Genomic DNA, 55,544 nt, shown 5'->3' on the forward strand with positions numbered 1-55,544 from the left:
TCCTGTACTTCTGGTTATTGCGATGGAGGGACGGAGAAGGCTAGGCCAGCTTGGCGTTGGTTGTCCAAGTTTAAGGTGGTAGGCTGAGATCTTAGGTAAATCCGGGATCTTAAGGCCGAGAGCTGATGACGAGTTGCCTTCAGGCGACGAAGTGGTTGATGCCATGCTTCCAAGAAAAGCTTCTAAGCTTCAGATAACCAGGAACCGTACCCCAAACCGACACAGGTGGTTGGGTAGAGAATACCAAGGCGCTTGAGAGAACTCGGGTGAAGGAACTAGGCAAAATGGCACCGTAACTTCGGGAGAAGGTGCGCCGGTGAGGGTGAAGGACTTGCTCCGTAAGCCCATGCCGGTCGAAGATACCAGGCCGCTGCGACTGTTTATTAAAAACACAGCACTCTGCAAACACGAAAGTGGACGTATAGGGTGTGACGCCTGCCCGGTGCCGGAAGGTTAATTGATGGGGTTAGCTAACGCGAAGCTCTTGATCGAAGCCCCGGTAAACGGCGGCCGTAACTATAACGGTCCTAAGGTAGCGAAATTCCTTGTCGGGTAAGTTCCGACCTGCACGAATGGCGTAACGATGGCGGCGCTGTCTCCACCCGAGACTCAGTGAAATTGAAATCGCTGTGAAGATGCAGTGTATCCGCGGCTAGACGGAAAGACCCCGTGAACCTTTACTATAGCTTTGCACTGGACTTTGAATTTGCTTGTGTAGGATAGGTGGGAGGCTTTGAAGCGTGAACGCCAGTTTGCGTGGAGCCATCCTTGAAATACCACCCTGGCAACTTTGAGGTTCTAACTCAGGTCCGTTATCCGGATCGAGGACAGTGTATGGTGGGTAGTTTGACTGGGGCGGTCTCCTCCTAAAGAGTAACGGAGGAGTACGAAGGTGCGCTCAGACCGGTCGGAAATCGGTCGCAGAGTATAAAGGCAAAAGCGCGCTTGACTGCGAGACAGACACGTCGAGCAGGTACGAAAGTAGGTCTTAGTGATCCGGTGGTTCTGTATGGAAGGGCCATCGCTCAACGGATAAAAGGTACTCCGGGGATAACAGGCTGATACCGCCCAAGAGTTCATATCGACGGCGGTGTTTGGCACCTCGATGTCGGCTCATCACATCCTGGGGCTGAAGCCGGTCCCAAGGGTATGGCTGTTCGCCATTTAAAGTGGTACGCGAGCTGGGTTTAGAACGTCGTGAGACAGTTCGGTCCCTATCTGCCGTGGACGTTTGAGATTTGAGAGGGGCTGCTCCTAGTACGAGAGGACCGGAGTGGACGAACCTCTGGTGTTCCGGTTGTCACGCCAGTGGCATTGCCGGGTAGCTATGTTCGGAAAAGATAACCGCTGAAAGCATCTAAGCGGGAAACTTGCCTCAAGATGAGATCTCACTGGAACCTTGAGTTCCCTGAAGGGCCGTCGAAGACTACGACGTTGATAGGTTGGGTGTGTAAGCGCTGTGAGGCGTTGAGCTAACCAATACTAATTGCCCGTGAGGCTTGACCATATAACACCCAAGCAATTTGTGCTTAAAAGCCAGATTGCGGTGTGTGAAGACGAAACGAACCGAAAGTTCGAGTTCACAAACACCGATGGCTGTCACATACCCGATTTGCTGAAGCGAGGCCCTCTGGTCACGACTCGGCACACAGAATTTCTTGACGACCATAGAGCATTGGAACCACCTGATCCCATCCCGAACTCAGAAGTGAAACGATGCATCGCCGATGGTAGTGTGGGGTTTCCCCATGTGAGAGTAGGTCATCGTCAAGATTAAATTCCGAAACCCCGATTGCGAAAGCAGTCGGGGTTTTGTTTTGTCCGCAGGAAAGTGCTCGACGCAAAAGGGCGACTGCAGGGCAGCCGTTAAAGATGGTCATGAGCGCATCGGTAATGCGCTCAGTTGTTATCCATCTGCAAGCTGATCCGTGGAGCACCAGCGATTGCGTCCCAAGCGCTTCGCTTGATACAGGCACATATCCGCCGATTTCAACAACATGGCCATCGTCACTGACTCATCAACGGGACGGCGGGTGGCAATCCCCGCGCTTGCGGTGACGTAGCCCAAAGGATGCCCGGTATGTTCCAGTTCCAGCAATCGGATCGCCTGCAAGATGTCCTCGGCGACTTGAATGGCACCCGCGTTATCAGTGTTGGGCAGGAGCACGGTGAACTCCTTTCCACCGTAGCGCACCGCGAGATCCCCCGGATGTTTGATCGCTTGCTGGATGGCTCTTCCGACGGCGCTGAGGCAATCGTCGCCCGCGGCGTGACCATAACGGTCGTTGTAGCGTTTGAAGTGGTCGACATCGAGCATGATCAATGACAACGGCGAGTTCAGGCGACGAGCCAGACGGATTTCATCCGCCAATGCGGTATCGAGGCGTCGTCTATTACCGAGACCGGTAAGGCTGTCTGTCAGCGCCATGTCGCGCACTGGCGAATGGTGTCCTCGGCGTGTTGGGCCGTGGCACGAGCGAGGTTGGTGGCGGAGTCGCGAGCGGAAGCAAACACCGAACGATAGTTCTGCCAGGTTCGCCAGCTCTCGACTGCGGCGCAGCACCCTGATCTGGTGTCATTGTCTCCTTGCAGTTGACGGTGAAACCCTTTTCAGGCGATTTATCCCGTTCAGCCTGGCCATTAATCTGTGCCCATCTTGAACGCAACCGAACTTGCACAACTAAAAAGGGATTCAACATGAGCACTGCAACCTACAACCGCCTGAACAAAGACGACGCCGTCGTTCTGCTGGTCGACCACCAGACCGGCCTGATTTCTCTGGTTCAGGACTTTTCGCCGAACGAGTTCAAGAACAACGTACTGGCTCTGGCCGACCTGGCGAAGTTCTTCAAGTTGCCAACCATCCTCACCACCAGCTTCGAGCAAGGTCCGAACGGCCCGCTGGTGCCGGAGCTCAAGGAAATGTTTCCGGATGCGCCGTACATCGCACGTCCAGGCCAGATCAACGCGTGGGATAACGAAGATTTCGTCAAGGCCATCAAGGCCACCGGTCGCAAGCAGATCGTCATTGCCGGTGTCGTGACCGACGTCTGCGTGGCGTTCCCGACGCTGTCGGCACTGGCGGAGGGGTTTGACGTGTTCGTGGTGACCGATGCCTCCGGCACCTTCAACACCACGGTGCAACAAGCCGCGTGGAACCGCATGACTCAGGCCGGCGCACAAATGATGAACTGGTTCTCGGTAGCCTGTGAGCTGCACCGCGACTGGCGCAACGACATCGAGGGGCTGGGCAATCTGCTGTCCCAGCGGATCCCCAACTACCGCAACCTGATGAATGGCTATGCGGCGCTGACGGCCCAACAGAAATAAGGTCATACCCAGACAAAAGCCTGCTGAAAAGCAGGCTTTTTTCGTTTGCGGCAGGCACGCAGGCGGGGTGTCTACCTCAGACGGTGACGACAACCTTTCCGACGTGCTGATTGGCTTCAAGGAAGCGATGCGCCTGCTGAATGTCATCCAGAATGAAGGTTTTGGCAATGACCGGTTGCAGAGCACCCGAAGCCAGACCGTCGACAATAAAGGCTTTTGCGCGTGTCAGCACGGCCGGGTCTGAAACGATTTCCGAGTAGAGGTAACCCTTCAGCGTCAGACATTTACCCAACACGGTAAACAACGGGAACGGTGTGGGTTCCGGGCTCAAGGCGCCGTACTCCAGCAGGATGCCTCCGCGAGCCATGCTCTGGGTCAGCGGCTCGAACGATGGGCCGCCTACCGGATCGAATACCACGCGTGCGCCCTTGCCGTCGGTCAACGCCATGACCGCTGCCACCATGTCCTCTTCATCGCTGACGATCACATGCGCTGCGCCGGCGTCCAGCAATGCCTGCTTTTTGGCACGGGTGCGGGTCACGGCAATCGAGGTGGCGCCGACCATCCGGGCAATCTGGAAGGCTGCGAGTCCGACGCTGCTGGAGGCGGCAGTCACGATCACGAAGTCGTTTTTCTGAAGTTTCGCTTGTTCGACCAGCGCTCCCCAGGCGGTGACATATTGCATCCAGGAGGCGGCGGCCTGTTCGAAGGACAGAGTCGAAGGATGCTTGACGGTCAGGCTTGCGGGCACGTTGGCCAGTTCGCCGTAGGTGCCCCAGCGTGCGATGTCCAGCGGTGGAATGACGCTGACCGCATCACCGGCCTTGAACTCGCTGACATGGGCACCAACGGCGACCACGACACCGGCCGCTTCGTAACCGAGGCGACTCGGGAACTCCGCTTCCTGCAGATAAGCGTGATTGCGAAACATCACTTCGGCGCGATTCAGGCCGAAGGCTTTGACCTCGATCTGCACTTCGTCCGCCGCAGGTGCCGGGACATCAACGTTTTCCAGTTTCAGGACGCTCGCGTCACCGTATTCATGAATCCTGACAATGCGTGCCATGGGTTACTTCCTCGGTTATCGATGAAATTGCACCAGCGTAATCGGTGCCATGGACGCCAATTTAGGCTTTGGCCTGTCTCCGATAAAGGCCTACGATGGTGCAACACTAGAAACAACGAGTTTCCAATGGATCGACTCACACTCATGTCCACGTTCGTCAAAGCGGTGGAGCTGGGGTCCTTCAGCGCGGTGGCAGATGAACTCAATCTGTCCCCGCAAATGGTCGGCAAACAGGTGAAAATGCTGGAGCAGCACCTGGGTGTTTCGCTGCTGAATCGCACCACCCGCAAGCAAAACCTTACGGATTTTGGCCGTACGTTCTATCAGCGGGCGAAGATGATTCTGGCCGACATGGACGCTGCCGAAGAAATGGCCGCCGTGACCCGCGGCGTGCCCAGCGGCCGGTTGCGGATCAATGCGCCCGTCACGTTCGGTGTCAGTACACTGTCGCCCAAGCTGCTGGAGTACATGGTTCGCTATCCGCAGGTTTCGGTGGATCTGACGCTGTCGAACGAACTGGTCGATCTGGTGGACGGTGGATACGACGTGGTGTTCCGTATCGGCGAGCTCGCAGACAGCGGCCTCAAGGCATTGCCGCTGATGCCCTATCACATGGTGCTGTGCGCGGCGCCGTCCTACCTCGCACGTCGCCCACCCATCACCACGCCTTGGGATCTTCAGGAACATGAATGCCTGGCGTTTGCCTATTCGGATGGCCGCTCACACTGGCGACTCGAAGGCCCGGAAGGGGTGATCGACGTGCCGATTAAAAGCCGATTGACGATTAATCAGGGCGACCCGTTGCTGTCCGGAGCAGTGGCAGGGCTTGGGGTGGTGATGCTGCCGCTGGAACTGGTCAAGGACTCGCTGAGGAGCGGCACACTGGTGAGTCTGTTACCGCAGTACAGGGTGCCGGTTTCGCCGATGAATCTGTTGTATGTACCGGATCCGAGGCTGACTCCGAAATTGAGGAGTTTTATTGATTTTGTGCGAGGTGTGTTCGGTGACGCTCAGCCGTAAACAAGCCTTTTCAACGGGAGGGCCGCTGCGAGTCGACAGCGGCCCTCCGTCAGAAGCGAACCAGTCGATAAGGCTCACGCTCAGGCAACTGACGAACCACATTTCCCATCGCTGTCGAAACCATCCCCCCAACCATCTCCGCTGTCACTGCCGCCTGCGTCAGCCCCAGATGTTGATGCCCGAAGGCAAGTAACACTTTTCCATCACACACCCGGTCAATCACCGGCAACGAATCCGGCAGCGATGGCCGCAATCCCATCCACGGCGTGGCGGCTTCGATATTCAGTTCATTGCGGAACAATCCTTTGCTCAGACGATGCAACTGCCAGGCCCGCGCCATGGTCGGTGGGGCATCGAGCCCGGCGAACTCGACTGTCCCGGCCAGGCGCAGCCCCTCGGACATCGGCGTCATGATGAACTTGCGCTCCAGCGAAGTGACGGGGAAGGGCAGTCGGTCATGTTCGTGAGGCAGCATCAGGTGATAGCCGCGCTCGGTATCGAGCGGTACTTTTTTGCCGGTCAGTGCCGCGGTGAGTGTTGCCGAATGGGCGCCGCAGGCGATCAGCACCTGACGAGTCGACAGTGTGCCGTCAGCGGTCAGCAGGTTGACGCCATGCTCCTGCACTTGTCCGCCCTCGACCCGTTGTTTTACAAACTGCACGCCGCTGGCCTTTGCGGCGTTCACCAGCTCACACACCACCCGGTACGGATCGATGAAGTGCCCAGTGTCCTGAAAAAACAGACCGCCCTGAAGGTGTTCGCTCAGTTGCGGCGCGCGGTCACGCACCGCACTGGCCGACCAGACATCCACCGGGACTTGCTGCTGAAGCAAACGTGCCTGCAACGCCTCGATGGCCGGTCGCGAATCAGGTCGTTCAAAGACCAGCAACGAGCCTTCCACTTTCAGCAACTCGGGACGTTGGATGTCATCGAGCAACCGGAGCCAGGCGTCGAGCGAGTGTTCATTGAGCGCACGCAAGCCCGCTACTGTGCGTTGGAACGGCGCCGGCCGCAGATTCAACAACAGCCGAGTGAACCAGGGCACGGCGCCGGGCAGGTATTTCCAGTCCAGGCGCAGCGGCCCCATCGGGTCCATGAGCATGGCCGGCAAGCGCTTGAGAATAGACAGGTCGGCAATTGGAAACACCTGCTCGGTCGCCAGGTGGCCGGCATTGCCGAACGACGCACCGTGGCCGGGTTCCTGCGGGTCGACCACGATGACCCGCAATCCTTGTTGCGCCAGCCGCCATGCACAGGCAACGCCGATGATGCCGGCGCCGACCACGGCGATGTCATGGGTGATGTTCGGCATGGTTTCAGGCTTCCCTTTGGCCATCGAGCAGGCGTCGCAGTGACAGAGGATTGGATTGTTTGAGGGCGGCTGGCAGCAATACGTCGGGGAAGTCCTGATAACAGACCGGGCGCAGGAAACGCTGGATTGCAGCCGTGCCGACCGATGTCGTGCGCCCATCGGAAGTCGCCGGGAAAGGCCCGCCATGCACCATCGCATCACAGACCTCCACACCGGTTGGCCAGCCATTGACCAGCAAGCGTCCGGCCTTGCGTTCCAGTGTCGGCAGCAGTGAACGGGCGTGATCCAGATCCTCGTCATCCAGATGCAGGGTAGCGGTCAGTTGACCTTCCAGATGTTCCAGCACCTGAAGGACTTCATTGTGTTCGGCGCATTGCACGACCAGGGACGTCGCACCAAAGGTTTCGGCTTGCAGCGTGGGATCGGCGAGAAAATCCGCCGCGTCGGTGACGAAAACATGTGCCTGCCCCTGATTCGGACCGGCTGCTCTTTGACCGACGGCTGCAAGACGTGCGCGTGGATTTTCCGCCAGTGCGTTCACGCTGGATTCATAGGCATCGAAGATGCCAGGCGTGAGCATGGTCTGGGCCGGGCTGCGCTGGGCGAGCTCGGTCGCAGCGGTGACGAACGTATCCAGTGCCGTTCCCTTGAGTGCGATCACCAGTCCGGGATTGGTGCAGAACTGGCCGGCACCCAGCGTGAGCGAAGCGACAAAACCTTCGGCCAGCGCTTGCGGGCGATGGCGCAGCGCAGCAGGAAACAGCAACACCGGGTTGATCGAACTCATTTCCGCATACACCGGAATCGGTTCGGGGCGAGCCTGGGCCGCTGTGATCAATGCGAGTCCGCCGCTGCGCGAGCCAGTAAAGCCCACGGCTTTGATGCGTGGATCGCTGACCAGCGCAATGCCGACCTCATGTCCGGAACCGTACAGCAACGAGAATACGCCCTCTGGCAGACCGCACGCCTTGACGGCCCGAGCCACAGCGCGACCGACCAGTTCGCTGGTGCCGGGATGTGCGCCATGGGCCTTGACGATGACCGGGCAACCGGCGGCGAGTGCCGAGGCGGTATCGCCGCCGGCGACGGAAAACGCCAGTGGAAAATTGCTCGCGCCGAACACCGCCACCGGACCCAGGGCAATCTGGCGTTGGCGCAGGTCCGAGCGCGGTATTGGCTGGCGCTGCGGTTGTGCACTGTCGATTCGCACACCCAGCCATTCGCCGGCCCTTACGGTGCGAGCAAAAAGGCGCAGTTGCTGGCAGGTGCGCCCGCGCTCGCCTAACAGGCGAGGGCGGGGCAGGCCGGTTTCGGCCATGGCGCGGTCGATCAACTCATCGCCAAGGGCTTCGATCTCGTTGGCGATGGTTTCGATGAATTCGGCGCGGCTTTCCAGCGACGTTTCCCGATAGCCGTCGAATGCGGCCCGGGCCAATGCACAGGCCTGTTCGACATGCTCGGCGGAGCCGCCGGCGTAAGCGGGTTCCAGCGGAGTATCGGTGGCCGGGTTGATCCCCCGAAAGACCTCGCGATTGCCCGAGAGGGTTTGCTGACCGATCAGCAGTTTGCCCGTGAGAGACATGGCATCTTCCTGAAAAAAAGGAGACCCGCCGCCGAAGTGCGCGGCGGGCTGAAACGAGGCGGTGGGTCAGGCGAAGTTCTGTTCCGCCGACCAGTTTTCGTACCAGTGACGGAACAGCGCGTACTGGTTTTCCGCATAGCGTCGCTGGGAATCGCTGAGGGCATCGGTTTCGTTGAAATGCAGGGTGTATTCCTTGTCGCCGTTGAGCACCATCAAGTGTTTGTAATACAGCACCAGATCCGTGCCTTCGTCGAAGGAGGACAACACCGCCAGCGCCGACTCCAGTTCCCGCGCCTGACGCCGGGCCTTGGCATCCCCCTTGGCGGCCTGTTTGCTCAGTGCCACCAGTTGCAGTACCTCACGGGGCAGAGCGTTGCCGATACCGGTAATCGCACCTGTGGCGTTGCAGTTGACGAAGCCGTGCACGACCTGGGTGTCGACACCGACCATCAGCGTCACATCATCGTCTTTGGACGTAATGTTTTCCGCGGCGTAGCGCAGGTCGGCGCCACCACCGAATTCCTTGAAGCCGATCAGGTTCGGGTACTCGCGACGCAGTTCGAAGAACAGGTCGGCGCGGGTGGCGAAACCGTAGTAAGGGCTGTTGTAGATCACCGCCGGCAAGTTCGGTGCGGCTTGCAGGATCGCGGCGAAGTGAGCCTTCTGCGCGGCGAGCGATGCCCCACGGGACAGCACACGGGGGATCACCATCAGCCCCTGGGCGCCGACTTTTGCCGCATGGGCGGCGTGAGACACCGCTTCACGGGTGTTGATGGCGCCCGTGCCGACGATGGTCGGAATGCCAGCGGCCACCAGGCGCGCCACGCCTTCCTGGCGTTCGGCTTCGGTCAGCAACGGCCAGTCGCCCATGGAGCCGCAATACACCACGGCGCTCATGCCGATGTCGATCAGCTCGCGACCCTTGGCCACCAGGGCGTCGAAGTCCGGTTTGCGTGCGGCGGTGCACGGGGTCATCAGGGCGGGCATACAGCCAGTGAAGATGTTGTCGCTCATTGTTTTTCTCCTTGGGAACGGTGATTCGTATCGGGTTGAAAAGCGGCGCAGCGGCTCAGATGCCCCACGCGAACGGATCGTCTTCGTCGATCAGCAAGGTGCTGTCGGCGGTCATGTAGGCGCGGCCGGTGATGAAGGGCCGCACGCGTTCACCTTCCCATTCGAAGCGACCTTCGAACTGACTGCCGGTAATGCTCGCTTGGACCCAGCGTTCGCCGGGCTTGAGTTTTTCGTCGGCGGCCAGGCAGGCGAGTTTGGCGCTGGTGCCGGTGCCGCACGGCGAGCGGTCGTAGGCTTTGCCGGGGCACATGACGAAGTTGCGGCTGTCGGCGTGGTCGTCAGCGGCAAACAGTTCGACGTGGTCGATGAGCGCGCCGTCCTCGCCATGGACGCCTTGCTCCTCGAGGGCCTTGAGCATTTTCCAGGTGAAGTCGGTCAGGGTTTCGACGTTGTCCATCGTCAGCGTCTGACCGTGCTCCGACACCAGGAAAAACCAGTTGCCGCCATAGGCGATATCGCCGAGGAACCGGCCGTATCCGGGCACTTCGACTGCCACCTGTTTGCGGAATCGATAAGCCGGCACGTTGCCCAACGTTACGGCACCGTCTTCATGCAAGGTGGCGCTTACCGGGCCGACCGGTGTGTCGATCTTGTGCACGCCCGGTTCGATCAACCCCAGGTGCTGCAAGGAGGCGATCAGGCCGATGGTGCCGTGGCCGCACATGCCCAGGTAACCGGCGTTGTTGAAAAAAATCACGCCGCAGGTGGCGTCCGGCGACACCGGTTCGCAATACAACGCGCCGACCAGCACGTCGTTGCCGCGCGGCTCCAGCAGACAGGCCCGGCGCCAGCGGTCGTGTTCGTTGCGCAGGGCATCGCGCTTTTCGGCCATGGTGTTGCCGGGCAGGTCGGGGAAGCCTTTCATCACCAGGCGCGTGGGTTCGCCGCCGGTGTGGGAGTCAATGACGTGTACGCGTTTCATGGTTGTGTCCCTTCAAAAGATTTTCAGTAAGCGCCGGCAGCGCGGGGGTTGGCAGCGGACGACGGGGATGTCGAAGCGACTTCGCTCTCATCCTCGTCAGATTCCAGACGCAGCAGGTGCGCCGGTACACCCGTGGCGGCGCCCCAGTAGTAAATGCCGGTGGCGAAAGCAGCGACGACCAGCGTGTCGAAGGGGTGAGCGAGGATGCCGAGACCACCGAAAGTGCCGAGTTTCGACAGCACGATGGTCACCGCGTAGAAGGCGATCAGCCACGCGGATGAACGCACTTGATGGGCAAGGCTCAGATGCCGGGTCGGTACGAAACGACCGCACAGCAGGTACACGACAAACATCAGGATTTGCAGGCCGAGCAGCCAGGAGACGGTGTTCCAGCCCGACCAGTAGACGATCAGCGCGGCGATGATGAACGACACCGGCCCCAGCAAGCCCATCTGCTTGACCCGGAACGGGCGCGGCATGTCCGGCGCATTGCGACGCAGTGCAGCGACGGTCACCGGCGCCACGGCATAGCTCAGCACCAGGGCGGCGGACACCACGTTGATCAGCGCTTCCCAGGACGGGAACGGCAGGGTCCAGAACACCGACAGGGCGAAGGTCAGCCACAGTGCCGGGCGCGGGATGCCGGACTTCTCATCGATGCGGGTGAAAACCTTGAAGAAGGTGCCGGTCTGCGCCCAGCCATAGATCACTCGTGGTGTGGCGTTCATGTAGATGTTGCCGCAGCCGCTGGGCGAGATCACCGCGTCCGCCACCACCAGATAGGCCAGCCAACCCACGCCGAGCGCCAGGGCGATGTCGCGATAGGGCAGAGCGAATTCCTTGGAAACCCCGGCCCAGCCATTGGCGAGCAGTTCAGTCGGGATGCCGCCGAGGAACGCCGTTTGCAGCAACACATAGATCGCGGTGGACAGCAGCACCGACAGAATCAGTGCAATCGGAATCGTGCGTTGGGGGTTTTTCACTTCGCTGGCCACCGAGATGATCGGGGTCAGGCCGAGGTAGGCGAAAATCACACCACCGGCGGAAACCGCCATCTCGATTCCCGAGAGCCCGAAGGGGGCGAAGCCCTGAACCTGGAAGTTCTGCGGTTTGAAGAAGGTGAACAAAACACCGATCACCAGCAGCGGCACGATGAACTTGAACACGCTCACCAGATTGTTGGCCTTGGCAAAGGTTTTCACGCTGCGATAGTTGAGCAGGAAGAACACACACAGAAGACCGAACTGTACCAGCCAGCCCAACACCGTCGGATCGCCGCTGCCGGGCTGGGTCAGGCCGGGAAACCACGCCGCCGCATATTGGCGCGAAGCGACCACCTCGATCGCCACCAGACTGGAAAACGCGATCAGCGTGATAAAGCCCATCAGATAACCGAGCAGCGGCCCGTGGCTGTAAACCGGGTAGCGGACCACACCGCCGGCCCGGGGCAGGGCAGCGCCCAGTTCGCAGTAGACGATGCCCAGCAGCAACACGGCGAAACCGCCCAGCAGCCAGGAAAATATCCCCGCCGGCCCGGCAATCGCAGAAACGTGACTGGCCGCGAACAGCCACCCGGAACCGAAGATCGCTCCGAGTCCGATAAACGTGAGGTCGATCAATGAAAGCTGTTTTTTGAACTTGCCTTGGCCTGACATGGCGTCGCCTTCTTGTGAGTTATTGGATAGGCAGGTGTATGTCACTGGGACGGGCCAAGATTGAACTCATCGGCAGCTGCGTGATTGATGCTTTGCGCAAGCCTGGATGACGAAATCGGCACAATTGCGATGAGAGACGACTGGCCTCGACAGGCCGTGGGTGTTGCTGCACTCTGCACGCGAACGCCGCACGGCGGGCCGTTGGCCGACCCAACCGCGAAGGAAGACACCGACGATGCAGAACGCATTTGCGATCCTGTGCGAGGGCGATGAGCGCAATCGCCCCCAGACCCTCGAAGCCTTGGTGGCGGGCGTTGCCGCGCTGTTGCCGATGCTGGACGTGATTCCGAACGCGGTGATTTTCATCAAGGATCCGCAAGCGCGTTACGTCCTGGCCAATCGCACGCTGGTGCAGCGCTGTGGGTTGAAAGACCTGAAACCGTTGCTCGGCAAAACCAGCGCGCAGGTATTCCCGGCGCAACTCGGACCGGGCTACACCGAACAGGATCGCCGGGTGCTGGAAGAAGGATGGGTGCTGGAGGATCAATTGGAACTGCATCTGTACGGCAGTCGCGAACCGGGCTGGTGCCTGACCCATAAGCGACCGCTGTACAACCGTGACGGCGCGATAATCGGTCTGGCGGGCATTTCGGTGGACCTGCAATCAGCCAGTGAAACCCACCCGGCCTTCGAGCGTCTGGCCGCCGTCGACGAGCACATCCGCGCGCATTTCAATCGTCGGGTGACGCTGGGTGAACTGACCAGGATCGCCGGCATTTCGGTGGCGCAACTGGAGCGTTACTGCAAGCGCGTGTTCCACCTGACGCCTCGGCAGATGATCCAGAAAGTGCGGCTGGAGCACGCCCATCGCTTGCTGCACACCGACCTTCCGATCACCGAAGTCGCCCTGCAGTGTGGCTATACCGACCACAGCGCCTTCACTCGCCAGTTCAAGGCCTCGACCGGATTCACGCCGCGTCAGTACCGGCAGGCGACGGAGCAATGAGCGGGTTTCGGGTCATTGCGGATAAACTGAGCCCGTCAGTCCCAGGTTGTGCAGGTAAAACGAGATGAACCGGATACGGATACGCCATTGCGCGTATTTTCTTTGCGCGATCATGCTGACGTTGACGACGGCTTGCTCCAGCAAGGCTCGATACGCGACCGTGGGTGATCGCTGCTATGCCAAAGCGGTGCCGACGATGGGCGAGGGCGGCCTGGCCTGGGGACAGACCCTGGGCCAGGCACAGAAAAAATCCATGGATAACTGCATGCGCTACGCCGGTCGCTCCGGCGGAACGCCCGGTACTTGTCAGGTGGTGTTGGCCAAGTGCAAAAATTAACAGGGCGGTATAGCCGCCCACGCCACATCGACCGAAAAGGACTTCAGTGAATCTTTATCTTGAAATCGAGCGGATTTTTACCGATCAGGCCTTCGCAAGGCCCCTGTTTTATTCCTGCCCGGGAGGACTGCGTTTCGAACTCTCCGAAACCGGAGGAATGATCGAACAGTTCCTGTTGGCCTTGCGAAAATCGACCGAGATCTGCACCGACATTTTCAGTGACGAGCCCACGCTGGTGACGTGCCTGCGCTTTCACTCCGGCGGCCAGCGATTTGCCCATCGAGCGTTGCTTCAGTCCGTTCGATCTGCAGGTATCGAGATACCTGCAGAACGCTCGATCTGGAGTGAACGCACCGATCCGGACGACTGGTTCTGCGAAAGCGAGCCCGAGTATTGGATCAACCTCGCTTTCGAAGTGCCCGCAAGGATGCTTCAGGCATTGCTCTGGTGCGCACTGGCCACGGATTTTGGTGCGATTGCGCCGAATCCACGCTGCGCGATCTACCTGTTCAACCTGAAGGCCGGAGTGATGGTTTTCCCTTACGACGACCGAGGGATGGACGTGGTCGGGCCCAACAAGGATCTGCTTTCAAGGCTGTACCACCGGCATCATGCGTATCTTCTCGATTACGACCGGCCCGCGATGGATGCTGACTTCGCGGGCACTCTCTGAGATTGGCCCTGATCCTTTGATGCCGTTCAGTCAGGATCGCGGGTTCTAGTCTCGACAAAAAACAAAATCACCATGTGTTTACTTCGTTCCTTCATGCGTCGCAGTTCTCACTGCCCGTATCTGTCTGTCTGGAGTTCTCTCGATGCCCTCGCTCAAAACACTGCCCGCTGCATTGCTGGGGCTGGCCCTTGCCTGTCCGGTCGAAGCCGAGTCTCAGGGCATGGAGTTGGGGCAGGTGCTGATCGGAGCTGAAGAGCAGAGCGGCGAAGACCTTTCGCTGCAGGAGGCGAAGTCCCGGCTCGCGCAAATCCCCGGCGCGACCAATGTGGTCGACATGCGCACGCCTTTGCAGGGGCGGGTGGCGAGCAATCAGGATGTGCTGGCGTATCAGCCGGGTGTATACGCGCAGTCGGCGGGCAACGAAGGGGTGAAAATCTCGATCCGTGGCTCGGGCATCAACCGCGCTCCCGGTGCTCACGCGTCAGGGCTGTACACGATGCTCGACGGCCTGCCGCTGACCGGTCCCGGCGGCACGCCTTACGAATTGCTGGAGCCGCTGTGGCTCGACCATGTAGAAGTGCTGCGCGGCGCCAACGGCTTTGATCGCGGTGCGCTGGCGCTCGGCGGCGCCGTCGATTACGTCAGCCACACCGGCTATAACGCGCCGCTGCTGAATGTGCGCTACGTCATGGGCAGCCACGGTTATGCCCAGCGACAAGTCAGCTCCGGTCAGGTGCTGGGCGATTTCGATTACTACCTGTCGATGACCGACGCGCATTCCGACGGTTATCAGGATCACACCGCGAGCAAGAGCCAGGGCGTGATCGCCAACTTCGGTTATCGCTTCAATCCGAATCTGGAAACCCGCTTCTACATCCGTCATCGCGAGACCGACAACGACCTCGCCGGCCGGGTGACCAAATATTCCATCGAACATGATCCGCGCGCGGCCAATCCGGCCTACGTGAACCGCAACGACAGCCGCGATCAGCCCGGCAGCACCTTCATTGGCAACAAGACCACGTACTACATCGATGACGATTCGAGTATCCAGACCGGTCTGGTTTATCACGATTACCCGATGGACCTGCGCGAAGGCCCGAACCGCTTGAAGGTCGCGTACACCGATGTCAGCGGCACGTTCGACTACAAGCGCCGCGACACGCTCTGGGGCATGGAGAGCAACAGCACCGTGGGCCTGCGGGTGACCAAACACCTGCCCAACGACGGGGCCAGCGAACGGGTGCGAATTCCTACCGGCAACACCGCCCGCTATGCGCCGGGCACGCCTATGCGCAACTTCACTTATCAGGGTTCGGATTCTGTCCTGCACGTGGGCAACGATCTGGAAATCGCCGACGACCTGTGGCTGACCACCGGCCTCGCCGCGATCTACACCCGCCGCGAAAGCGCCGTGACCTATCCCGAAGGTGGCGGCAAGACCAGCTTCGGTGACTGGGACTACGCGCCACGTCTGGGCCTGCGCTATCAGGTGACGCCGGACCTGCAACTGTTCGGCAACCTCAGCCGCTCGGTCGAAGCGCCGCATCCATGGTCGCTGATCTACAGCTCCAACGTTCGCTTCCCGGCGGGCAGCGGCGCCGCCACCGGCACCCAGCGCGATCCGGTCAAACTGCAGAACCAGACCGCGACCACCCTGGAGCTCGGCGGTCGTGGCGACAGCGCACTCGGCGAATGGAGCCTGGCCTGGTACTACGCGCAGGTACGCCACGAATTGCTCTCGGTCTTACCGGACGCCAACGCCACCACGCCCTATGAACTCAACGCCAGCCCGACCGTGCACCAAGGTGTTGAAGCCAGCCTCAACAGCAACCTGTGGTCGGCGAACGACGGCGGTAAGTTGAGCCTGCGTCAGGCCTATACCTTCAGCGACTTCCACTACCGCGACGACGATCGCTTCGGCGACAACCGCCTGCCGGGCCTGCCGATGCATTACTACCAGGGCGAACTGCGCTACGACTTCCCGCAGGGCTTCTTCGCTGCCGTCAACACACAACTGGTGTCGAAAGTCGCGGTGGATTACGCCAACAGCTACTACGCCGACCCTTACGCCACCTTCGGCGCGACGCTGGGCTACAACGCACCCAAAGGCGACTGGCAGACCTGGCTGGACATGCGCAACCTGACCGACAAGCACTACGCCGCTACCGTAACGCCGGGCTATGACGACAAGGGGCTGGACGCCGCACGTTCCACACCGGGTGAGGGCATGGCGATGTATGTCGGGGTTTCGTGGAGTCTGCTTTGAGCTGTGTCGGATCGGGCCTAAGCTAATGCAAAAAAGATATTTGTTCGGTGTTTTTAATATCGTTTAGTTTTGTCTCATAGACGAATCAAAAGCATCAAACCGACAGACCCCCGATTGCCATGACGGCACACGCTGAATCGATCACAGGCTCTTCAGGTTTGATTCACACGGGAGTGAATCATGCCGCATACCTTGGACATCACCGCATTACCGACCCTGGACCTGTCGCAGCTCGACGGTACGCCGCAGCAGCGCCAGGCCTTTCTCGATGACTTGCGCCATGCCGCCCGCGATGTGGGTTTTTTCTACCTGACCGGCCATGGCATCGACGCCAGCCTGCTCAAGCAAGTGCAGGACTATGCCCGCCAATTCTTTGCCCTGCCTGACAGCGAGAAAACCGCCGTCGGCATGATCAATTCGCCGCATTTTCGCGGCTACAACCGCGCCGCCTCGGAGATCACTCGCGGGCAGCCGGATCAGCGTGAACAGTTCGATCTCGGCGCCGAGCGTGAGGTCTTGCCACTGACGGCCGACAGTCCATTGTGGGCGCGGCTGCAAGGGCCGAATCAATGGCCCGAGGCGTTGCCGCAACTCAAGCCGTTGCTGCTCGACTGGCAGCAGGCGATGACCCAGATGTCGCTGCGTCTGCTGCGTGCATTCGCCCAGTCACTGTCGTTGCCGGAAGATGCCTTTGACCGGTTGTACGGCGACAAACCCAACGAACACATCAAGCTGATGCGCTATCCGGGGCAAGCTTCGTCGGCGAGCAATCAGGGCGTCGGCGCGCACAAGGATTCGGGTTTCCTCAGCTTTCTGTTGCAGGACCAGCAGGCAGGGCTGCAAGTGGAAGTCGAAGAGGGGCGCTGGATCGATGCGTTGCCACGGGACGACACGCTGGTGGTGAATATCGGCGAGTTGCTGGAACTGGCCACCAACGGTTATCTGCGCGCCACGGTGCATCGCGTGGTCTCGCCACCGGTGGGCAGCGAGCGCTTGTCCATCGCGTTTTTCCTCGGCGCGCAACTGGATGCAGTGGTGCCGCTTTATCCCTTGCCGACAGCGTTGCTGCGTGAGGCGCGGGGCCCGGCGAGTGATCCGCTCAACCCGCTGTTTCGCGATGTCGGCTGGAATTATCTGAAGGGCCGACTGCGCTCCCATCCCGATGTCGCACAGCGCTTCTATGCCGATGCGTCGAATACCCAGACACCGCTTCGCAAGACCGCCAACGCCTGATCCATCACTCGCAAAAGGATTCTTCCCATGTTGAAAAAAGCAGTGTTGAAAAAAGCAGGCCTGACCCTGGCCGTCCTCGGCGCGCTGGTGACTTCGTTCAGTGCTCAAGCGCTGGAGCCATTGCGCGTTGCCGCCGACCCGGTGCCCCATGCGCAAATCCTGGCCTACATCCAGAAAATCGATCCGCAACTGAACCTCAAGGTGATCGAAATCCCCCAGGGCGTGAATTCCAACGAGCTGCTGGTGCACGGCGATGTGGACGCCAACTACTTCCAGCATTTGCCGTATCTGCAATCCCAGGAAAAAGCCCTCGGCGAAAAACTCGCGGTGGCCGCCACGGTGCACATCGAACCGCTGGGCATCTATTCCCATCGTCACAAAACCTTCGCCCAGGTGCCGGACAAAGGCACGGTCGCGGTGCCGAACAACGTCACCAACCTGAGCCGCGCGTTGTACCTGTTGCAGGATAACGGCCTGATCAAACTCAAGCCCGGTTTCAATGATCCGGCGGCCGATCAGGCGACGCCCAGGGACATCGCCGAAAACCCGAAATACCTGAAGATCCTCGAAATCGAATCGCCGCAACTGCCCCGTGCGCTGGATGACGTGGACCTGGCGGTGATCAACGGCAACTACGCACTGGAAGCCGGGCTGGTGCCGGCCAGGGATGCGCTGGGGCTGGAGAAGCCTGAGCACAACCCTTACGCCAATATTCTGGTAACCACGCCGAAACTGGAAAACGATCCGCGCATTCAGCAACTGGCGAAAGACCTGACTTCACCGCTGGTGGCCCAGTACATCACCGAGCACTTCAAGGGCTCGGTGATCCCTGTGGCGGATGCCAGGCCATGATCGTCATCGAGCAGTTGAGCAAGACCTATCCGTCAGCGTCGACAGCGGCGCTGGACCGGGTGTCACTGAGCATTCCCGATGGCGCGATCTACGGCATTCTCGGACGCAGCGGTGCGGGCAAGTCGACATTGCTGCGCTGCCTCAATCTGCTCGAACGTCCGGATACCGGGCGCATTCTGCTGGATGGCGAAGACCTCACGGCGTTGTCCGACAGTGAACTGTGCCGCCAGCGCCAACGCATCGGCATGATCTTTCAGGGCTTCAATCTGCTGCATTCGCGCAACGTGTTCGACAACGTCGCGGTGCCGCTGGAAATCGCCAAAGTCGCCAAACCCCAACGTCGTGAACGGGTTCGGGAACTGCTGGATCTGGTGGGCCTGAGCGACAAGGCCCAAGCCTTTCCTTCACAGCTTTCCGGTGGCCAGAAACAACGGGTGGGCATCGCCCGGGCCTTGGCGGCGCGACCGGCGTATCTGCTGTCGGACGAAGCCACCAGCGCTCTCGACCCGGAAACCACCGCGTCGATTCTGCAGCTGCTGCGTGACATCAATCGTCAGCTCGGTCTGACCATCGTGCTGATTACCCATGAGCTGGACGTGGTGCGCTCGATTTGCGATCACGCCGCCTCATTGGCCAATGGTCGATTGGTGGAAGCGGGACCGGTCGCCAGATTGCAGGCGACGCCGGATTCCGCGCTCGGTGCGGCGCTGCGGCCCAGTTGCGGCTTGCCGCTGGGGCATGACGCGCCGGGACTGAGTTTTCTGCGGCAATACGGTGTACGGGCGGCCCACTCATGAACCGAACCGTCGACTGGAACGAAATCCTGCAACTGGTGTTCAACGCCACCGGCGAAACCCTGTACATGGTGTTGTTGGCAGGGCTCTTTACCTTGCTGATCGGCCTGCCGCTGGGGGTGTTGCTGTTCATCAGCCGTCGTCAGGGGTTGTATCCGTTGCCCCGGCTCAATCAGGCGCTGGGCGCGGTCATCAACCTGGGGCGTTCACTGCCGTTCGTGGTGATGCTGATTGCCCTGATCCCGCTGACCCGTCTGGTGGTCGGCACCACATTGGGCAGCACCGCCGCCGTGGTGCCGATCACCATCGGGGCGTTTCCGTTTTTTGCGCGGATTGTCGAGAACGCCCTGGACGAAGTGGAAAAGGGCCGGATCGAAGCCATCCTCGCCATGGGCGGCGACATCCGTCATGTGATTTTCAAAGTGCTGTTGCCCGAAGCACTGCCGGCCTTGTTGGCGGGTGTCACCCTGACGCTGGTGATGCTGATCGGTTTTTCCTCCATGGCCGGGGTCATCGGTGGTGGTGGACTGGGCGATCTGGCGATTCGCTACGGCTACCAGCGCTTCAACAATGAAGTGATGGTCGCCACCGTGGTGGTGCTGGTCATGCTCGTGCAGGGTGTGCAAAGCCTGGGCGACCGATTGGTGCGGTCGCTGGCTCATCGACGCTGAGTGTCGGTTGCAGGCTTACTGCTTGAGGGGAGTGACGATGGAAGTTTCGTCGCTGTCGAGGACGAACACCGCCAGCAGGCGCGCAGGTTCGGTGTCGCTGGCGTTGGCGCTGACCAGATGCACGGAGCCCGGCTCCTCGACGAAGTTTTCGCCGACGTGGTAGATCTTTTCCGGCTCGCCCTTGACCTTGATGCGAAACGAACCTTCCAGCACCGTGGCGTAGATGAAGGCGGTCTTCGGATGGGTATGGGACGGTGATGCCGCTCCGGGCCCGTACTCGACGACCACCCCCCGCATGCTTTTGCCGGGGATGTTGGGAATCGGCCGATCAAAGACCACCGAAACCTTGCCGGCAGGCGGCTCGGCGGCATTCGCAGCGCTGATCGACAGCGCTGCGAATGCCGCGCTCAACAGAAATCGAATAACCATGGGATGTCTCCTTGCAACCAGGAAGTGGAATGGCGGGAGTGACTATCGAGCCGACGAGCGAGCGATCCAGTTTTCAAAACGGATGGCCCCCAGACGCGAATCTTTGCCGGTGACCAGCGACTGATCGTCAAGCAGCGTCCCGAAGTAGCGTGCGTGCACGTCCGGTACGACTTTGCGGTTGTCGTGACTTGCTTGCAGATAACGCCGGGCCAGTTCGTCCAGCGGCAGCGCCTCGGGCCCGCCGACATCCACCGAGCCGTTGAGCGGGGTCGCCAGAACGACGTCGAGTAACGCTGCGACCACATCGTCAGAGGCGATCGGTTGAATCAGCGCCGGAGGTACGCGAAGTTCATCGGCCACCGCAAAGGACTCGGCGATGCCGCCGACAAATTCGAAAAACTGTGTTGCCCGCAGGATCGAATAAGGCTGACCGGACGCCTTGATCAGGTTTTCCTGGGCCACCTTGGCGCGCATATAGCCAGACTCGGGCAACCGTTCACAACCGACTATCGACAACGCAACGTGATGGCGAACCCCGGCAGCCGCTTCGGCCGCCAGCAGGTTACGGCTGGACGTCTCGAAGAAATCCAGGACGGCCTGATCCTCCCAGGACGGCGCATTCGCGACGTCGACCACCACATCCGTGCCGTCCATCGCGGCCGCCAGTCCTTCGCGGGTGATGCTGTTGACGCCCGTGCTCGGGCTGGCGGCGAGCACGTCATGGCCGCGCTCGCGCAGAAGGGGCACCAGTTTCGAGCCGATGAGGCCGGAGCCTCCGATAACGACAATCTTCATGGGTCTCTCTCCTTGATGACGCCAACCGTTGGCGCCGATGGAATGGAGAGTGCCGGTGCGGGGGAGGGAAGTCCTTGTGATGACCTTGAGTTTGCCTTGTCGAACCCTTGCATTTCCGTCCAGCCGGCATTGCGGACTGGAGACAGTGGCGTGTTCACGGCAGGCGTATTATCGTTCTCGACCTCTCACCCTCTGCCGCCCGGAACACGGAGTCGAAGGCGCCTCGTCAAGGGACGTTCGCTGTGCCATTCAGGTTTGAAGACTATGTACTTGATCAAGAACGTCGCGAGCTGACCTTGCGCGGGCAGGTCGTGCCCATCAGCCCGCAGGTCTTCGATCTGTTGCTGCTGTTCGTCAACAACCCTGACCGCGTGCTGAGCAAGGATGCTTTGCTCGACACGGTATGGAGCGGCCGCATCGTTTCCGAATCGACCATCACCAGCCATATCAATGCCGTGCGCAAGGCCATCGGTGATACCGGCGAGGAGCAGCGCCTGCTGCGCACGGTCGCCCGCAAGGGCTACCGCTTTGTTGGCCGGGTCGATGCGCGCATGACCGGATCGGTGCCGGATCCCGTCGAACGCCCGATCGCCGCTACGACACCAGCCGTTTCCGGCGCACCGGTGCCGCCGGAAAAACCCTCGATCATCGTCCTGCCATTCCTCAATCTCAGCGGCGACTCCGAGCAGGACTACTTTGCCGATGGTGTCGTGGAGGACATCATCGCCGCGCTGTCGCGTCTGCGCTGGTTGTTCGTCATTGCGCGCAATTCGAGTTTCACGTTCAAGGGCCGGGCGGTGGACGCCCAAGGGGTCGGGCAGGAACTGGGCGTGCGCTATGTGCTGGAAGGCAGTGTGCGCAAATGCGCAAATCGGGTGCGCATCACCGGGCAACTGATCGACGCAACCAGCGGTGCCCACATCTGGGCCGAGCGTTTCGAAGGCACCCTTGACGATATCTTCACGCTGCAGGATCAGATCACCGAAAGCGTCGTCGGCGCCATTGCGCCCCAACTGGAACGTGTGGAGATCGAGCGCGCCAAACGCAAGCCGACGGAAAGCCTGGACGCCTACGATTATTACCTGCGGGCCATGGCAAAACTGCACAGCGGCAATCAGGAGGCCATCGAACAGGCCCTGCCGATGTTCTACAAGACCCTCGAACTCGATCCGGAATTCGCATCGGCCTATGGCATGGCTGCCTGGTGCCACTTCTGGCGCAAGCTCAATGGCTGGATGGTGGATCGACCCGCCGAGATCGCCGAGGGTATCCGTCTGGCGCGCCTGGCGGTCTCACTGGGGCGCGATGATGCGGTGGCGTTGACCCGTGGTGGGCATGCCCTAGCGCACCTGGCCGGTGATGTGGACGGTGGCATTGCCTTGCTCGACCGCGCCCGCCTGCTCAATCCCAATCTCGCGCCCGCGTGGTTTCTTGGCGGGATCCTGCGTGCGCTTCGTGGTGAAGCCGGGCCTGCCATCAAGGACTTGAACCATGCTGCCCGCTTGAGCCCGCTGGATCCGGAAATGTTCAGGATGTACGTCGGCATGGCCCTCGCGCATTTCTTGGCCGAGGATTTCGATAGCGCCGCAGAGTTCGCCGAAAAGGCCCTGGGCAATCTGCCCACGCTGTTGGTGGCAGCGGTGTTGCTGACTGCCAGTCATGCCTTGGGCGGCCGTGTTGAAAAGGCCCGCCAGGCGATGTTGCGTTTGCAGGCGATGAACCCTGCGCTGCGTCTCGGCCATCTTGAAGACTGGCTGCCAATTCAACGCCCCGAAGATTTCGCCCGCTTGATTGAGGGGCTTCGACTGGCAGGACTGCCTGAGTGAGCGCTTGAACGGACACGCTCCGGGCACGGTTGCGGAGAACCTAAGCTAATGCAAAAACGGTATTTGTTCGTTGTTTTTAAGATCGTTTAGCTTTTACCGACCAACCCATCAAATCTGCAAACGATAGAACCCTCGATTGCCATGACGGCGCGCGCTGAATCGATCAAAGGCTCTGCAAACATTTCTTGATGACGGGCTCCATGAACTGGCCTGTCGCCGATAAGGATGTGTATGAGTGCCCCTGTCGCTGTGGCCTGCTTGTGCATGTACATGCTGTATTCCAGCATCACGGTGGTGGGGTGGGGGGCGCTGCTGCTGGCGGGGTTGAGCCGCCTGGTGTCGACACCTCGGCAAGCTCTGCAGCAGACGGCGGATTAAAACGATACCTGGGCCGGCTGCGACAGCCGCAACACTGACAAATCCCCCGTAATGCGTTTATAAGCCAGACGAACTGCCTCGATATCGCGCTCACGTTTCGGGCTGCCTTCATGCAGGATCACAATCACCTTGGTCGCCAGCCGCTCAGGCACCTTAGCGTCATGGTCCTTCCACTGCCCGTAGGCGTCCAGCACGGTGAAACCGTCCGGGAAACGCGGCGTCACTTCCTGATCGAGAAACTCGCGCCAGCGCGCCGGGCTTACCACGCCTTCCTTGCCTTCGATCGGCCCCACCGAGAAATACAGCTCGGTACGCACCCACTGCGCCTGCGCCGGGCGCGTGGCATCGCCCTGCAGGGTTGAACTGGCGGGGTCTTTGGTGTGTACGGAGGCGGGAGGCGGGCTGGCACAACCGGCGACTGCCAAAAACAGTGCGGCCATTAACAGGCTTTTTTGCATGGAAACTCCCTTTTTATGAATTGAGTGCAGGCGCGGGCAATCATAAAGGGCAGCAGTAATAGCGATAAAAGATTAAAAAGTGGCCGCATGCTTGATTTATGGAATAAGTGGGTCAACTGAAAACACGATGAAACAACGTTTATCCGGGAACAAAAAAAGGCGCATGAGGTGTTAACTCATGCGCCTTTCATTCATTTACTGGCGTTCAACACAATCCGATACCTCGCTTTACCGCTGCGCAGATGGTCAACGGCTTCATTGACCTTGCTCATCGGAAACTCCTCCACCTGCGGCAGGATCTGATGGCGGGCACAGAATTCGAGCATGGTCGCTGTGGTGGTGGGCGAACCCACCGGCGAGGCTGACAAGGACTTTTGCTGGGGAATGAGGTTGAACACGTGCACCGGGATCGCATCCGGGACAACCCCCACAAAATGCAGTCGCCCCTTGCCGCGCAGCGTCGCGAGCATGGCGGTCCAGTCGAGGTTGGCGTTGGCGGTCACCAGCAGGAAATCCAGGGTTCCGGCAATGGCCTTGAGCGCGTCGCTGTCGGTGGAGGCGACAACCTTGTGGGCGCCGAGGCGTTTGGCTTCGTCCTGTTTGCTCAGTGAGGAAGTGAAGGCTGTGACCTCGCAACCCCAGGCATTGAGAAAACGCAGCGCCAGATGGCCCAGGCCGCCGATGCCGACCACACCGACTCGGTCAGTGGGTTTGATGCCGAATTGCACCAGCGGATTGAACACGGTGGAACCGGCACAAAACAGCGGCCCGGCCTTGGCGGGATCCAGTCCGTCAGGGATCGCCGTAGCCCAGGCCCAATGTGCACGCATGCGGTCGGCAAATCCGCCGTTGCTGCCGATGATCGTCGGTTGCACCGTCGTGCAGAGATGATGGGAGCCGCCCATGCACGAAGAACAATGCATGCAACTGCCCTTGTACCAGCCGATCCCCACCCGCTGGCCGACTTCCAGGCCACGAACCTGCGGGCCCGCCCGCACGATCCGGCCAACCACTTCGTGACCGGGAATGAACGGGTACTGGCTGATGCCCCAGTCGTTGTCGATCAGCGACTGATCGGAGTGACAGACGCCGCAATACTCCACGGCGACCTCGACTTCTTCCTCTCCCAGCGGACCGGGATCGTAGCTGTAATGTTCCAGCGGCGCACCGGCTGCGGTGGCGGCCCAGCCGGTAAATGCAGTGGGTTCGGTGTTATTGCTCATCGGACACCTCCAGGTCTGGCGCTGCGGGCGCAGCCTGAAGAGTCTAGCGGGTCATCGTGAAGGCGCGAGCCAGGTGTCCAGCACGCGTCGGTCGAGTTCTTCCCAGTCCGCCATGCCCAGCACCCGCGTGGTGTTGAGGCCGCGCAGATAACCGCGCAGCTGATTGGCCACAGCCCGTACTGACTCCGAGTCGTCCGCTGACTGTCCCAGCACGGTTTCGTATTCGACGAGGTATTCGGCCACCCGGTCGCGGAACTCGGGCAGGACGGCATCGCGGATCAGATCAAAGGTACGCACGGAAAATCCTCATTTGTTTTCGTTGTGATCGAGTGTGCCGCAGTCTGCACGCTGCGCAACTATTGCTTCAAGTAATAGTGACCATCAAGAAACGCAAGTTCTGCTTTGCGGCCGACAGGCGGAAAATCGCCTCCATCGAAACGCAGCTCAAGGAATTTGCGCGATGAAGACTTTGACCCGACTGGCTTTGGTCGCCCTGCTGATGGGCGGGGTAGCCACCACTGCACCGACTTACGCAGCCGACGCCGGTACGTGCCATTTTCTGCCCATCGGCGCAGCCGGCAGCGGACTGCAGCACTCGCAAACCGTGGGTGTGCTGTACAGCGAAAACACTCTGGACAACCTGCAATACCTCGAGCGTTACCACGATGTGGCTTTGAACGGTGCCAGGGATGCGCTCGATGCGCGGATTCGCGAGGCCTTCGTCAACAGCTCCGACCCGGAACTGGCCATCGACTGGCTGATGAGTTCGCTGCAACAGCAGTTTCTCTCGGTGACGGTCTACGACAACCTGAATTCATTGCTTCAGGCGCATCCCGACGTGGTGGTGATGCTCGACACCCACAACCGCTTGCTGACGCAACGCAACAGCCAGGTCGAAGCGCGATTCGCCGCCCGCTTCTACGACGCCAACCTGCAATACATCGGCAAGGCCGAAGGTGCGGTGGAAAAACAGATGCCGTCGGTATGGGTTCACGACAAGGCAGCGCCCGAGATCGCCGCCCGGATCGAACAGCAACGCGACCTGCAATTCAGCGCCTTGAAGCAGTTCGATGATTCGCTCAAGGCCCTGGTGAGTGCTGGCTGAATACCCGAATCAGACATCGCAACGGCAGCGCCCGTGACGCTGAGCGTTGCTTGAGAACCGAACCTTTTATTTTCAGGATGCTATCCATGCGTGCTTTTTTTATCCCTGCCATGGCTTCTGCCGCTTTGCTGCTGACCGCTTGCGCCTCTGCGCCGAATGACCCGACGCTGACCTTGCAGACCCACAAGACGCCGGCCGAGTACGCCGAATGTGTGGTGCCGAAACTGCAGCACAGCGCGATGAACCCGACGGTCTCCCAGACCCAGCGCAGCTACCGGATTGTGGTGCCGAGCAAGGTATCGGCGGACAACGTGCTGGAAGCCTACAAGGCGCAGGGCGGTGGCAAGGTGTTTCTGTACGAGCGCCACTTGCTGGCGTCGAGTTTCCTGCCGTCGAGTTTTGAACGGGCTGCCCAGGAGTGCCTGTAACGCCTGACGCTCAACGCTTTTGACGATGCTCCTTTGGTTGGCCGCAACCAACCAATTTCTTGCCCCGCGCCATGCGGGGCTTTTTTTTCCCGGCGTTTGCTGCCGCCGGCGCTACGCTGGATAGCGCAAAGGTACTTCGGGAGAAACAGGAGATGAAGAAGGACAGCGGCACGGCGACCGAGAATCCCTCTGCGCTGATCGACGCAAGAATCAAGGAACTGAACGACTGGCGCGGCCAGAAACTGGCCGAGATCCGCGCAATCATTCACGAGGCGGATCCCGAGGTGGTCGAGGAGTGGAAATGGCGGGGTGTTCCGGTCTGGTCACACAACGGCATCATCTGCACCGGAGAAACCTACAAGGCTGTGGTGAAAATGACGTTTGCCAAAGGCGCGGCGCTGGAGGATCCGTCGGGACTGTTCAATGCCAGCCTTGAGGGCAATACCCGGCGGGCGATTGATGTTCACGAGGACGACAAGATCGATGCAAAGGCACTGAAAGCATTGGTGCGTTCGGCGATTACCTTGAATTCAAAAAAGTGATTTGCCGTGGAGGCAGAGGTGAAGCGGAGGAGGGTGAAACGAGGAAGAAAATGGCAGGGGCGGCTGGATTCGAACCAACGCATGGCAGGATCAAAACCTGCTGCCTTACCGCTTGGCGACGCCCCTGTCACTATTGTGTTCAGTCCCGGGAGGACCTCTGCAACAGTGGGCGGCACTTTACCAGCGCTCTTGCGTTCTGGGAACCCCTGAATCAAATAAATTTCATGGAAAACAGCTACTTATTTTCCGGAAGGGGAGAAAACACGGGTTTTCAGCGGCGTGACCGGTCCAGGCGCCCCAAAAGACGCGGACGCCTGAACCTTGTTTCATCCCAGCCGGCTCGGCTCCATTCCCAATAATCCGGTCAAGGTATTCATGATTGCCTGCTGCCGCGCTCGGTCTGTCAGATAACGCGCCTGGGCGGCCGCGACGTCGGCGTGGCAGTGCGGGCAGATCGATTCGTGGGGATGAATGTACTGCAGGCAGCTTCGGCACAGCGCCAGTTGCATGGGGATGCGTCCTTCCTCCGGGGATTTCTGACCCTGATTGATCCAGGCCAGTTTGATCACCTGGCCGCTGTCGCTGACACTGCTGACCTGCTCGCCGGTATCGATGCGTTCGGTGATCAGGTCGAAACGTCCGACCGCGAAGGAGCGCTGGGCCGCGTCTTCGAGCTTGACGATGCGCTCGCGCAGTCCGCGCTTTTTCAGTTCCAGGGTCCGGTAATGGCAGTACGGGTTGTTGCCGGGTTTGCCCAGCAATGAGTGCGACGTCCAGGTGCAGCCACCCCGGCAGACATCGTTGTAATAGCAGGTGCGACAGTAGCCCCACAGGTCGTCGACCGAGCGCAGGCGGCCGAAGTGGATGCCTTCGCTGTAGTGCCAGATATCGTGCAGGCTCATGTTGCGCACGTTGCCGCCGGAGAAGCCGACGGTCGCCAGCGACGGGCAGCCTTTTACCGTGCCGTCGGCTTCAAGCGCCAGTACCGTCTGGCCCGCCGCGCAGCCGCTCCAGTGCACGCGCTCGTCACCGAAACCGCGCCACAAATGCTCGTAAGGGCCGTAATAACCGATGTTGTTGCCGACGTTCATCAGCAGACCGCGATCCACGCCTTCACGGTACAGCCGGGCGAGCAGCGGCATCACTTCCAGCAGTTGATAGGGTTGCAGCAACAGTTCCGGGTGGTCCACGGCGTTGCCCATGGCCACGGTGATCTGGATCTGCCAATGGGTGGCGCCCAGTTCGATGATGGTGTCCATCAGTTCCGGCAAGTCAGGCAGGGTTGCCGCGCCGATCTGCGTGTTGACGCTGACGGCCAACCCGCACGCCTTGGCCCGGCGCAGGGTGTCGACCGCCTTGTCGAACGAGCCGGGCACGTTGCGCACCTTGTCGTGCAAGGGCGCGAGCCCGTCCAGAGAAATCCCGACGCCGTTGAGCCCGGCATCGACCGCGGCCTGCATTTTCGCCGGGGTCAGGTTGCGTCCGCCGGTCTGGATGGCGCAGTACATGCCATGGTCGTGAATGGCCCGGATCAGTTGGGTCCAGTCCTTGCGCAAATAGGCTTCGCCGCCGATCAAGGTGATTTCGCGGGTGCCGAGGGCCGCGAGAGAATCGATGACATCGAGGCATTCGCGGGTGTTGAGTTCATCGGGGCGTCGATGCCCCGCGCGCGAGCCGCAATGCAGGCATTTGAGATCGCACGCCAGGGTGATTTCCCAGACCACGTGCACCGGCACGTAGCGTTTGAGATCGGTGTCACTGAGGTAGCGGGCAGGGCGGTTGTCTGTCATGGGGAGATCCTTGCGCACGGTTCTGTGCGCGGCACGATTGGACTGACCTTGAAAACCGGCAAGACGCCGGGCGCGAAGCCTCGCGCCCGGCGTATGCGGTTTAGCGTGCTTCCAGTCGGGCAATCTCCGCGTTCAGTTGCTCAAGGGCACTGCGCAAGGCGCCTTCGTGGGCCAGTTGCTGCTCGCCCTGTTGCACCACTGTTTTCAGTTGGGCCAGATCACCGCTGGCCTGGGCCGTTTGCACGGCTACGGCATACAGAGGGTGAACGTGATGCTCCGGCGGCTGTGGCTCGACACTGGGCGCCTGATGCACGGCGACGTGGCGCACGTCATGCCACTGGCCGCCTTCGTTGTAGCGGTAGTCGACAAAACCGTTGGTCCAGTCGCTCAGGATGCCCTTGAGGTGGAAGGTCTGAGCGATCTGACTCAGCGGGCCGCTCGGGCTGCCGTCGAGGGTGAGGATGATGTAGTTCTCGGCCGACGGCGTCAGTCTGGCCTCGGAATAATCGCCCCAGACCCGGGCATGAAAATTGACCGGCGGCCAGGTGCTTTGAAAGACGCTGGCCACGCCGCTGACTTTTTTGCGGACGGTATCGACCACAATATCGAGGGTCAGAACCGGTGCGCCGAGCAGGGAATTGCTGGCGATGAGGCGGGTGTGAAAAAGTCCGATCGACATGATGCTGCTCCCTTGTGAATGTATGGGTTCCAATAGCCGATCAATGGCTTTGCAAGCGGCTGATTTCTTTCTTGGCGACGTCCACCGCGATGCGCAACTGCGGCAACTGCTCCAGTTGCTGCCGGGCAAGACCCGACAGGTTTTTCATCTGGGCCAGGTCACCGCTGGCAATGGCCGTCTGGATCGGTGCGGCATACAGCGGCAGGACCGGTTTGTGCGGTTGAATGACCGGGCCCGGATGGAAGGGCTGGAAGACGTTCGATCGCACCTCGACCAGATGCGCAGGCACGTTGTTCAGTTCGTGCCAGCGTTGACCGTCGAAATACTCATAGTTGGCCACGCCTTCGCGCCAGTCGGTACCGACCACCAGATGGATCTTGAAGTTGATGATGGCGTTGGAACCAGGGCCGCCGTGGTTGCCCTGTGCGGTGATAAGAATTTTGCTGACACCGGGCTTCATGACCGTCAGGTAGGTGTATTCACCCCAGACATCCGAATCGATGTCGAGCGGCGGATGAGTGGCCTGCGTCACGGCGGCGGTGCCGGTGACATGCTGCTGCGGTGTGGACACCAGCAGATTCAGCGCGAGGTTTTGCGCGCCTGGCTGACCCGTGCCGATCCTGTAGCACACGGGGAACAGTCCGACATTTTGCTGAGTGGCTGACATGTGATTTGCCTCCATTGCAAGTTGAGTAATGGCCTTAGTGTTTTTCCAGTCGAGACACTTCTTCGGCCAGATTTTTGTACGCGGTTTGCAGCGCCTTCTCTTCCGGCTTTGTCGAATCGCGTTGCTTCAACAAAGTCTTCATCCGTTGCAGATCGCCTCCCGAAATCGCGTCCTGGATGGCAGCGCCGTAGGGCGGCATGTTGTGTTTTGAACCAGTCATGGCGAGGGTTTCCTCGTGGTGGTTGCCGAACGTTCCCCTTCAGGCAAGGGGAGTCTTTCCTGACAGACAGGCGACAACCGGCACCGGGAATCACTGGCGACAGTGACTCGCGGCGAAGTGAACGCCTGATCCGTCCGGATCCGTTTATTCGTGGTGATTGAAGGGGGCGCCGACGCCGCGGGCGTCAGCCGAAACCGTCCGGTCTGCTGTCCGGAGTCGGGAGGTGCGCCTGCCGTGGCAGAGGGCAAGAGAAGTTCGCCTGTACGTTGGTCATCTTTCTGTCCTTGATAGAAAGCAACGAAACACAGGGATAGGTTGTTCACTCATCAAGAGTGCATTAACCCGCAAGCACAAAAACCATCCCTGATTTTTCTTCCAGTGCTGCCGATGGCATTCGTCGAGAGACGTTTGCCTGGTGGCCAGCATATCGCCAGCCACGCAACCCTAGCCCTGTTTGTCCGGGGCTGCCAGAAAAAGCGCCGAACGGTCATGGCCGCTGCTATCCTGCGCGAATCATGAAGCAGGCAGTGAGTAAGCGCGCTGTATGAACACGAATCGTGATCCGTTTCCCTTGCCTGAAGACCTCAAGGTTTTCCTGACGGTGATCCGCAAGAACAGCTTTGCCAGCGCCGCCGATGAGCTGGGCTATTCGCCGGCCTACGTCAGCAAGCGCATCGCGGTGCTCGAAAACACGCTCTCGACAAAACTTCTGCACCGCACCACCCGGCGCATCGCGCTGACCGACGATGGCGAGCGGGTGCGGATCTGGGCAGAAAAGCTGCTGGGGGACTTCGATGATTTCCTCGGTGAAATGGCCCAGGCCCGGCACCAGCCGGCGGGTTCGCTGCACATCTGCAGTAGCTTCGGTTTCGGGCGCAATCACGTGGCGCCGGCCATCAGTGAGCTGTCCCGAGCGTGCCCGAAGCTCGATATTCGTCTGGACGTGTTCGACCGCGTGGTCGATCTGGTGGGCGAGGGCTTCGACTTGGAAATCCTCGTCGGCGATGACGTGCCGGGTCAGCACCTGGCGCGCAAACTGGTGAGTAACCGGCGGGTACTGTGCGCCACGCCGGAGTACCTTGAGCGCCGGGGCACGCCGCAAACCCTTGCAGATCTGCAGGACCACGATTGCCTGGTGCTGAAGGAACGCAACAATGCGTTCGGCATTTGGGAGCTCACCAGGGACGGACAAGAGGAATCGGTGCGGGTCAGCGGCCCGTTGTCCTCCAACAGCGGTGAAATCGTGATGGAGTGGGCCCTGAGCGGCGGCGGGATCCTGTTGCGTTCGATGTGGGACGTCAAACCGATGCTCGAACAGGGGCGACTGGTGCAAGTGCTCGCGGACTACACCCAGAGCGCCAACGTCTGGGCCGTTTACCCGACGCGGCTCAGCGAGTCGGCCAAGCTGCGGGTGTGCGTGGAGTTTCTCGAAGCGTATTTCCGCGACCTGTCCGTCGAATGAAAAACCGGGTGGTTCAGTGAGCCACCCGGTTTTTTGTGTTCAAGCCAACCAGGGATTTTCTGCCAGATGTCGCGCTTCAAAGGCGCGAATCTGCTCGGTGCGTCGCAGGGTTGTGCCGATGGCGTCCAGCCCCAGCAGAAGTGACTGTTTGCGCAGCGCGTCGATCTCGAAAGCGATCCGTGTGCCGTCCGCCAGCTCGATGGTCTGCCCGGGCAGATTCACGCGGATCTGCGCAGTCACCGGCACGCTGATGACTTCGGCGATCTGCTTGAGCTGCCCGGCATCGAGCTGGATCGCCAACACGCCGTTGCGCTGGCAGTTGTCGTAGAAGATCCCGGCGAACGTGGTGCCGATCAGCGCGCGGATTCCGACCTGCTTCAAGCCCCACACCGCATGCTCACGGCTGGAGCCGCAACCGAAGTTGGGGCCAGTCACCAGAAATGCCGCGTCCTGCCAGGCAGGCTGATTGAGCACAAAGTCGGGATTGGGTTCGCCCGAGGCCAGAAAGCGCAGATCGAAGAACAGCCCCCGGTCCAGCCCGTGACGATCAATACCCTTGAGGAACTGTTTGGGCATGATCACATCGGTGTCGATGTTGGCCGCCAGAAACGGCGCGGCGCTGCCGCTGATGGTGGTGAACGGTTGCATGGCTCAAACTCCCGGCGCGAAGGCGCGAACGTCAGTCAAATGCCCGGTGATGGCGGCCGCGGCGACCATTGCCGGGCTCATCAGGTGCGTGCGCGCACCGGCGCCCTGACGACCTTCGAAGTTGCGATTGGTGCTGGAGGCGCAGCGATCACCCGGCGCGAGGACATCGTCGTTCATCGCCAGGCACATCGAGCAGCCCGATTGCCGCCATTCGAAACCGGCGTCGCGAAAGATCTGCGCCAGACCTTCGTCTTCGGCCTGATCGCGCACCTGCGTTGAGCCGGGCACGATCATCGCCCGCACATGAGCCGCGACTCGCTGGCCGCGTACCACGCGGGCAACGTCACGCAAATCTTCGATCCGCGCATTGGTGCAGGAGCCGATGAAGGCGTGGCTGATCACCACCTCGTTCAGCGGCGTGCCGGGTTTCAATCCCATGTAATCAAGGGCGCGTTGCAGGCCCTGGCGCAGGATCGGGTCGGGCTGACTGGCGGGGTCCGGCACGCGTCCGCCGACCGGGGCGGCCTGATCCGGGCTGGTGCCCCAGGTGACCATCGGTTCCAGAGCCGAGACATCCAGGCTGACTTCACTGTCGAACACCGCGCCATGGTCGCTGTGCAGGTTTTTCCAGCGCTCGACCGCCTGCGCCCAGACTTCCCCTTTCGGTGCACGCGGTTTGAGCTGCAGATAGGCGAAAACCTTGTCGTCCGGCGCCATGAACGCCCCACGGGCGCCGGCCTCCACGGCCATGTTGCAGATGGTCATGCGCGCTTCGACGCTGAGGTCGCTGATCGCCGGGCCGGTGAATTCGATGGCAAAACCGGTGGCCCCCGAGGCGCCTATCTTCTCGATCAGGGCCATGATGATGTCTTTCGACGTGAGCCCCGCGCCCAGTTCCCCCTCGACCGTCACCCGCATGGTTTTCAGGCGCTTGTAGACCAGGGTTTGCGTCGCCAGCAGGTGTTCGATTTCCGAGGTGCCGATACCGAAACCGAACGCACCCAGCGCGCCGTAAGTGGTGGTGTGACTGTCGCCGGCCGCTACCACCATGCCCGGCAGAATGAAACCCTGCTCCGGCGCCACGACGTGCTCGATGCCTTGGCGCTTGTCCAGTACATCGAACAGCTCGATGCCGAAGTCGCGGCAGTTATCCTCGAAATACGACACCTGCCGCGCACCTCCGGCATCGGGCATGGCCGCGGTGCGGGTTGGCGCCGTGGGGTTCACATGATCGACCACCGCCAGCGTGGCCGCCGGGCGCCAGACCTTGCGTCCGGCTGCGCGCAGGCCGCTGAAGGCTTGCGGGCTGGTGTATTCGTTGGCGACCTGACGGTCGATGTAGAGCAGCACATGGCCCTGATCGTCCAGGGTGCAGACGGTGTGACTGTCGATGTGCTTCTGGTACAGGGTTCTCGGGCTGGACATGGCGCGGGCTCTTTTCTGTCAGTGCAAAACAATGTACGGACAGAGTCATTGATCGCCGAAATGGCATCAAGCGCGCTTTGGTAAAGCCGTTGAACACGGATTGTGAGTAATTGCCTCAGATTTTCGCCCCCATTCCACGCAGCGGGTCGTCGAGCAATTCGAACTGCTCAGCCATGAAGTCGATCAGCATGCGCAACGACGGCAACATGCCCTGGCGCGAGGCGAACACTGCGTAGATCATTTCCGTGCGCGGTGCCCAGTCGGGCAGCACCCGGGTCAGTTGGCCGCGCTCGATGAAATCGTGCACCAGCGACATCGGCATCTGCGCCACACCGATACTGTCGATGGCGGCGCATCGGAGCATCGTCAGGCCTTTGGTAATCAGCTGCGGGCGGTGCTGCAGGGTGAACTCGGCACCGTCCTGATGAAACAGCGTCCATTGGTAGCCTTGTTGCGGACTGCCGTGATGAACGCTGGGAAAGCGCGACAGCTCTTCCGGTTCGCGGGGTTCGCCCAGTCGCTCGACCAGCTTCGGGCTGGCGACCAGGCATTGCGGCCGATGCGACAGCACTCGGCTGATCAGCTCCGAATCCTGAAGCAGCGGCGGTCGCACCCGCAGTGCCAGATCGACGCCTTCGGCCACCACATCGACCTGACGGTCGCTGGCTTCCAGATGCACTTCGACGCGCGGGTGCATGGCCATGAAGCGTGTGATGATCCCGCCGACGCATTCTTCCAGCAGCGTGGTCGGACAGGTCACGCGCAAGACGCCGGCCGGTTCGGCCCGGTTCATGGCAATCGCCACCTCCGCGGCTTCGGCCTGCTTGAGCATCGAGCGGCAGTGGGCGTAGTAGGTCTGCCCCAGTTCGGTCACCGAGAAGTTGCGCGTGTTGCGGATGATCAACCGCACGCCCAGTCGCTCTTCGAGCAAGGCAATGCGCCGGCTCAGGTTCGACTTGGGAATCCCCAGCGCCCGCGCCGTCGGCGCAAAGCCACCGTGGTCCACCACCATCACGAAATACTGCAGGTCATTGAGATCTAGCACGGGCGACATTCGCTCGGGAAAAGGACGCCAACTATACAAGCCCGATTGTCCATTGTGTGGGAAGGAGCGGCCCGTTTTCCGGGGCTGGTGGGCGGTTCGTCGCTCCATGAACCTGTGGGGGGCGACCGCGCAGTGCGGTCGGCCTTCACCTGACAAGAATAGGGAAGTGATATGACAGTCGATGAAAAGGTGTTCGATTTCGTGATCCTGGGTGGCGGCTCGGCGGGGGCCGTGCTGGCGGCGCGATTGACCGAAGAGGCGCAGCTCGATGTGCTGCTGGTCGAGGCGGGACGGGCGTTCGACCCGGACGAATACCCTGAGCAAAGCTACAACGCCAACATCATCGCCGCGAATGGCGACCCCCGTTATGAGTGGGGTTATTTCGCCCGGCCGGTCGAGCAGCCTCAACCGGTGTACGCACCAAGGGGCAAGGTGTTGGGCGGCAGCTCCGCCATCAATGGCGCGGTGGCATGCCGGGCCTTGCCCTTCGACTTTGCCCGGTTCGGCGCCAAAGGCTTGAAAGGCTGGAGCTTCGAAGATGTCCTGCCGTATTACAAGAAAATGGAAAGTGCTCCCCATGGTGATGCGCAATGGCATGGCCGTACCGGGCCGTTGCCGATTCACCAGATGTCGCTCGACTACATCACCCCGGTACAGCGCGCGATGCTCGAAGCCGCGTGGGCCTGCGGCGCCAACAGGGTCGAAGACTTCAACAATCCCGAAGCCAACAACGGCGCCGGCCCTAACCCGATGAACGTGGTCAACGGTGTGCGGGTGAATACCGCGATGGCCTATCTCACCCGTGAAGTACGATCACGGTCCAACCTGACAATTCTGCAGCAGAGCCTCGTCGATAAAGTGCTGTTCGAGCAGGGCAGGGTTCAGTCGGTGCGGCTGGCGGACGGTCGAACATTGCACGGTAAAGAAGTGATCCTCTGCGCCGGCTCCTACGGCTCGGCTGCGATCCTGCTGCGCTCGGGCATCGGCCCGAGGGCCGATCTGCAAGCGCTGGACATTCCACTGGTGAAGGACGCACCGGTCGGCACCCGACTGCTCGATCATGCGTTCTTCTGGATGAACTTCAGTGCTCGGGAAACCCTGAAAGGCCAGGAGCATCCAGTGGTCGGTGCGCAGCTCTGGACTCATTCGTCCCGTGCCGGCTCGGACAAGGAACTGGACATCGGCATTTCCCCCTCGCACCTGCTCGACCCGGCCATCAGCCCCACCGGCGTAGCGTTCTCGCTGGGCCTGGAGCTGATGCATTGCACATCCACCGGCCGAGTCCGCCTGAGCAGCCGCGACCCTGCCGCTGCACCACTCATCGAACTCAATCATTTGACCAGCGAGGACGACATGAGCCGGATGGTCGAGTGCTTCCGCCTGGCGCGCAGACTGGCCAAAACCGAACCGCTCAAAAGCCTGATCGTGGAGGAGTTGTACCCCGGCCCGTCGGTGGATGACAGCGACGAACAGATCCGTGCGGCGCTGGCCCGAGGGGTGGGGACCTTGCAGCATCCGTGCTCGACCGCACCGATGGGGTTGTCGACCGATCCGGTCGCCGTGGTGGATGAACAGGGAAGGGTGCATGGCGTACCGGGACTGCGTGTGATTGATGCGTCGATCTTTCCCGAGATCCCGCTGATCAACCTGAACCCGACCGTCATCATGATGGCGGAAAAGCTGTCGGACACCCTCAAGCAATCCCGTCTCTCGAAATAAAAACAATCACAGGGGCACGACCGGCAGCGGCCGTGTGCCTGGCCTGCACTGGATGTAGAACTTGAACAAGCTTTGCGAGATGCAATCGTTCGTCATGGTGGTCGAAACCGGCAGTATCAGCGAGGCGGCCCGACAGCTGGGTACCGCCAAATCCATGGTCAGTCAGCGGATTGCGCAACTGGAAAAGCGCCTGGGCAGCATCGTTCTCGAACGCGGGCGACAGGCCCGGCTGACCGAGGCCGGTGAAGTGTTTTATCGCTACTGCGTTCGCATTCTGGCAGACGTCGAAGAAGCGGAAGACGCTGTTCTGGCCTTTCAGTCGAGCTTGCGCGGCAATCTGCGGCTGGCCGCGCCGATGGCGTTCAGCATTCGCTACCTGACGCCGATCCTGTCGGCGTTCGCCGTGCGCTATCCCGACTTGCGCCTGGACGTCGAGTTCGACGACCGACACGTCAATCTGCACGAAGAGCGCTACGACGCGGCGATTCGCATCGGCGAGTTGCCGGACTCTTCGCTGGTGGCGAAGACCATCACCGCCAACCGCCACATCATCTGCGCGAGCCCGGACTATCTGGCGGCTTACGGGACGCCGCAGACACCGCGGGAACTGTCCGGACATTTCGCCATGCTTTACGTCAATCGCGAGCCCCACGGCATGTGGACGCTGCCGGTGAATAATGCGCTGGAGTCGTTTCGCGTGCGCTGCCGGATGCGCACCAACAACGGCCATCAGCTCATGGAGGCAGCCAAGGCCGGCTTGGGGCTGGCGATTCTGCCGACGTTTCTGGCCGCGCAAGCGCTTGTGGATGGCACGCTCGAGGAGGTGCTGGCGCCATATGCACCCCGTGGCGGCAATATTTCCGCCGTGTACCGACGTTCGCAACGGGCTTCGCCCAAACTGCAGGCGTTGACCGATTTTCTGTGTGAGCAGATCGGCAACCCGCCGGTGTGGGAGCAATTGCTCGCGGCCCATTCGGCGCACTGAGCCGTTCGGAAAACACGAAACCGCGATTCGGTTTTCCCCGGCTTATGAGTCCTCGAGCCCTCCAATAAGCTCTCCTTCAACAGGCGCGCTTTGACGCCTGACAGGGAAGAAACCCATGAACGATACCCATGTTAATCCTGCCCGACGTGCCCCGGTCGATGTGATCGTGGTCGGCGGCGGTTCGGCCGGCGCGGTGCTGGCCCGTCGCTTGAGTGAAAATACCCGGCGCCAGGTGCTGTTGCTGGAGGCGGGCCAGAGTTTTGCGCCGGGCAAGTACCCCGAAATCGTCGCCAGCAGCGACGTTGTCGGTGCCAATGGCAATCGCCGGTTCGAGTGGGGTTACACCTCGCGGCCGGGCTACATCGAACACCCGATCGGCGCGTTGCGCGGCAAAGTGCTGGGCGGCAGTTCAGCCATCAACGGCGCGGTGGCGATCCGCGCCCGCGCCACTGATTTCGAGCGCTGGGATCTGCCGGGCTGGAGCTACGAAGAGCTGTTGCCCTGGTTCAAGAAACTCGAAAGCCACAGCGGTGGCGCCAGCGAGCTCCATGGACACGAAGGGCCGCTGCCGGTGCGCCAGCTCGGCAATGCTGACGTCACGCCAATGCAGAAGGCCTTCATTTACGCGACAGTCGCCAACGGCTACCGGATGATCGACGATTTCGACGGCGTAGATGCCAACGGTGTGGGCCCGTATCCGATGAACATCGTCGATGGCGTGCGGGTCAACACCGGCATGGCCTACCTCACGGACGAGGTACGCGCCCGCGATAATTTGCAGATTCGTGCTGACAGTCTGGTGGACAAAGTATTGTTCGATGGTAAACGTGCGGTGGGTGTACAGCTGGCCAATGGTGAGCAGTTACGGGCCGGCGAAGTGATTCTGTCGGCCGGCAGCTATGGCAGCGCGGCGATTCTGCTGCGTTCCGGCATCGGTCCCGGCGAAGACCTGCGCGCGCTGGGGATCACGCAGGTCGCCGAACTGCCGGTCGGGCAGAATCTGGCGGATCATCCGTTCTACTACAATGCCTACGCCGCCAGGCCTGATTCGATCGGTCGCCAGTCGCCGGCCATCGGGGCCAAACTCTGGACCCACAGCCGCAGCGCCGAACACGGTGATCTGGACATTCACATCACGGCGACCCACCTGTTTCCCCATGACCAGAGCCCTACGCAAGTCGGTTTCGTGCTCGCGGTGGCGCTGACCCGGCCGCTGTCGCGGGGCAAGGTCACACTCGCCAGTCGCGATCCGTCAGTGGCCCCCGAAATCGACCTTAATTTTCTCGCCGAGCCCAAGGACCGTCAGCGCCTGCTGGACGGTATTCGCCTGGCGCGCAGAATCGGGGCGACGGCACCGCTCAAGGGCTTGGTTCATTCCGAGCTGAATCCGGGGCAGGGCAACGACTCCGACGAAGCCTTGCTGGCCAGCGTCAAAGCCACCCTGGACACCTATCACCATCCGACCTCGACGGCACCCATGGGGCGACCGGGCGATCAAAAAGCAGTAGTCGACCTCGATGCCCGAGTCATCGGTGTACAAGGCCTGCGGGTGGTCGACGCCTCGATCTTCCCCGACGTGCCCTCCGTAGCCACCAACCTCACCGTCATTGCCACCGCCGAAAAAATCGCCGGCCTCTACGCCTGAATCCAAGGAAGCCTTCACCATGAACAATACCCCGGTTTTGAACTGGATCGACGGCCTGTGGCTGGATTCCGGTGTGCATCACGACTGCATCGACCCCTCGACCTATGAAGTGATCGGGCGCTTCGCCGAAGGAGGCGAAGCCGAGGCCCGCCAGGGCATCGAAGCTGCACAGCGGGCATTCACACAGACACCGTGGAAAGACGATCGCCAGCTGAGGGCCCAGGTACTGTTGGAACTGGCAGACGCCTTCGAGTTGAATGCCGCTGAACTGGTCGACACCCTGGCGCTGGAGAACGGCAAGATCCGCCCTGAAGCCACCTTCGAAGTCGGCATGGTGCCGTCCAAATTGCGTTATTACGCCGCGCTGGCCCGCACTGAATATGGCCGGGCGGCGGAACCCCGGCCTGGCAAGATCTCCATGGTGATCCGCCAGGCCGTCGGTGTGGCCGGCATCATCGTGCCGTGGAATTCGCCGGTGGTGCTGATGATTCGCTCACTGGCACCGGCACTGGCCGCCGGTTGCACCACCGTGATCAAGATGCCCGGACAAACCGCCCGGACCAACGCGCTGGTCGCACGAATCATGAGTGAGGCGCCATCGCTGCCTCGAGGTGTGATCAACCTGTTCAGTGAGCAGGGCGCCGCAGGTTCCGTTCACCTGGTGGAGTCGCCGACGGTGCCGGTCATCAGCTTCACCGGCAGCACCGGCACCGGTCGGGCCATCTCGGCGGCGGGGGCGAAACACCTCAAACGCTTCGGGCTGGAGCTCGGCGGCAAGACGCCGATGCTGGTGTTCAACGACGCCGATCTCGATGCGGTGGTGCCGACGCTGGTCAAGGCGCTGACCGTATTTGCCGGGCAGTTCTGCATGACCGGTTCGCGTCTGCTGGTGCAACGGGACATCGCCACGGTGCTGACCGAGCGCCTGGCCACACGTCTCGAAGCTGTGCGGGTCGGTCCGGCTGCCGATCCGGCCAGTGACATGGGGCCACTGATCGACAAGCCGAATGTGCAGCGGGTCAATCAAGTCGTGGAAGAGGCGATAGCCGCCGGCGCGCAAGTCATCGTGCGCGGTGGGCCGGTCACTGACGGGCCGTTGGCCAGAGGCGCGTTCTATCGGCCGACGCTGCTGCGGGTCAGCGATCCTGAAATGGCCATCGTTCAGCGGGAGACGTTCGGCCCGGTGCTGACCCTGCAAATCTTCGACAGCGAAGCCGAGGCCATCGAACTGGCCAACAACAGTGAATTCGGTCTGGCCGCCAGCGTCTGGACCCGTGATATCGGCTGCTCGCTGCGAGTCGCCCGTGAGCTGGAGGCCGGCACGGTCTGGGTCAACGACTGGGCGGTGGTCTACGACGAGTTCGAGGAGGGCGGGTTCAAGCAGTCGGGGCAGGGCCGTTTGAACGGTGTGGCGGCAATGGATGATTTTGTCGAGTACAAACACATCGCTCTCAATCCCGGCCTGCGTCAGGAGTGACCCCGATGCGATCATCCCGGCCGTGGATCGTCGCGCTGTTGGCAGGGACGCTGACCGCGTCCTCTGTCCATGCCGCCAGCGAACAACCTCTGACCTCTACAAGGACTGCTTCCGTGTCTCAGGACAAACTCTACGACGCGCTGCTGGATGCGCTATATGCCACGTTCGGCAAGCATTCCGGCTTTCGTGCGACCCATGCCAAGGGCGTGTTGGTGAACGGCTTCTTTACCGCCTCACCAGCGGCGGCGACGCTCAGTCGCGCCGCGCATTTGCAGGGCCAACCGGTGCCAGTGGTGCTGCGTTTCTCCAACTTCAGTGGCGTGCCGGCCACGGTGGACGGTGATCCGATGGCCAGCCCGCGTGGCCTTGCGGTGCGCTTCAGGCTGCCGAACGGTGAGGTCACCGACATCGTCAGTCACTCGTTCGACGGCTTTCCGGTGGCCACGCCCGAAGACTTTCTGGTCTTCCTGCAAGGCATCGCGGCGACGGTTTCGACGCCGCCGGATCCGCAGCCGTTGCAGGCTTTTCTGGCGGAACATTCGAGGGCCAGACATTTTCTGGAGACGGCGAAACCGGCGCCGTCGAGCTATACCCGCCTCGAATACTTCGGTGTGAACTCGCTGGTCTTCAGCAACCGGGAAAACCAGGAACATATTGTTCGCTATCGCATCGAACCGTTAACCGGCCAATCGCTGATCAGCGACCAGCAAGCGGCCCGGATGCCGGTCGACTACCTGCAGGACGAGTTGACGGCGCGACTGGCGAAGGGCCCTGCACAGATGCGTTTGATCGCGCAACTGGCGGAGCCGGGCGATGTGGTCGAAGACGGCTCCATCCCGTGGCCGAGAAATCGTCGTGAAGTCGAGCTGGGCCTCTTCACCCTCGATTCAGTGGTGCCTGACGAGGATCAGCAATCGCTCCAGCAACGCCTCGACTTCAGTCCCGGTCGGCTGCCGGACGGCATTGCCTTGAGCCGCGACCCGATGACCCTGGCTCGTGACCGCATCTACCAGCGCGCCGCGCTGCGGCGTCAGTAGCCATGACACAGGATGCTGTCGCCCGCTGGAAGCAATGGTTGGTGTCGTGGCTGGTGGTGTGGCCGCTGTCGGTGTCCATGCCGTGGGCACTGGCAGCGCTGCTGGAACTGGCGGACCTGCGTCTGCCGGGGTGGTTGTTCAAGATGCTGGTCGCCGGGTTGATCTCGTTCAACATGGTCTATTGGCTGATGCCGCAGAGTTCGCGGTTGATGGCACGGTGGTTGGTGCGCTAAGCGTTCCGCGCCTCACTCGGTGGCGTCAAAGGCCTTGTGGTAGCTGACGACGCCCACCGGCAACTCCCCGCCAAACGCCAATGCCTGAAAGTACTCCGCCGGAATTCCCGGCAACTCCAGACTCGAGTGAGCCTTGAAGCCGAAGCGAGCGTAATAGCGCGGATCACCCAGCACTACGCAGCCAACGCCGCCGATGCGCTGCAACTGCGCCAGCGAGGCTTTCATCAGCGCCGAGCCGATGCCTTGCCGCTGGCGGGTCGGGCACACGGAGATCGGGCCCAGGCCATACCAGCCTTGAGCGCCGGAGGAAATCGTCACGGGTGAAATGGCGACATGGCCGACCACCGTGTCGTTCTCCACCGCCACCAGCGAAACGCTGAGCTGACCGGCGCGGCGCAAGGCGTTGACGATGAATTGTTCGGTGTGGCTGGAGTGTTCTTCGTGCTGGAAAGCGGCCTCGGTGATTCGGGCGATGGCGTCGATGTCTTCGAGGCGTTCGTTGCGGATTGTGATGTTTGTATTCATGCGTTCTCGGGTATCCCGGTCGATCAGGGTCCGAAGAGTTTCGAACAGCGGATCGGCACTGGTGTATTGCTTGCCGTAGGCCAGGTTGAAGCCATAGTCGAAGTCTGGCGGATTCCTGCCTTGAGTGTGTTGTAAAAGTGTTTCCAGCTTGTCCAGCGCTTTTACCGCTCTGGCTTCGGCAGAACCGGCGTTTTCATAGTCGTCCCAGAGCGCGAGGATCTCGTTTCTCGGCGCGTCGTCCAGAGCGCGGGTGAGCAGCAGCAAGTCGTTGCGTTCCTGTTCGCCCTTGTCGGGCAAACCGGCTTGATCGACCGCCGGAATGTCACCGTTGATGGCCTCGCCGAGGTCGTGGATGACGCACATCTTCAGGACTTTCAGCACGTCGAGCCCGGCCAGATCGTCGGCGAACACGATGGCCATCAGGCACAGGCGCCAGCTGTGTTCGGCGGTGCTTTCACTGCGCCCGGAGGAGGTGTGAGCGCTTCTGAGGACGTCCTTGAGCCGTTCCGCTTCGCGCAGAAAGTCGAGACGTCCCTTGATTTTTTCGAGGTTCATGCAGGGACCGGGATCGAGAGGGCAGGATCCAAAGCCTAGGCCCGGTCTTGATCATCGTCCACGCATAAAATATGCGGCGGGTGGCTCAGAGGGTTTCCACCAGCCGTGCGGCGGTGCCGTCCGACAGGGTGATCCGCGTCCAGCGACACAGGCTCTCGCGGATGGGGACGACGGTTGAGTCGTTGTGGCCGGTGACGAATTCCAGTGCCGGTGGCGCCTGAACTTCCCGCCAGCCGTTGTCATCCAGCAAGGACTCCCTGTGCTGGATTTCTGCCGTCGCAAAGCACCACAACGATTGCCCCAGCAGCTCGCTCAGCGGACTGCTGAACTGCGCGGCGCGGGCCGGGGAGCAGGCCAGCAGGCGATGGGTCAGGTCGCAGACAAGGTGAACCGGGCGGGCACTGTCCGTCACCAGTCGGGCGAGCGCCTGATCGGCGGCGCTGTCGAGTCGTGCCGCGAGCAACCGTTCAAGCTGAAAATGGGCGTTCGGATCCATCGCCTGCACACCGCTTTCCCAGCGGGAAATCGTCGACTGGGTGACCTTGAACAGCTCGGCGGCATGGCTCTGCTTGACGCGGTGCAGCACACGCCAGCGGCGCAGGGCGAGGCCGGGGAGACTGGGTTTGAGCAAGGTGTCGGGCATGGCGATGGATCGCAAAAGGAATGCGGGCCGACAGTCTGAAGACTGCCGGCCCGTGCTGCAAATCGACGCGATATCAGGTCATTCCGGGAGCCTGGCGATCACCTTGATCTCGAACTGAAAGCCATACAGCCACGTCACGCCGACCGCGGTAATGGTCGGATGCGGCGCTTCACCCCAGAACTCCGGCACCACTTCCCAGATGGTTTCGAACGTGGATTGCGGATCGACCATGAACACCGTCACGTCCACCACGTCATCGAAGCTGCTGCCGGCTGCGCCGAGAATCGCATTCAGATTGGTAAATGCCAGTCGCACCTGTTGCTTCAGATCCGGCTCGGGCGAGCCATCTTCCAGGCTGCCGACCTGCCCGGAAACGAACAGAAAACCGTTGGAACGCACCGCTGGCGAATAGCGATTGCGCTCGTAGAGGGCATGGCGTCCGGGCGGGAAAACCACGTCGCGTTTTGGCTGGGCATGGGGCATGGGGTGTCTCCTTCAATGGGTCGAGAACCTGCGATGGAGAAACTCTAGGGGCTTGCGTTGGCACGATAAACACGCAACCTTGGCGCTCACTGTTTGTAAATCCCAAACAATCGAGCTGCCATTAGAGGTGGGTGATGGACCGTTTTGACGCGATGCAGGCCTTTGCCCGAGTAGTGGAGGCGGGCAGTTTCACCAAAGCCGCCGAGACGCTGCACATGAGCAAGACCACCGTGACCCAGCTCGTCCAGCAACTGGAGGCGCGGTTGAGAGTGAAATTGCTCAACCGCACCACACGCAAGGTCAACGTCACGGAGGACGGCGCGGCCTACTATGAGCGCGTGATCAAATTGCTGGCGGACATGGACGACGCCGAAACCAGCCTTCCCGGTGCGGCAGCCCAGCCCAAGGGGCGCTTGCGGGTCGATGTGCCGAGCCCTTTGGCCAATCTGATTCTGGTACCGGCGCTGCCCGAATTTTATGAGCGCTATCCGCAAATCCAGATCGACATGGGCGTCAGCGACCGGATCGTCGACATCATCGATCAAAACGTCGACTGCGTGGTGCGCGGCGGCGAGTTGCGGGATCAGTCGCTGATGGCCCGCAAGGTCGCCGATCTGCAACTGGGCGTGTATGCCGCGCCGAGTTACCTGGCCCGGGCCGGCACGCCGAAGCATCCTCGTGAACTGGAAGACTCTCATCACCGGGTGGTCGGGTTTCTCTGGGCGCGTACCGGCAAACCCGTGCCTTACGCTTTGCACAACGAACTCGAAGATCTGCAGATCAAGGGTCGCCATGTGCTCGCGGTCGATGACGGAAATGCCTATCTGGCGGCAGGCCTCGCGGGGCTGGGCGTGTTGTGGTTGCCCAGGTACATGTCCAAAGCACACGAAGCGCGCGGTGATCTGCTGCCACTGTTCGAAGGCTGGCGCCTCGATCCGATGCCGCTCTACGTGGCGTACCCGCCCAACCGTCACATCAGCCGCAAACTGCGGGTGTTCATCGACTGGATCGCCGAGGTGATGGCCCGCCACGCGCCGGTCATGGATCGCCCAGGTTCGCCAGCAACCACTCGGTGAAACGGCGGGCCATGGGGTCGTTTTCACTGTCGCGGTGGGTCAACAGGGCCCAGTTCGGGCCGCGAATGGTCTGCTCAACCAGTGGCTGCAACAATCCGTTTTCCCGCGCCTGGCGGCTGAGCAACTGACTGACCAGCGCAATCCCGAGACCTGAGCAAGCCGCGTCCAGCAGCAGGCCCGGGTCTGAGAAGTTCAGCCCCTGTTCCTGCTGCCCGATATCGATTCCAGCCTCTACCGCCCAGTGACTCCAGTCCATTTCCCGCTCGCCGTGCAGGGTGGTGCGCTGCGCGGCGGGTTGCGCCAACACACTCGGATGGCACGCGGGATAGAGGCGGTCGGCATGCAGCACCTTGAAGCTGCATTCGGCCTGGGAGCTGATGTCGTCGCGCACCGCCAGATCGATGGTCTGGGTCGCCATGTCCGGCACTTCATCGGTGCTGAAAATCCACAGATCCACCTTCGGGTGCTGACGGCGGAAGTCTCCCAACCGTGGCAGCAACCAGTGCCGGGCAAACGCCGGAGTGGTGTTGAGCACCAGTTGATTGGGCTTCTGGTATTGCCCCAGTCGCCGGATGCCCACCGACAGTTGCTGCAGCATTGCCTGGGTGGTGCTGAGCAGATCGTGGCCGGCGTCGGTCAGCGCCACGCTGCGTCCGCTGCGGAAAAACAGCGGCTGCTCCAGGTAGGCCTCAAGGCTGCGGATCTGCTGGCTGATGGCCGACTGCGTCAGGCTCAGTTCCTCGGCGGCCTTGTGGAAGCTGCCCAATCTGGCGGCCGCTTCGAAGCCGCGCAACGAGCTGAGGGGTGGCCAGTGTTTCAGCATGATCGATAAGTTCCTCTAATCAGTTTTCCGCTAAATCCATCGTTTGTTTGCCCTTCAGGCCGCCATTAGCATGCACGTCTACGCCGCCAAGGCTTTTTCCATTGAACACAATGGCTTAACTCAAAGGGCTTTTTACCATGCAGCAGAACAAAAACAACAACAGCGGTTGGATGATGCCGGCAGAGTGGGTAACGCACGCCGCGACCTGGATGGTCTGGCCCCACAACAAGGCCCTGTGGGAGTCGGGCTGGCGCGTGACCCTGCCGTTGGTGCAGGAAGATTTCGCCCGCGTCGCCAATGCCATCGCCCGGTTCGAACCGGTGAAAATGGTCGTCGATCCGTCGGCCATCGCCAGTGCCAAAGCCTTGTGCGGGCCGAACATCGAACTGATTCCGCTGGCGGTCAACGACAGCTGGTGCCGCGACTCCGGCCCGAGTTTCGTCGTTCATCCAGAGCAAGGTCTGGCCGGGGTGAGCTGGCGCTTCAACGCCTGGGGCGGCAAGTCGGCCCACGAGCTGGACGAAAGCCTGGCCCGCCGGGTGCTCAATCATCTGGGCGGCGAGTGCTTTGGTACGGCGCTGAGCAACGAAGGAGGCGCAATCCACGTGGACGGCGAGGGCACCTTGATCACTACCGAATCGGTGCTGCTCAACCCCAACCGTAACCCCGGCGTGAGCAAGGCCGAGATGGAAGAGATCTTCAGCCGTCTGCTCGGCGTGAAGAAAACCATCTGGCTGCCGGGCGATCCGGATTACGTCACCGGCGACATGACCGACGGCCACGTCGATGGCGTCTGCGCTTTCGCCCGTCCCGGCGTGTTGTTGGTGGATGCGACTCACGATCGCAGCTCGGTGTACGCCGAAGTGGTGCGGGAAAACCGCCGTGCACTGGAACTGGCCACCGACGCCCGGGGCCGCCAATTCGAGCTGATCGAGCTGTATGAAGCCACCGATGCGGTGGACACCGAAGCCGAAGTGTTCTGCGCCTCGTACACCAATTTCTACATCGCCAACGGCGCGATCTTCATGCCGGCCTACGGTATCGAGGCCGACCATGTCGCGGCGCAAACCCTGGCCAAGGCGTTCCCCGGACGTGAAGTGGTGCCGGTGCAGATCAATCATCTGGCCCATGGCGGCGGCGGTGTGCATTGCATCACCCAACAGCAGCCAGCCTGGCCTCTGGAGGGTTGATCGATGACGATGCTCAAAGTCGCCACCACCCAGATGCCGTGCACCTGGGATTTGAAAAGCAACCTCGACCGCGCCGAGCAGCTGGTGCGCGAAGCGGCGGCGCAGGGTGCGCAAGTGATCCTGTTGCAGGAGCTGTTCGCCACGCCGTATTTCTGCATCGAGCAGAGCCACCACCACATGGCGCTGGCCGAGGAGTATCGCGACAGTCGGGTGCTGTCGCGCTTCGCTGCGCTGGCCCGGGAGCTCGGCGTGGTGCTGCCGCTGAGCTGGTACGAGAAGGCCGGCAACGCCTGCTTCAATTCCCTGAGCGTGGCCGATGCCGACGGGCGCCTGTTGGGTGTGTACCGCAAGACCCACATCCCCAACGCCATCGGCTATCAGGAGAAGGAGTATTTCAGCCCCGGCGACACCGGCTTCAAAGTCTGGGACACCGCGTTCGGTCGCCTCGGCGTGGGCATTTGCTGGGATCAGTGGTTTCCGGAAACCGCCCGCTGTCTGGCGTTGATGGGCGCTGAAGTGCTGCTGTTCCCGACCGCCATTGGCTCTGAGCCGGGCTGTGCCGACCTGGATTCGCGGGACCACTGGCAGATGACCATGCGTGGCCACGCTGCTGCGAATCTGTTGCCGGTGATCGCTTCCAATCGCGTTGGCCGCGAAGTGGCGGGCACCGATGCGGCGTTGCAAATGAATTTCTACGGCTCGTCGTTTATCTGCAACCACAAGGGAAAAATGCTCGCCGAAGCCGACCGCGCCAGCACCGGCGTGCTGGTGCAGAGCCTGGATCTGGCAGCCATGCGCGAGGAGCGCCTGAGCTGGGGCATCTACCGCGATCGTCGCCCGGAAATGTATGGCGCGTTGTTGAGTCAGGACGGCCGTCACCTTCACGCCCGCTGGAATCCTCAAGGAGTCTGATATGCGTATTTCACGCAAGAGGTTGCTGGGTGCTCTGGGCCTGGCGCTGGCTGGTCTGATGCCGGCCGTACATGCCGAAGACAAGACTTTGCGACTGTACAACTGGGCCGACTATTTCGCCGAAGACACCTTGAGCAAGTTCACCGCCGAAACCGGGATCAAGGTGATCTACGACGTGATGGACGGCAGCGAAACCCTGGAGGCCAAGATGCTCTCCGGTGGCAGTGGCTACGACCTGATCTTCCCCGGTGACACCGTGGCCGAACGGCTGATGCGCGCCGGCAGCCTGTTGCCGCTGGATCCGTCGAAGGTCACGGCGATGAACGATATCGAGCCGGGCCTGCAAAAGCTGCGCAGCCATTACGAGCACTCGAACAAGGCCACGGTGCCCTACACCTGGGGCACCATCGGCCTGACCTACAACGCCGGGCAGATCAAGCAACGCATGGCGGATGCGCCGGTCAACAGCCTGGACATGCTGTTCAAGCCGGAACTGGCCGTGAAGTTCGCCGATTGCGGGATTTCAATGATCGATTCGCCGGACGAAGTGCTGGCCGTGGTGCTCAATTATCTGGGCCGTGATCCGCGCAGCGCCAAGCCTGCGGATCTCGCGGCGGCGAGTGATTTGCTGATGAAACTGCGGCCGTACATCCGCAAGTTCCAGTCGCAACCGGTGACCGATCTGGTCAACGGCAACCTGTGCCTGTCCCTCGGCTACAGCGGCGACATGACCCAGGCCCAGCGCACCTCGGACAGCGCCGGCAAACAGACCCGCTTCCAGTACCGCGTGCCCCGTGAGGGCACCACGGTGTGGATGGACACCATGGCCATTCCAGTGGATGCCAAACACCCGGAATACGCCTACGAATTCATCAACTTCGTGATGCGCCCGGAGAACATGGCTGCGATCAGCAATTTCACCGGTTACCCGACCTCCAATGCCAAGGCCCGGCCAAACGTGGATGAGGCCATGCGCAACAACCCGGACATCTACCTCGACGAGGCGACCTATGCTCGTCTGATACCGGGCAAGGACATTCCCCAGGCCGACATGCGTGCCCGCATGCGCACCTGGACCAAGTTCAAGACCGCCACTGCCAAGTGATTTTTCCGCGCCGCCTCGGCGGCCCCTTATCCATCAGGAAGCTACACATGCCCACTCGTCGCGAGTTCATCAAACAGGTTTCAGTTGCCGCCGGCGTAGGCGCTGCCGTCATGGGTCTCGGCCTCTCGCCGGCGCGGGTGCTGGCGGCCAGCGAGGGTCGCTGGTTCATGCCCGACGAGGGCGACAAACACGAACGCGCCTACATGGCCTTCGGCGCACAGGACGCGATCTGGGAAGACTTCACCGAAGACGTCCAGGAAGCCCTGGGCCGGATCGCCCGCGCCATTGCACGTTACGAGCCGCTGACCCTTTATTGCCGCAGCAGCGAACGCAGCCTGGCCGAAGAGATTTGCGGCACGTCCAACATCACCTACCAGATCGCCAACCTCGATGACATCTGGATGCGCGACATCAGCGCCAACTTCGTCATTGACGACAAGAATGGCCTGGGCGCGGTGGACTTCAATTTCAGCGGCTGGGGCAACAAACAGCAGCACTCCAAAGACGCGAAAATCGCCAGGCGCGTCGCGCAGGATGCACAAGCGACCTACATCCGCAGCGAACTGGTGGGCGAGGGCGGCGGCATCGAAGTCGATGGCCACGGCACCGGGATCATGACCGAAAGCTGCTGGGTCAACGAAAACCGCAACCCCGGCTGGAGCAAGGCCGATGTCGAGGCGGAACTGAAGGCGCGTCTGGGCCTGCGCAAAATCATCTGGCTGCCGGGCATCAAGGACAAGGACATCACCGATGCCCACGTCGATTTCTACGCACGCTTCGTCAAGCCCGGCGTTGTGATCGCCAATCTTGATACCGACCCGCGTTCCTACGACAACAAGGTCACGCTGGCGCATCTGGAAATTCTGAAGAAGGCCACCGATGCCGACGGTCGCCCGCTGCAGATCCACACCGTGTCGCCACCGCTGAATCCACGCAAGACCAAGTTCAACAAGAACAACGATGACTTTGCGGCCGGTTACATCAACTACTTCGTCATCAATGGCGCGGTCATCGCCCCGGAGTTCGGCGACAAGGAGGCGGACAAGAAGGCCTTCGACTTGCTCAAACAGCTTTACCCGAACCGCGACGTGGTGCAGATCAACATCGACGCCATCGCCGCCGGCGGTGGCGGGATTCACTGTGTGACCAGTCACCAGTCGGCGTGAAGCGGTTGCTCAGCGAAACCGCTGGGGAAGCGCTTCAGCGAAGGGATAGAAGTCAAACCAGGGTTTGGCTTCGTCGATCACCTGGCGGAAAGACGGACGCTGCACCAGTCGCTCGAAATAAGCGCCGAGGCGAGGGCGGTGGTCGCCAAACGGCACCAGCGTATTGGCGTAGAACAGCGCCGGACTGGCCGAGCAATCGGCCATGCTGTAGGCCGGGCTGGCGATCCATGGGTGGGTCGCCAACTGGTTTTCCAGCATGTCGTAGGCGGTGTTCAGCAAGGTGCGCTGGCTGCTCAGATCGGCGTTTGCATTGTGGATGCGGTCGGCGACGATCTGCGACATCGGCGTCATCACGTAGTTGTCGAAAAAGCGGTCCCACAAACGTACTTGCAGCGCGGTATCCCAGTCGTCGGGGATCAGGCGGCCTGCTCCGGCGTGGTAACGGTCCAGATATTCGATGATCACGCTCGACTCCGGCACATTCTGCTGGCGGGCGCGATCCTGCAATACCGGGAATTTGACCAGTGGCCACAGCGCCCGCAGCTCGGCCCGCTCGGTTTCGCTCGACAGGTCGATCAGACGTTTTTCGAAGGCGACTCCGTGCTCGTACAGGGCAATCAGGGCTTTGTGGCAGTAGGACGACAACGGATGGTAGTAGAGGGTCAAGTCCATGGTTCAACGCCTCGCGATGGTGGTGAAACGCACTACACAGGTATAGCGCGCCTGCGCACGGCCACGCATTTGATTTCCACCAGCAATCCCGGATGGGCCAGTTCACTGACGCCGATGCAGGTCCAGGTGCAGAAGCCTTTGGGGAATACACGGTTCTTCACCTCACGAAACATCGGCATGTGCCGGTTCATGTCGGATTTCAGCGACCGTGCGCAAGCGCTGCCAGTTGTTCGGTATCCACCCGCACAAACACCGAATCACCCACCGCCGTCAGCACATCCCCGGCGTACACCTCGCAGATCACCCGGCTCTTGCGCCCGGTTTCGCCTTCGACTTTTGCCTTCAGCGTCAGCGGCACGCCCATCGGCGTTGGCTTGATGAACTTGATGCCGAGATTGCCAGTGACGCAGTTGATGCGTGGCAGGCTTTCGACTTCACGCCCTTCGGCGCGGTAGTGGTAAGCCATCGCCGTCCAGTTCGAATGGCAGTCCACCAGCATTGCGATCAGGCCGCCGTAGACCAGCTCCGGCCAGCCGCAGTATTTGGCTTCGGGCAGATGCTCGGCCATGACGTGTACGCCGTCTTCATGCCAGAAGCTCTTGATGTGCAAGCCGTGCGGATTGCTGCTGCCGCAGCCGAAGCAGACGCCGTCGGGGGCGGCGGTGTCTTGCAGGGAAGTGTCGAGGGGGGACATGCCGGGATCATCCTTAAAACGGGTTAGTCGAACCGAGGGGATTCTAACCCTGAATCAAGGACGAGGCGTTGCTTCAAGTGACGCCGTCTGCTGCTGACATTGATCCCCGCATGATGCTAATTGCGTTGCGCCAGATTGCGTTGAAATTCCTCGAAGCTGCACGGCAGTGTCACGGCTTTGCGCTTTTTCGACTTGTCGTGCTCGTCGGGCAATTGATCGCTCAATTCCCAGACTTCAAGCATCTTTGCGTACTCGAAGGCATGGCGCGGGCTGCTCTGAATCCACTGCTGGAAGGCCTGGCGTTCTTCGGGCGTGCAGGTTTCGTCTTGCAGGCGCAAGCACCAGTGAGCTGCCTGATGGAGGATTTCATCATCGGCGTCTTGAGGACTTTGGCGATTCATTGACTGTTTCCAGGATGGCCGGAGAGGGCACTTTACCCTGCCTCTTGCAAAAAAAACGTCAAATTTCCACAGGGATTCAGCCGGCCCGACGGACAGAATGCGCGTGCGCCGGACAGATCGCGCGGCCATTTACGCTTTTCGACGTTTTGTCATATTCCGGCACTTACCGATGTAGAGAGTGGGCAGCCCAACCGGTTTTCAATGAGGCTGCATCGTGTTTCCACGTCTTCTGTGTTCGCTGTCCGTGCTGAGTCTGTCCATCGCCGCCGCTCATGCGGCCAGCCTTGATACCCCGCGCCTGCAGGGTATCGACAACTTCCGCGATGTCGCCGGTATCACCACGGCCTACTCAACGGCCCATGACGGCACGATGCGTGCCGGTGTGTTTTATCGCTCGAATGCACTGACGCCGACGGCGTCGGATCTGGCGACCCTCAACGGGCTGGGGATCAAGGCCGTTTATGATTTGCGCACCCCCAGTGAAATCGCGGCCACGCCGGACACGATGATCAGCGGCGCGACCTACCAGAACATCGACATCATCGGCGCCACCACTTCGGGCGCGAACATCACCACGGTCTCGTTTAAAAGCGCCACCGATGCCATCGCCATGATGCAGGACACCAACCGCGCCTTTGTCAGCGATGCCGGCATGCGCCGCCAGCTCGGCGTGTTGTTCAACGAACTGGCCGGCGTCGACGGTGCCGCGCTGTTCCACTGCACCGCCGGCAAGGACCGCACCGGCTGGACCGCCGCCGTGCTGCAAAGCATCGCCGGGGTCGACAACGCCACGATCATGAGCAACTACCTGGCGACCAACGACTACACCGCCGCCCGGGTGGCCAAAACCCTGGCGATGATGCCGGCAAGCATGGCTGCCATCTACGCGCCGCTGCTGGGCGTAGAGGCCAGTTACCTGCAAGCGGGTCTGGATCAGGTGACCGCGCAATACGGCAGCATGGACAACTACCTCAAGCAGGGTCTGGGTCTGTCCCAGGAAACCATCTACGTGCTGCGCGGCAAAATGGTCGAGTACAACAGCCTGCCCGGTCAGGCAGGGCTGATCGGCAATGCCGCCGCCGGTGCGCAGCTGTTGCAGGAATTGCAAAACAGCAAACTCTCGGGCACCTACAGCGCCTACAACTACTACCTGCAATCGGCCATCGACGCCGGCACCCTGGGCGGTGTCGAGTCCACCGTCGGCGGTCAGGTGCATGCCGATGCGGCGAGTTACCTGCTGCGTCAGAACGCAATGATCGAGCAGGCCGCCGCGCCGTTCGCCAGCGGCACTGACCTCAAGGTCGGCCAGTACCGTTTGTGGAGCACCGCGCTCGCCGGTTACCTGGGCACCGACGGTTCGGCCCATGCGCAAAGCAGCAACGAACACACTCAGGGCCTGATGGTCGGCGTCACTCAGCGCTTCTCCGAACAACTCAGCGCGCGTGGCGGGATCGGTTACAGCAAGGGCACCGTTGGCGCGGCGGGCGGCGAGGCCGATACCGATTTCACCTTCCTCGATCTGGGCGCCCGTTATGGCTTCTCCAGTCTGGAGCGGGGTTTGTTTGCCGATGCCAACCTCAGTACCGGTTATGTCGATTACGACAGCAAACGCGACCTCGGCGGCGGCCTCGGTTCGGCGAAAGGTGACACCCACGGCAATCTCGGCGGCGCCACGCTGGCGCTGGGTTATCGCCTGCCGATGAACGATAGGGTTCTGGAGCCGAGCCTCGGCGTGCGCGTCACTCGTCTCGACCTGTCGGGCTTCCAGGAGAAGGGCAGCGAGCTGGCCCTCGATGTCGACGGCCTCCAGCAAACCCGTCGCAGCGCCGTGGCCAATCTTGATGTCTCGTTCGCCCCGATGGCTGCGGGCGCATGGCAACTGGTGCCGGGTGTGCGGGTCGGCTACGAGCGTGTGCTGGGCGAACATCAGGTCGACAGTAAAGGGCATTTGCTGGGACTGGATATCGAACAACGCGCGGCGTTCGACAACCGTGATCAGTTCAGCGGCGGCGTCAACCTGATGGCCAGCCTTGGCGCGCTGAGTCTGGGCGCCGACGTCGGCGCGAGCGGCGGGGGCGACAGCCACGGTTTCAGTGGCGGGCTCAAGGCCAGTTATCAGTTCTGACATCTTCAATGCCAGACATGCCGCCATCGCTGGCAAGCCAGCTCCCACAGGGATTTGGGGTGTGCTCAAGATTTCTGCATCACCAAACAACCTGTGGGAGCGGGCTTGCCCCGGGCGGCGATCCGACGAAGAGGCCGGCACATCCACGCACATCATTGCCAGACACACCGCTATCGCGAGCAGGCTCGCTCCCACAGGGAATTGCGGTGCTATCGCAGTCCTTTTCGCATTTCTGCGGGGCTTACGCCGTAGGCATCCTGAAAGTATTGGCAGAACCGCCCGACATTACTGAAGCCGTATTGCAGGGCCACTTCGGTCACCGTTGACGACGAACCTCGCTTCAACGCTTCGCAGGCCCGCTCCAGCCTGACCTGGCGCTGATACGCGACAATCGAGGTCCCGACAAACCGCCGGAAACCTTCCTGCAACGCCCGCAAACTGACGTTCACCCTTCCCGCCAGATCCGTCCCGCTGACCAGTTGCTCGGGATGCGCCTGAATGTATTCGATGGCCTGCTTCACATGCCGTGGCGCAATCGACGGTTCGGGCCGGCGCAGGGCTTCGCTGAAGTTGTGCGGCCAGGCTTCCAGCACCGCGTCCACCAGCATTTCCCGCAGACGCGACGGCATCAGAGAACCGGCGTTCAACAGCAAGTCAAACTCAGTGCCGGTGGCCAGATCGATCAGAGCACGAATGCCCTGAAACGCCGGGCTGTTCAGGTCCACCCTCGGTTCGAAATGCAGCTTGTGCACGATCGGTCGGCTCAACAGCGACGACAAGCGTTCGGTGAGCGCAGCACGACTGATCGACATGCCGTGCTGGGCGTGATTGTCGACGAAACGCATCGAACGCAGATCCGCCTTGTCGATGGCCAGCCCCACATCGCTAAGCCCCACGGATTCATGGTTGAAAACGATCTTGCCGGCGGTGGGAATCACAAAGGTGATTTCATCGAACGGCTCGGGAAACGCGACCGTGAAATCGCCCCGATAATGCATGCGCCGGAAACTCACGCCTTCGTACCGGCCGTAAACGCCGCCGATGATGATGTCTTTCGGTGGTGGCGGTGTATCGCCATAGCGATTGCCGAACATCCGCGAGAACAGCGCGCCGAAGTCGTCGCAGGGCATATCGGCGGATCTGAGGATGATGGTCTGGCGCG

Annotated in this window: 54 protein-coding genes, 1 tRNA gene, 2 rRNA genes and 3 pseudogenes (2 of these 60 only partly in view); 30 read left to right on the plus strand and 30 right to left on the minus strand. The window is 61.2% G+C overall.

Features of this window, described 5'->3' with window-relative positions:
- Together NWV16_RS12120 and rrf are read left to right on the plus strand one after the other, a co-directional pair.
- Window positions 1–1,507: ribosomal RNA gene (locus NWV16_RS12120) — 23S ribosomal RNA — on the plus strand (it extends 1,384 nt beyond the left edge of the window).
- Between the two features lie 150 nt (window positions 1,508–1,657).
- A 5S ribosomal RNA gene (gene rrf / locus NWV16_RS12125) occupies window positions 1,658–1,773 on the plus strand.
- A gap of 133 nt (window positions 1,774–1,906) precedes the next feature.
- On the opposite strand, the pseudogene NWV16_RS12130 reads toward rrf, so the two are convergent.
- Window positions 1,907–2,518, minus strand: a pseudogene (locus NWV16_RS12130) (GGDEF domain-containing protein); the annotation flags it as partial.
- Window positions 2,519–2,697: 179 nt separating this feature from the next.
- Here NWV16_RS12130 and ycaC point away from each other — a divergent pair.
- Window positions 2,698–3,330 (plus strand): isochorismate family cysteine hydrolase YcaC, encoded by a 633-nt coding sequence (gene ycaC / locus NWV16_RS12135; RefSeq protein ID WP_260523209.1) that lies wholly within the window; start codon window positions 2,698–2,700, stop codon window positions 3,328–3,330.
- A 76-nt stretch (window positions 3,331–3,406) separates the two neighbouring features.
- Here the strand turns inward: ycaC and NWV16_RS12140 are convergent, their stop codons facing one another.
- Window positions 3,407–4,396: a zinc-dependent alcohol dehydrogenase family protein gene (locus tag NWV16_RS12140; protein WP_260523210.1), complete on the minus strand. Its 990-nt coding sequence runs from the start codon at window positions 4,394–4,396 to the stop codon at window positions 3,407–3,409.
- A gap of 126 nt (window positions 4,397–4,522) precedes the next feature.
- Here NWV16_RS12140 and NWV16_RS12145 point away from each other — a divergent pair, with 126 nt between their 5' ends.
- A complete protein-coding gene (locus NWV16_RS12145; RefSeq protein WP_260523211.1) occupies window positions 4,523–5,416 on the plus strand; it encodes a LysR family transcriptional regulator in 894 nt (297 codons plus the stop codon).
- 49 nt (window positions 5,417–5,465) lie between these two features.
- Here the strand turns inward: NWV16_RS12145 and NWV16_RS12150 are convergent, their stop codons facing one another.
- From NWV16_RS12150 to NWV16_RS12170, 5 genes are all read right to left on the minus strand, one after another.
- Window positions 5,466–6,728, minus strand: coding sequence for an FAD-binding oxidoreductase (locus NWV16_RS12150; RefSeq protein ID WP_260523212.1), 1,263 nt, complete (start codon window positions 6,726–6,728; stop codon window positions 5,466–5,468).
- 4 nt (window positions 6,729–6,732) lie between these two features.
- A complete protein-coding gene (locus NWV16_RS12155; protein WP_260523213.1) occupies window positions 6,733–8,310 on the minus strand; it encodes an aldehyde dehydrogenase (NADP(+)) in 1,578 nt (525 codons plus the stop codon).
- 66 nt (window positions 8,311–8,376) lie between these two features.
- On the minus strand, window positions 8,377–9,324 hold the full coding sequence (locus NWV16_RS12160) for a dihydrodipicolinate synthase family protein (RefSeq protein ID WP_260523214.1): 948 nt from the start codon (window positions 9,322–9,324) through the stop codon (window positions 8,377–8,379).
- 55 nt (window positions 9,325–9,379) lie between these two features.
- Window positions 9,380–10,306, minus strand: coding sequence for a 4-hydroxyproline epimerase (locus NWV16_RS12165; protein ID WP_260523215.1), 927 nt, complete (start codon window positions 10,304–10,306; stop codon window positions 9,380–9,382).
- Between the two features lie 23 nt (window positions 10,307–10,329).
- A complete protein-coding gene (locus NWV16_RS12170) occupies window positions 10,330–11,961 on the minus strand; it encodes an APC family permease (protein WP_260523216.1) in 1,632 nt (543 codons plus the stop codon).
- 235 nt (window positions 11,962–12,196) lie between these two features.
- Between NWV16_RS12170 and NWV16_RS12175 the strand changes: the two genes are divergently transcribed.
- The 8 genes from NWV16_RS12175 to NWV16_RS12210 all read left to right on the plus strand — a co-directional run bounded on the left by NWV16_RS12175 (window position 12,197) and on the right by NWV16_RS12210 (window position 19,796).
- A complete protein-coding gene (locus NWV16_RS12175; protein WP_260523217.1) occupies window positions 12,197–12,967 on the plus strand; it encodes an AraC family transcriptional regulator in 771 nt (256 codons plus the stop codon).
- Between the two features lie 64 nt (window positions 12,968–13,031).
- Window positions 13,032–13,304, plus strand: a complete 273-nt coding sequence (locus NWV16_RS12180) for a hypothetical protein (RefSeq protein ID WP_409319514.1) — start codon at window positions 13,032–13,034, stop codon at window positions 13,302–13,304.
- A 46-nt stretch (window positions 13,305–13,350) separates the two neighbouring features.
- Entirely contained in the window at window positions 13,351–13,977 is a 627-nt protein-coding gene (locus tag NWV16_RS12185; RefSeq protein ID WP_260523219.1) for a DUF3885 domain-containing protein, read from the plus strand.
- A gap of 142 nt (window positions 13,978–14,119) precedes the next feature.
- Window positions 14,120–16,246 carry a TonB-dependent receptor domain-containing protein gene (locus NWV16_RS12190; protein ID WP_260523220.1) on the plus strand — a complete coding sequence of 709 codons (2,127 nt, stop codon included), beginning with the start codon at window positions 14,120–14,122 and terminating at the stop codon, window positions 16,244–16,246.
- Between the two features lie 180 nt (window positions 16,247–16,426).
- Window positions 16,427–17,479, plus strand: a complete 1,053-nt coding sequence (locus tag NWV16_RS12195) for an isopenicillin N synthase family dioxygenase (RefSeq protein WP_260523221.1) — start codon at window positions 16,427–16,429, stop codon at window positions 17,477–17,479.
- Window positions 17,480–17,521: 42 nt separating this feature from the next.
- Window positions 17,522–18,331, plus strand: a complete 810-nt coding sequence (locus tag NWV16_RS12200) for a MetQ/NlpA family ABC transporter substrate-binding protein (RefSeq protein WP_260523512.1) — start codon at window positions 17,522–17,524, stop codon at window positions 18,329–18,331.
- On the plus strand, window positions 18,328–19,128 hold the full coding sequence (locus tag NWV16_RS12205) for a methionine ABC transporter ATP-binding protein (protein WP_260523222.1): 801 nt from the start codon (window positions 18,328–18,330) through the stop codon (window positions 19,126–19,128). The genes NWV16_RS12200 and NWV16_RS12205 overlap by 4 nt, the downstream gene beginning before the upstream one ends.
- Entirely contained in the window at window positions 19,125–19,796 is a 672-nt protein-coding gene (locus tag NWV16_RS12210) for a methionine ABC transporter permease (RefSeq protein ID WP_260523223.1), read from the plus strand. Before NWV16_RS12205 ends, NWV16_RS12210 begins: the two co-directional genes overlap by 4 nt.
- 15 nt (window positions 19,797–19,811) lie before the next feature.
- Here NWV16_RS12210 and NWV16_RS12215 read toward each other — a convergent pair whose 3' ends face one another.
- Window positions 19,812–20,225, minus strand: a complete 414-nt coding sequence (locus tag NWV16_RS12215) for a cupin domain-containing protein (RefSeq protein WP_260523224.1) — start codon at window positions 20,223–20,225, stop codon at window positions 19,812–19,814.
- 42 nt (window positions 20,226–20,267) lie between these two features.
- Window positions 20,268–21,020 (minus strand): SDR family oxidoreductase, encoded by a 753-nt coding sequence (locus NWV16_RS12220; protein ID WP_260523225.1) that lies wholly within the window; start codon window positions 21,018–21,020, stop codon window positions 20,268–20,270.
- 242 nt (window positions 21,021–21,262) lie between these two features.
- Between NWV16_RS12220 and NWV16_RS12225 the strand changes: the two genes are divergently transcribed.
- Window positions 21,263–22,846, plus strand: a complete 1,584-nt coding sequence (locus NWV16_RS12225) for a winged helix-turn-helix domain-containing protein (protein ID WP_260523226.1) — start codon at window positions 21,263–21,265, stop codon at window positions 22,844–22,846.
- 231 nt (window positions 22,847–23,077) lie between these two features.
- Window positions 23,078–23,224: a hypothetical protein gene (locus NWV16_RS12230; protein ID WP_260523227.1), complete on the plus strand. Its 147-nt coding sequence runs from the start codon at window positions 23,078–23,080 to the stop codon at window positions 23,222–23,224.
- Here the strand turns inward: NWV16_RS12230 and NWV16_RS12235 are convergent.
- The 3 genes from NWV16_RS12235 to NWV16_RS12245 form a co-directional block, all read right to left on the minus strand.
- The gene (locus NWV16_RS12235; RefSeq protein WP_260523228.1) at window positions 23,221–23,682 is read right to left on the minus strand and encodes a DUF3574 domain-containing protein; all 462 of its coding nucleotides are present in this window, start codon (window positions 23,680–23,682) and stop codon (window positions 23,221–23,223) included. The two genes, NWV16_RS12230 and NWV16_RS12235, sit on opposite strands and share 4 nt — an antisense overlap.
- 191 nt (window positions 23,683–23,873) lie before the next feature.
- Window positions 23,874–24,905, minus strand: coding sequence for an NAD(P)-dependent alcohol dehydrogenase (locus NWV16_RS12240; RefSeq protein ID WP_260523229.1), 1,032 nt, complete (start codon window positions 24,903–24,905; stop codon window positions 23,874–23,876).
- Between the two features lie 51 nt (window positions 24,906–24,956).
- Window positions 24,957–25,202: a hypothetical protein gene (locus tag NWV16_RS12245; RefSeq protein ID WP_260523230.1), complete on the minus strand. Its 246-nt coding sequence runs from the start codon at window positions 25,200–25,202 to the stop codon at window positions 24,957–24,959.
- A 163-nt stretch (window positions 25,203–25,365) separates the two neighbouring features.
- Here NWV16_RS12245 and NWV16_RS12250 point away from each other — a divergent pair, with 163 nt between their 5' ends.
- The 3 genes from NWV16_RS12250 to NWV16_RS12260 all read left to right on the plus strand — a co-directional run bounded on the left by NWV16_RS12250 (window position 25,366) and on the right by NWV16_RS12260 (window position 26,980).
- Window positions 25,366–26,010, plus strand: a complete 645-nt coding sequence (locus NWV16_RS12250; RefSeq protein ID WP_260523231.1) for an ATPase — start codon at window positions 25,366–25,368, stop codon at window positions 26,008–26,010.
- 86 nt (window positions 26,011–26,096) lie between these two features.
- Window positions 26,097–26,438 (plus strand): hypothetical protein, encoded by a 342-nt coding sequence (locus NWV16_RS12255; protein ID WP_260523232.1) that lies wholly within the window; start codon window positions 26,097–26,099, stop codon window positions 26,436–26,438.
- A gap of 152 nt (window positions 26,439–26,590) precedes the next feature.
- Window positions 26,591–26,980 (plus strand): DUF1801 domain-containing protein, encoded by a 390-nt coding sequence (locus NWV16_RS12260; RefSeq protein ID WP_260523233.1) that lies wholly within the window; start codon window positions 26,591–26,593, stop codon window positions 26,978–26,980.
- A 51-nt stretch (window positions 26,981–27,031) separates the two neighbouring features.
- Here NWV16_RS12260 and NWV16_RS12265 read toward each other — a convergent pair.
- The 5 genes from NWV16_RS12265 to NWV16_RS12285 form a co-directional block, all read right to left on the minus strand.
- A tRNA-Gln gene (locus NWV16_RS12265) sits at window positions 27,032–27,106 on the minus strand.
- Between the two features lie 200 nt (window positions 27,107–27,306).
- Window positions 27,307–28,770, minus strand: a complete 1,464-nt coding sequence (locus NWV16_RS12270; RefSeq protein WP_260523234.1) for a GDL motif peptide-associated radical SAM/SPASM maturase — start codon at window positions 28,768–28,770, stop codon at window positions 27,307–27,309.
- A gap of 100 nt (window positions 28,771–28,870) precedes the next feature.
- The gene (locus NWV16_RS12275; RefSeq protein ID WP_260523235.1) at window positions 28,871–29,449 is read right to left on the minus strand and encodes a DUF1842 domain-containing protein; all 579 of its coding nucleotides are present in this window, start codon (window positions 29,447–29,449) and stop codon (window positions 28,871–28,873) included.
- A gap of 40 nt (window positions 29,450–29,489) precedes the next feature.
- Window positions 29,490–30,116: a DUF1842 domain-containing protein gene (locus tag NWV16_RS12280; RefSeq protein WP_260523236.1), complete on the minus strand. Its 627-nt coding sequence runs from the start codon at window positions 30,114–30,116 to the stop codon at window positions 29,490–29,492.
- 34 nt (window positions 30,117–30,150) lie between these two features.
- The gene (locus NWV16_RS12285; protein WP_260523237.1) at window positions 30,151–30,336 is read right to left on the minus strand and encodes a DUF1843 domain-containing protein; all 186 of its coding nucleotides are present in this window, start codon (window positions 30,334–30,336) and stop codon (window positions 30,151–30,153) included.
- A gap of 544 nt (window positions 30,337–30,880) precedes the next feature.
- On the opposite strand from NWV16_RS12285, the gene NWV16_RS12290 reads away from it, so the two are divergent.
- On the plus strand, window positions 30,881–31,798 hold the full coding sequence (locus NWV16_RS12290; RefSeq protein ID WP_260523238.1) for a LysR substrate-binding domain-containing protein: 918 nt from the start codon (window positions 30,881–30,883) through the stop codon (window positions 31,796–31,798).
- A gap of 39 nt (window positions 31,799–31,837) precedes the next feature.
- Here the strand turns inward: NWV16_RS12290 and leuD are convergent, their stop codons facing one another.
- The 3 genes from leuD to NWV16_RS12305 form a co-directional block, all read right to left on the minus strand.
- Window positions 31,838–32,446, minus strand: a complete 609-nt coding sequence (gene leuD, locus NWV16_RS12295; protein ID WP_260523239.1) for a 3-isopropylmalate dehydratase small subunit — start codon at window positions 32,444–32,446, stop codon at window positions 31,838–31,840.
- Window positions 32,447–32,449: 3 nt separating this feature from the next.
- Window positions 32,450–33,871 carry a 3-isopropylmalate dehydratase large subunit gene (gene leuC / locus NWV16_RS12300; protein ID WP_260523240.1) on the minus strand — a complete coding sequence of 474 codons (1,422 nt, stop codon included), beginning with the start codon at window positions 33,869–33,871 and terminating at the stop codon, window positions 32,450–32,452.
- A gap of 115 nt (window positions 33,872–33,986) precedes the next feature.
- Window positions 33,987–34,916 (minus strand): LysR substrate-binding domain-containing protein, encoded by a 930-nt coding sequence (locus NWV16_RS12305; protein ID WP_260523241.1) that lies wholly within the window; start codon window positions 34,914–34,916, stop codon window positions 33,987–33,989.
- Between the two features lie 171 nt (window positions 34,917–35,087).
- Between NWV16_RS12305 and NWV16_RS12310 the strand changes: the two genes are divergently transcribed.
- The 6 genes from NWV16_RS12310 to NWV16_RS12335 all read left to right on the plus strand — a co-directional run bounded on the left by NWV16_RS12310 (window position 35,088) and on the right by NWV16_RS12335 (window position 42,012).
- Window positions 35,088–36,635: a GMC family oxidoreductase gene (locus NWV16_RS12310; RefSeq protein ID WP_260523242.1), complete on the plus strand. Its 1,548-nt coding sequence runs from the start codon at window positions 35,088–35,090 to the stop codon at window positions 36,633–36,635.
- Between the two features lie 61 nt (window positions 36,636–36,696).
- A complete protein-coding gene (locus tag NWV16_RS12315) occupies window positions 36,697–37,620 on the plus strand; it encodes a LysR family transcriptional regulator (RefSeq protein ID WP_260523243.1) in 924 nt (307 codons plus the stop codon).
- Between the two features lie 115 nt (window positions 37,621–37,735).
- On the plus strand, window positions 37,736–39,265 hold the full coding sequence (locus NWV16_RS12320; protein ID WP_260523244.1) for a GMC family oxidoreductase: 1,530 nt from the start codon (window positions 37,736–37,738) through the stop codon (window positions 39,263–39,265).
- A 19-nt stretch (window positions 39,266–39,284) separates the two neighbouring features.
- Window positions 39,285–40,742, plus strand: coding sequence for an aldehyde dehydrogenase family protein (locus NWV16_RS12325; RefSeq protein WP_260523245.1), 1,458 nt, complete (start codon window positions 39,285–39,287; stop codon window positions 40,740–40,742).
- Between the two features lie 5 nt (window positions 40,743–40,747).
- Window positions 40,748–41,779, plus strand: a complete 1,032-nt coding sequence (locus tag NWV16_RS12330; protein ID WP_260523246.1) for a catalase family peroxidase — start codon at window positions 40,748–40,750, stop codon at window positions 41,777–41,779.
- 2 nt (window positions 41,780–41,781) lie between these two features.
- Complete coding sequence (locus NWV16_RS12335) at window positions 41,782–42,012, plus strand: hypothetical protein (protein WP_260523247.1); 231 nt, start codon at window positions 41,782–41,784, stop codon at window positions 42,010–42,012.
- 12 nt (window positions 42,013–42,024) lie between these two features.
- Here NWV16_RS12335 and NWV16_RS12340 read toward each other — a convergent pair whose 3' ends face one another.
- The 4 genes and pseudogenes from NWV16_RS12340 to NWV16_RS12355 all read right to left on the minus strand — a co-directional run bounded on the left by NWV16_RS12340 (window position 42,025) and on the right by NWV16_RS12355 (window position 44,218).
- A complete protein-coding gene (locus NWV16_RS12340) occupies window positions 42,025–42,537 on the minus strand; it encodes a GNAT family N-acetyltransferase (RefSeq protein WP_260523513.1) in 513 nt (170 codons plus the stop codon).
- Window positions 42,535–43,092 (minus strand): annotated as a pseudogene (locus NWV16_RS12345) (HD domain-containing protein); the annotation flags it as partial. The gene NWV16_RS12340 and the pseudogene NWV16_RS12345, both read right to left, overlap by 3 nt.
- An 85-nt stretch (window positions 43,093–43,177) precedes the next feature.
- Entirely contained in the window at window positions 43,178–43,735 is a 558-nt protein-coding gene (locus NWV16_RS12350; protein WP_260523248.1) for a helix-turn-helix domain-containing protein, read from the minus strand.
- A gap of 78 nt (window positions 43,736–43,813) precedes the next feature.
- A complete protein-coding gene (locus tag NWV16_RS12355; RefSeq protein WP_260523249.1) occupies window positions 43,814–44,218 on the minus strand; it encodes a RidA family protein in 405 nt (134 codons plus the stop codon).
- A gap of 134 nt (window positions 44,219–44,352) precedes the next feature.
- Between NWV16_RS12355 and NWV16_RS12360 the strand changes: the two genes are divergently transcribed.
- Window positions 44,353–45,294 (plus strand): LysR family transcriptional regulator, encoded by a 942-nt coding sequence (locus NWV16_RS12360; protein ID WP_260523250.1) that lies wholly within the window; start codon window positions 44,353–44,355, stop codon window positions 45,292–45,294.
- Here the strand turns inward: NWV16_RS12360 and NWV16_RS12365 are convergent.
- A complete protein-coding gene (locus NWV16_RS12365; protein ID WP_260523251.1) occupies window positions 45,257–46,117 on the minus strand; it encodes a LysR substrate-binding domain-containing protein in 861 nt (286 codons plus the stop codon). The two genes, NWV16_RS12360 and NWV16_RS12365, sit on opposite strands and share 38 nt — an antisense overlap.
- A 137-nt stretch (window positions 46,118–46,254) precedes the next feature.
- Between NWV16_RS12365 and NWV16_RS12370 the strand changes: the two genes are divergently transcribed.
- Genes NWV16_RS12370 through NWV16_RS12385 form a run of 4 tightly spaced genes read left to right on the plus strand, consistent with a single transcriptional unit; the run spans window position 46,255 to window position 50,490 of the window.
- Window positions 46,255–47,307 carry an agmatine/peptidylarginine deiminase gene (locus NWV16_RS12370; RefSeq protein ID WP_260523252.1) on the plus strand — a complete coding sequence of 351 codons (1,053 nt, stop codon included), beginning with the start codon at window positions 46,255–46,257 and terminating at the stop codon, window positions 47,305–47,307.
- A 3-nt stretch (window positions 47,308–47,310) separates the two neighbouring features.
- Window positions 47,311–48,219, plus strand: a complete 909-nt coding sequence (gene aguB / locus NWV16_RS12375) for an N-carbamoylputrescine amidase (RefSeq protein WP_260523253.1) — start codon at window positions 47,311–47,313, stop codon at window positions 48,217–48,219.
- Between the two features lies 1 nt (window position 48,220).
- The gene (locus NWV16_RS12380) at window positions 48,221–49,324 is read left to right on the plus strand and encodes an extracellular solute-binding protein (protein ID WP_260523254.1); all 1,104 of its coding nucleotides are present in this window, start codon (window positions 48,221–48,223) and stop codon (window positions 49,322–49,324) included.
- 47 nt (window positions 49,325–49,371) lie between these two features.
- Complete coding sequence (locus NWV16_RS12385; RefSeq protein ID WP_260523255.1) at window positions 49,372–50,490, plus strand: agmatine/peptidylarginine deiminase; 1,119 nt, start codon at window positions 49,372–49,374, stop codon at window positions 50,488–50,490.
- Window positions 50,491–50,499: 9 nt separating this feature from the next.
- Here NWV16_RS12385 and NWV16_RS12390 read toward each other — a convergent pair whose 3' ends face one another.
- From NWV16_RS12390 to NWV16_RS12405, 4 genes and pseudogenes are all read right to left on the minus strand, one after another.
- Window positions 50,500–51,162 (minus strand): glutathione S-transferase family protein, encoded by a 663-nt coding sequence (locus tag NWV16_RS12390; RefSeq protein ID WP_260523256.1) that lies wholly within the window; start codon window positions 51,160–51,162, stop codon window positions 50,500–50,502.
- Between the two features lie 32 nt (window positions 51,163–51,194).
- Window positions 51,195–51,353 (minus strand): annotated as a pseudogene (locus NWV16_RS12395) (RidA family protein); the annotation flags it as partial.
- 8 nt (window positions 51,354–51,361) lie between these two features.
- Complete coding sequence (locus tag NWV16_RS12400) at window positions 51,362–51,856, minus strand: PaaI family thioesterase (RefSeq protein WP_260523257.1); 495 nt, start codon at window positions 51,854–51,856, stop codon at window positions 51,362–51,364.
- 116 nt (window positions 51,857–51,972) lie between these two features.
- A complete protein-coding gene (locus NWV16_RS12405) occupies window positions 51,973–52,257 on the minus strand; it encodes a DUF4880 domain-containing protein (RefSeq protein WP_260523258.1) in 285 nt (94 codons plus the stop codon).
- Between the two features lie 214 nt (window positions 52,258–52,471).
- Here NWV16_RS12405 and NWV16_RS12410 point away from each other — a divergent pair, with 214 nt between their 5' ends.
- A complete protein-coding gene (locus NWV16_RS12410; RefSeq protein WP_260523259.1) occupies window positions 52,472–54,382 on the plus strand; it encodes a tyrosine-protein phosphatase in 1,911 nt (636 codons plus the stop codon).
- 209 nt (window positions 54,383–54,591) lie between these two features.
- On the opposite strand, the gene NWV16_RS12415 is transcribed toward NWV16_RS12410, so the two are convergent.
- A protein-coding gene (locus NWV16_RS12415; RefSeq protein WP_260523260.1) for an AraC family transcriptional regulator crosses the window boundary here: on the minus strand, window positions 54,592–55,544 show its 3' portion. It continues 16 nt past the right edge of the window; only the last 953 of its 969 coding nucleotides appear in the window; its start codon lies off the right edge, out of view — the gene reads right to left on this strand; it ends in the stop codon at window positions 54,592–54,594.

Source organism: Pseudomonas sp. BW7P1, from assembly GCF_024981055.1.
In the GTDB taxonomy this organism is placed as follows: domain Bacteria; phylum Pseudomonadota; class Gammaproteobacteria; order Pseudomonadales; family Pseudomonadaceae; genus Aquipseudomonas; species Aquipseudomonas bananamidigenes.

Coding starts and splice junctions, on each gene's coding strand:
- NWV16_RS12390 (WP_260523256.1), bottom strand. CDS start 51,162: ATGGACTTGACCCTCTACTACCATCCGTTGTCGTCCTACTGCCACAAA.
- NWV16_RS12230 (WP_260523227.1), top strand. CDS start 23,078: ATGAGTGCCCCTGTCGCTGTGGCCTGCTTGTGCATGTACATGCTGTAT.
- NWV16_RS12360 (WP_260523250.1), top strand. CDS start 44,353: ATGGACCGTTTTGACGCGATGCAGGCCTTTGCCCGAGTAGTGGAGGCG.
- aguB (WP_260523253.1), top strand. CDS start 47,311: ATGACGATGCTCAAAGTCGCCACCACCCAGATGCCGTGCACCTGGGAT.
- NWV16_RS12290 (WP_260523238.1), top strand. CDS start 30,881: ATGAACACGAATCGTGATCCGTTTCCCTTGCCTGAAGACCTCAAGGTT.
- NWV16_RS12150 (WP_260523212.1), bottom strand. CDS start 6,728: ATGCCGAACATCACCCATGACATCGCCGTGGTCGGCGCCGGCATCATC.
- NWV16_RS12210 (WP_260523223.1), top strand. CDS start 19,125: ATGAACCGAACCGTCGACTGGAACGAAATCCTGCAACTGGTGTTCAAC.
- NWV16_RS12335 (WP_260523247.1), top strand. CDS start 41,782: ATGACACAGGATGCTGTCGCCCGCTGGAAGCAATGGTTGGTGTCGTGG.
- NWV16_RS12340 (WP_260523513.1), bottom strand. CDS start 42,537: ATGAATACAAACATCACAATCCGCAACGAACGCCTCGAAGACATCGAC.
- NWV16_RS12155 (WP_260523213.1), bottom strand. CDS start 8,310: ATGTCTCTCACGGGCAAACTGCTGATCGGTCAGCAAACCCTCTCGGGC.
- NWV16_RS12235 (WP_260523228.1), bottom strand. CDS start 23,682: ATGCAAAAAAGCCTGTTAATGGCCGCACTGTTTTTGGCAGTCGCCGGT.
- NWV16_RS12175 (WP_260523217.1), top strand. CDS start 12,197: ATGCAGAACGCATTTGCGATCCTGTGCGAGGGCGATGAGCGCAATCGC.
- NWV16_RS12255 (WP_260523232.1), top strand. CDS start 26,097: ATGCGTGCTTTTTTTATCCCTGCCATGGCTTCTGCCGCTTTGCTGCTG.
- leuD (WP_260523239.1), bottom strand. CDS start 32,446: ATGCAACCGTTCACCACCATCAGCGGCAGCGCCGCGCCGTTTCTGGCG.
- NWV16_RS12280 (WP_260523236.1), bottom strand. CDS start 30,116: ATGTCAGCCACTCAGCAAAATGTCGGACTGTTCCCCGTGTGCTACAGG.
- NWV16_RS12310 (WP_260523242.1), top strand. CDS start 35,088: ATGACAGTCGATGAAAAGGTGTTCGATTTCGTGATCCTGGGTGGCGGC.
- NWV16_RS12165 (WP_260523215.1), bottom strand. CDS start 10,306: ATGAAACGCGTACACGTCATTGACTCCCACACCGGCGGCGAACCCACG.
- NWV16_RS12385 (WP_260523255.1), top strand. CDS start 49,372: ATGCCCACTCGTCGCGAGTTCATCAAACAGGTTTCAGTTGCCGCCGGC.
- NWV16_RS12205 (WP_260523222.1), top strand. CDS start 18,328: ATGATCGTCATCGAGCAGTTGAGCAAGACCTATCCGTCAGCGTCGACA.
- NWV16_RS12215 (WP_260523224.1), bottom strand. CDS start 20,225: ATGGTTATTCGATTTCTGTTGAGCGCGGCATTCGCAGCGCTGTCGATC.
- NWV16_RS12240 (WP_260523229.1), bottom strand. CDS start 24,905: ATGAGCAATAACACCGAACCCACTGCATTTACCGGCTGGGCCGCCACC.
- NWV16_RS12370 (WP_260523252.1), top strand. CDS start 46,255: ATGCAGCAGAACAAAAACAACAACAGCGGTTGGATGATGCCGGCAGAG.
- NWV16_RS12350 (WP_260523248.1), bottom strand. CDS start 43,735: ATGCCCGACACCTTGCTCAAACCCAGTCTCCCCGGCCTCGCCCTGCGC.
- NWV16_RS12330 (WP_260523246.1), top strand. CDS start 40,748: ATGCGATCATCCCGGCCGTGGATCGTCGCGCTGTTGGCAGGGACGCTG.
- NWV16_RS12195 (WP_260523221.1), top strand. CDS start 16,427: ATGCCGCATACCTTGGACATCACCGCATTACCGACCCTGGACCTGTCG.
- NWV16_RS12190 (WP_260523220.1), top strand. CDS start 14,120: ATGCCCTCGCTCAAAACACTGCCCGCTGCATTGCTGGGGCTGGCCCTT.
- NWV16_RS12320 (WP_260523244.1), top strand. CDS start 37,736: ATGAACGATACCCATGTTAATCCTGCCCGACGTGCCCCGGTCGATGTG.
- NWV16_RS12170 (WP_260523216.1), bottom strand. CDS start 11,961: ATGTCAGGCCAAGGCAAGTTCAAAAAACAGCTTTCATTGATCGACCTC.
- NWV16_RS12325 (WP_260523245.1), top strand. CDS start 39,285: ATGAACAATACCCCGGTTTTGAACTGGATCGACGGCCTGTGGCTGGAT.
- leuC (WP_260523240.1), bottom strand. CDS start 33,871: ATGTCCAGCCCGAGAACCCTGTACCAGAAGCACATCGACAGTCACACC.
- NWV16_RS12220 (WP_260523225.1), bottom strand. CDS start 21,020: ATGAAGATTGTCGTTATCGGAGGCTCCGGCCTCATCGGCTCGAAACTG.
- NWV16_RS12365 (WP_260523251.1), bottom strand. CDS start 46,117: ATGCTGAAACACTGGCCACCCCTCAGCTCGTTGCGCGGCTTCGAAGCG.
- NWV16_RS12250 (WP_260523231.1), top strand. CDS start 25,366: ATGAAGACTTTGACCCGACTGGCTTTGGTCGCCCTGCTGATGGGCGGG.
- NWV16_RS12355 (WP_260523249.1), bottom strand. CDS start 44,218: ATGCCCCATGCCCAGCCAAAACGCGACGTGGTTTTCCCGCCCGGACGC.
- NWV16_RS12140 (WP_260523210.1), bottom strand. CDS start 4,396: ATGGCACGCATTGTCAGGATTCATGAATACGGTGACGCGAGCGTCCTG.
- NWV16_RS12380 (WP_260523254.1), top strand. CDS start 48,221: ATGCGTATTTCACGCAAGAGGTTGCTGGGTGCTCTGGGCCTGGCGCTG.
- NWV16_RS12145 (WP_260523211.1), top strand. CDS start 4,523: ATGGATCGACTCACACTCATGTCCACGTTCGTCAAAGCGGTGGAGCTG.
- NWV16_RS12160 (WP_260523214.1), bottom strand. CDS start 9,324: ATGAGCGACAACATCTTCACTGGCTGTATGCCCGCCCTGATGACCCCG.
- NWV16_RS12275 (WP_260523235.1), bottom strand. CDS start 29,449: ATGTCGATCGGACTTTTTCACACCCGCCTCATCGCCAGCAATTCCCTG.
- NWV16_RS12285 (WP_260523237.1), bottom strand. CDS start 30,336: ATGACTGGTTCAAAACACAACATGCCGCCCTACGGCGCTGCCATCCAG.
- NWV16_RS12180 (WP_409319514.1), top strand. CDS start 13,032: ATGAACCGGATACGGATACGCCATTGCGCGTATTTTCTTTGCGCGATC.
- NWV16_RS12260 (WP_260523233.1), top strand. CDS start 26,591: ATGAAGAAGGACAGCGGCACGGCGACCGAGAATCCCTCTGCGCTGATC.
- ycaC (WP_260523209.1), top strand. CDS start 2,698: ATGAGCACTGCAACCTACAACCGCCTGAACAAAGACGACGCCGTCGTT.
- NWV16_RS12405 (WP_260523258.1), bottom strand. CDS start 52,257: ATGAATCGCCAAAGTCCTCAAGACGCCGATGATGAAATCCTCCATCAG.
- NWV16_RS12400 (WP_260523257.1), bottom strand. CDS start 51,856: ATGTCCCCCCTCGACACTTCCCTGCAAGACACCGCCGCCCCCGACGGC.
- NWV16_RS12270 (WP_260523234.1), bottom strand. CDS start 28,770: ATGACAGACAACCGCCCTGCCCGCTACCTCAGTGACACCGATCTCAAA.